The sequence below is a fragment of the Paracoccus alkanivorans genome, from assembly GCF_003697785.1.
Lineage (GTDB): Bacteria > Pseudomonadota > Alphaproteobacteria > Rhodobacterales > Rhodobacteraceae > Paracoccus > Paracoccus alkanivorans.
The window spans coordinates 111,938-167,003 of sequence record NZ_QOKZ01000006.1; the positions used below are offsets into that span (position 1 = coordinate 111,938).

The 55,066-nt window shown below is 59.3% G+C and carries 61 protein-coding genes, 2 tRNA genes, 1 pseudogene and 1 other annotated feature (2 of these 65 cut by a window edge); of the genes and pseudogenes, 32 read left to right on the plus strand and 32 right to left on the minus strand.

What is annotated here, in order from left to right; genetic code table 11:
* The 3 genes from C9E81_RS15540 to C9E81_RS15550 form a co-directional block, all read right to left on the minus strand.
* Nucleotides 1-1,301, minus strand: partial view of a HipA domain-containing protein gene (locus C9E81_RS15540; protein ID WP_166461939.1) — the 5' portion only. It extends 4 nt beyond the left edge of the window; 1,301 of the gene's 1,305 nt are visible here — the first part of the coding sequence; its start codon is at nucleotides 1,299-1,301; its stop codon lies off the left edge, out of view.
* Between the two features lie 2 nt (nucleotides 1,302-1,303).
* Complete coding sequence (locus C9E81_RS15545; RefSeq protein WP_122113277.1) at nucleotides 1,304-1,528, minus strand: helix-turn-helix domain-containing protein; 225 nt, start codon at nucleotides 1,526-1,528, stop codon at nucleotides 1,304-1,306.
* Between the two features lie 239 nt (nucleotides 1,529-1,767).
* Nucleotides 1,768-2,001, minus strand: coding sequence for a hypothetical protein (locus C9E81_RS15550; protein ID WP_147457608.1), 234 nt, complete (start codon nucleotides 1,999-2,001; stop codon nucleotides 1,768-1,770).
* A 292-nt stretch (nucleotides 2,002-2,293) separates the two neighbouring features.
* On the opposite strand from C9E81_RS15550, the gene C9E81_RS15555 reads away from it, so the two are divergent.
* Nucleotides 2,294-2,569, plus strand: a complete 276-nt coding sequence (locus C9E81_RS15555; protein ID WP_122113279.1) for a hypothetical protein — start codon at nucleotides 2,294-2,296, stop codon at nucleotides 2,567-2,569.
* Nucleotides 2,524-2,621, plus strand: a sequence feature (AL1L pseudoknot). It overlaps the preceding gene by 46 nt.
* Nucleotides 2,622-2,940: 319 nt before the next feature.
* Here the strand turns inward: C9E81_RS15555 and C9E81_RS15560 are convergent.
* From C9E81_RS15560 to C9E81_RS15575, 3 genes are all read right to left on the minus strand, one after another.
* Entirely contained in the window at nucleotides 2,941-4,158 is a 1,218-nt protein-coding gene (locus C9E81_RS15560) for a Hint domain-containing protein (RefSeq protein ID WP_243698685.1), read from the minus strand.
* A gap of 980 nt (nucleotides 4,159-5,138) precedes the next feature.
* A tRNA-Asn gene (locus C9E81_RS15570) sits at nucleotides 5,139-5,213 on the minus strand.
* Nucleotides 5,214-5,282: 69 nt separating this feature from the next.
* A complete protein-coding gene (locus C9E81_RS15575; RefSeq protein ID WP_122113281.1) occupies nucleotides 5,283-6,146 on the minus strand; it encodes an MBL fold metallo-hydrolase in 864 nt (287 codons plus the stop codon).
* Nucleotides 6,147-6,180: 34 nt separating this feature from the next.
* On the opposite strand from C9E81_RS15575, the gene C9E81_RS15580 reads away from it, so the two are divergent.
* The 3 genes from C9E81_RS15580 (at nucleotide 6,181) to C9E81_RS15590 (ending at nucleotide 10,305) form a co-directional block, all read left to right on the plus strand.
* Nucleotides 6,181-7,533, plus strand: a complete 1,353-nt coding sequence (locus tag C9E81_RS15580) for an ATP-binding protein (RefSeq protein WP_122113282.1) — start codon at nucleotides 6,181-6,183, stop codon at nucleotides 7,531-7,533.
* A gap of 159 nt (nucleotides 7,534-7,692) precedes the next feature.
* A complete protein-coding gene (gene lon / locus C9E81_RS15585; RefSeq protein WP_122113283.1) occupies nucleotides 7,693-10,110 on the plus strand; it encodes an endopeptidase La in 2,418 nt (805 codons plus the stop codon).
* Nucleotides 10,111-10,230: 120 nt separating this feature from the next.
* A tRNA-Val gene (locus C9E81_RS15590) sits at nucleotides 10,231-10,305 on the plus strand.
* Nucleotides 10,306-10,379: 74 nt separating this feature from the next.
* On the opposite strand, the gene C9E81_RS15595 is transcribed toward C9E81_RS15590, so the two are convergent.
* The 12 genes from C9E81_RS15595 to C9E81_RS15645 are packed head-to-tail and all read right to left on the minus strand — an operon-like array spanning nucleotide 10,380 to nucleotide 15,476.
* Nucleotides 10,380-11,375, minus strand: a complete 996-nt coding sequence (locus tag C9E81_RS15595) for a tyrosine-type recombinase/integrase (RefSeq protein WP_425010656.1) — start codon at nucleotides 11,373-11,375, stop codon at nucleotides 10,380-10,382.
* Nucleotides 11,261-11,545, minus strand: coding sequence for a helix-turn-helix domain-containing protein (locus C9E81_RS23695; protein WP_122113285.1), 285 nt, complete (start codon nucleotides 11,543-11,545; stop codon nucleotides 11,261-11,263). The genes C9E81_RS15595 and C9E81_RS23695 overlap by 115 nt, the downstream gene beginning before the upstream one ends.
* Nucleotides 11,546-11,552: 7 nt before the next feature.
* Complete coding sequence (locus C9E81_RS15605) at nucleotides 11,553-11,903, minus strand: HNH endonuclease (protein WP_122113286.1); 351 nt, start codon at nucleotides 11,901-11,903, stop codon at nucleotides 11,553-11,555.
* A gap of 3 nt (nucleotides 11,904-11,906) precedes the next feature.
* Nucleotides 11,907-13,034 (minus strand): DNA polymerase III subunit beta family protein, encoded by a 1,128-nt coding sequence (locus C9E81_RS15610; protein ID WP_122113287.1) that lies wholly within the window; start codon nucleotides 13,032-13,034, stop codon nucleotides 11,907-11,909.
* Nucleotides 13,035-13,036: 2 nt separating this feature from the next.
* Nucleotides 13,037-13,321, minus strand: a complete 285-nt coding sequence (locus C9E81_RS15615; protein WP_122113288.1) for a DUF2312 domain-containing protein — start codon at nucleotides 13,319-13,321, stop codon at nucleotides 13,037-13,039.
* Nucleotides 13,318-13,617: a helix-turn-helix domain-containing protein gene (locus C9E81_RS15620; RefSeq protein ID WP_122113289.1), complete on the minus strand. Its 300-nt coding sequence runs from the start codon at nucleotides 13,615-13,617 to the stop codon at nucleotides 13,318-13,320. The genes C9E81_RS15615 and C9E81_RS15620 overlap by 4 nt, the downstream gene beginning before the upstream one ends.
* Before the next feature lie 11 nt (nucleotides 13,618-13,628).
* On the minus strand, nucleotides 13,629-13,844 hold the full coding sequence (locus C9E81_RS15625; RefSeq protein WP_122113290.1) for a hypothetical protein: 216 nt from the start codon (nucleotides 13,842-13,844) through the stop codon (nucleotides 13,629-13,631).
* Nucleotides 13,844-14,311: a hypothetical protein gene (locus C9E81_RS15630; protein WP_166461940.1), complete on the minus strand. Its 468-nt coding sequence runs from the start codon at nucleotides 14,309-14,311 to the stop codon at nucleotides 13,844-13,846. Before C9E81_RS15630 ends, C9E81_RS15625 begins: the two co-directional genes overlap by 1 nt.
* A gap of 7 nt (nucleotides 14,312-14,318) precedes the next feature.
* Complete coding sequence (locus C9E81_RS22945) at nucleotides 14,319-14,669, minus strand: hypothetical protein (RefSeq protein WP_166461941.1); 351 nt, start codon at nucleotides 14,667-14,669, stop codon at nucleotides 14,319-14,321.
* Nucleotides 14,669-14,869, minus strand: coding sequence for a hypothetical protein (locus C9E81_RS15635; protein WP_122113292.1), 201 nt, complete (start codon nucleotides 14,867-14,869; stop codon nucleotides 14,669-14,671). Before C9E81_RS15635 ends, C9E81_RS22945 begins: the two co-directional genes overlap by 1 nt.
* Nucleotides 14,869-15,204, minus strand: coding sequence for a hypothetical protein (locus tag C9E81_RS15640; protein WP_122113293.1), 336 nt, complete (start codon nucleotides 15,202-15,204; stop codon nucleotides 14,869-14,871). The genes C9E81_RS15635 and C9E81_RS15640 overlap by 1 nt, the downstream gene beginning before the upstream one ends.
* Complete coding sequence (locus C9E81_RS15645) at nucleotides 15,201-15,476, minus strand: hypothetical protein (protein WP_147457609.1); 276 nt, start codon at nucleotides 15,474-15,476, stop codon at nucleotides 15,201-15,203. The genes C9E81_RS15640 and C9E81_RS15645 overlap by 4 nt, the downstream gene beginning before the upstream one ends.
* Nucleotides 15,477-15,597: 121 nt before the next feature.
* Here C9E81_RS15645 and C9E81_RS15650 point away from each other — a divergent pair, with 121 nt between their 5' ends.
* Nucleotides 15,598-17,043 carry a DNA cytosine methyltransferase gene (locus C9E81_RS15650; protein ID WP_122113295.1) on the plus strand — a complete coding sequence of 482 codons (1,446 nt, stop codon included), beginning with the start codon at nucleotides 15,598-15,600 and terminating at the stop codon, nucleotides 17,041-17,043.
* Nucleotides 17,044-17,054: 11 nt separating this feature from the next.
* Here the strand turns inward: C9E81_RS15650 and C9E81_RS22950 are convergent, their stop codons facing one another.
* Complete coding sequence (locus tag C9E81_RS22950) at nucleotides 17,055-17,696, minus strand: DUF4145 domain-containing protein (RefSeq protein ID WP_166461942.1); 642 nt, start codon at nucleotides 17,694-17,696, stop codon at nucleotides 17,055-17,057.
* A gap of 174 nt (nucleotides 17,697-17,870) precedes the next feature.
* Here C9E81_RS22950 and C9E81_RS22955 point away from each other — a divergent pair, with 174 nt between their 5' ends.
* The 8 genes from C9E81_RS22955 (at nucleotide 17,871) to C9E81_RS15695 (ending at nucleotide 22,143) form a co-directional block, all read left to right on the plus strand.
* Nucleotides 17,871-18,125: a hypothetical protein gene (locus C9E81_RS22955; RefSeq protein WP_166461943.1), complete on the plus strand. Its 255-nt coding sequence runs from the start codon at nucleotides 17,871-17,873 to the stop codon at nucleotides 18,123-18,125.
* A complete protein-coding gene (locus C9E81_RS15660) occupies nucleotides 18,122-18,679 on the plus strand; it encodes an MT-A70 family methyltransferase (RefSeq protein WP_122113296.1) in 558 nt (185 codons plus the stop codon). Before C9E81_RS22955 ends, C9E81_RS15660 begins: the two co-directional genes overlap by 4 nt.
* Nucleotides 18,680-18,881: 202 nt before the next feature.
* Complete coding sequence (locus tag C9E81_RS15665; protein ID WP_122113297.1) at nucleotides 18,882-19,064, plus strand: hypothetical protein; 183 nt, start codon at nucleotides 18,882-18,884, stop codon at nucleotides 19,062-19,064.
* A complete protein-coding gene (locus tag C9E81_RS15670) occupies nucleotides 19,061-19,423 on the plus strand; it encodes a hypothetical protein (protein WP_122113298.1) in 363 nt (120 codons plus the stop codon). The genes C9E81_RS15665 and C9E81_RS15670 overlap by 4 nt, the downstream gene beginning before the upstream one ends.
* The gene (locus tag C9E81_RS15675) at nucleotides 19,420-20,373 is read left to right on the plus strand and encodes a YdaU family protein (RefSeq protein WP_122113299.1); all 954 of its coding nucleotides are present in this window, start codon (nucleotides 19,420-19,422) and stop codon (nucleotides 20,371-20,373) included. Before C9E81_RS15670 ends, C9E81_RS15675 begins: the two co-directional genes overlap by 4 nt.
* A 64-nt stretch (nucleotides 20,374-20,437) precedes the next feature.
* A complete protein-coding gene (locus C9E81_RS22960; protein ID WP_166461944.1) occupies nucleotides 20,438-20,722 on the plus strand; it encodes a hypothetical protein in 285 nt (94 codons plus the stop codon).
* Nucleotides 20,719-21,168 (plus strand): NinB/YbcN family protein, encoded by a 450-nt coding sequence (locus tag C9E81_RS15685; protein WP_122113301.1) that lies wholly within the window; start codon nucleotides 20,719-20,721, stop codon nucleotides 21,166-21,168. Before C9E81_RS22960 ends, C9E81_RS15685 begins: the two co-directional genes overlap by 4 nt.
* A 453-nt stretch (nucleotides 21,169-21,621) precedes the next feature.
* A complete protein-coding gene (locus C9E81_RS15695; protein ID WP_147457611.1) occupies nucleotides 21,622-22,143 on the plus strand; it encodes a hypothetical protein in 522 nt (173 codons plus the stop codon).
* A 129-nt stretch (nucleotides 22,144-22,272) separates the two neighbouring features.
* Here the strand turns inward: C9E81_RS15695 and C9E81_RS15700 are convergent, their stop codons facing one another.
* Nucleotides 22,273-23,136 (minus strand): NAD(P)H-binding protein, encoded by an 864-nt coding sequence (locus C9E81_RS15700; RefSeq protein ID WP_122113304.1) that lies wholly within the window; start codon nucleotides 23,134-23,136, stop codon nucleotides 22,273-22,275.
* Between the two features lie 126 nt (nucleotides 23,137-23,262).
* Here C9E81_RS15700 and C9E81_RS15705 point away from each other — a divergent pair, with 126 nt between their 5' ends.
* The 11 genes from C9E81_RS15705 (at nucleotide 23,263) to C9E81_RS15755 (ending at nucleotide 36,369) form a co-directional block, all read left to right on the plus strand.
* On the plus strand, nucleotides 23,263-24,153 hold the full coding sequence (locus C9E81_RS15705; protein WP_243698686.1) for a LysR family transcriptional regulator: 891 nt from the start codon (nucleotides 23,263-23,265) through the stop codon (nucleotides 24,151-24,153).
* Nucleotides 24,154-24,727: 574 nt separating this feature from the next.
* A complete protein-coding gene (locus C9E81_RS15710; RefSeq protein ID WP_122113305.1) occupies nucleotides 24,728-25,339 on the plus strand; it encodes a terminase small subunit in 612 nt (203 codons plus the stop codon).
* Complete coding sequence (locus tag C9E81_RS15715) at nucleotides 25,336-26,937, plus strand: terminase large subunit (protein ID WP_208021197.1); 1,602 nt, start codon at nucleotides 25,336-25,338, stop codon at nucleotides 26,935-26,937. Before C9E81_RS15710 ends, C9E81_RS15715 begins: the two co-directional genes overlap by 4 nt.
* Nucleotides 26,934-27,434 carry a hypothetical protein gene (locus C9E81_RS15720; RefSeq protein WP_122113306.1) on the plus strand — a complete coding sequence of 167 codons (501 nt, stop codon included), beginning with the start codon at nucleotides 26,934-26,936 and terminating at the stop codon, nucleotides 27,432-27,434. The genes C9E81_RS15715 and C9E81_RS15720 overlap by 4 nt, the downstream gene beginning before the upstream one ends.
* Nucleotides 27,421-29,751, plus strand: coding sequence for a portal protein (locus C9E81_RS15725; RefSeq protein WP_122113307.1), 2,331 nt, complete (start codon nucleotides 27,421-27,423; stop codon nucleotides 29,749-29,751). Before C9E81_RS15720 ends, C9E81_RS15725 begins: the two co-directional genes overlap by 14 nt.
* Before the next feature lie 74 nt (nucleotides 29,752-29,825).
* Entirely contained in the window at nucleotides 29,826-31,763 is a 1,938-nt protein-coding gene (locus C9E81_RS15730; protein WP_122113308.1) for a hypothetical protein, read from the plus strand.
* Between the two features lie 12 nt (nucleotides 31,764-31,775).
* Nucleotides 31,776-32,537, plus strand: a complete 762-nt coding sequence (locus C9E81_RS15735) for a hypothetical protein (RefSeq protein WP_122113309.1) — start codon at nucleotides 31,776-31,778, stop codon at nucleotides 32,535-32,537.
* Nucleotides 32,538-32,540: 3 nt separating this feature from the next.
* Entirely contained in the window at nucleotides 32,541-34,727 is a 2,187-nt protein-coding gene (locus C9E81_RS15740) for a sulfatase-like hydrolase/transferase (RefSeq protein ID WP_122113310.1), read from the plus strand.
* Between the two features lie 279 nt (nucleotides 34,728-35,006).
* Nucleotides 35,007-35,306, plus strand: coding sequence for a hypothetical protein (locus tag C9E81_RS15745; RefSeq protein WP_122113311.1), 300 nt, complete (start codon nucleotides 35,007-35,009; stop codon nucleotides 35,304-35,306).
* A 1-nt stretch (nucleotide 35,307) separates the two neighbouring features.
* Nucleotides 35,308-35,991: a lysozyme family protein gene (locus C9E81_RS15750; RefSeq protein ID WP_122113312.1), complete on the plus strand. Its 684-nt coding sequence runs from the start codon at nucleotides 35,308-35,310 to the stop codon at nucleotides 35,989-35,991.
* A gap of 3 nt (nucleotides 35,992-35,994) precedes the next feature.
* Entirely contained in the window at nucleotides 35,995-36,369 is a 375-nt protein-coding gene (locus C9E81_RS15755; protein WP_122113313.1) for a hypothetical protein, read from the plus strand.
* 220 nt (nucleotides 36,370-36,589) lie between these two features.
* Here C9E81_RS15755 and C9E81_RS15760 read toward each other — a convergent pair whose 3' ends face one another.
* A complete protein-coding gene (locus C9E81_RS15760) occupies nucleotides 36,590-36,799 on the minus strand; it encodes an H-NS family nucleoid-associated regulatory protein (RefSeq protein WP_166461945.1) in 210 nt (69 codons plus the stop codon).
* Nucleotides 36,800-37,156: 357 nt separating this feature from the next.
* Between C9E81_RS15760 and C9E81_RS22710 the strand changes: the two genes are divergently transcribed.
* Nucleotides 37,157-37,357 (plus strand): hypothetical protein, encoded by a 201-nt coding sequence (locus C9E81_RS22710; RefSeq protein ID WP_147457612.1) that lies wholly within the window; start codon nucleotides 37,157-37,159, stop codon nucleotides 37,355-37,357.
* 267 nt (nucleotides 37,358-37,624) lie between these two features.
* Here C9E81_RS22710 and C9E81_RS15765 read toward each other — a convergent pair.
* Nucleotides 37,625-37,864, minus strand: a pseudogene (locus tag C9E81_RS15765) (IS5/IS1182 family transposase); the annotation flags it as partial.
* A gap of 158 nt (nucleotides 37,865-38,022) precedes the next feature.
* On the opposite strand from C9E81_RS15765, the gene C9E81_RS15770 reads away from it, so the two are divergent.
* A complete protein-coding gene (locus tag C9E81_RS15770) occupies nucleotides 38,023-39,261 on the plus strand; it encodes a calcium-binding protein (RefSeq protein WP_122113315.1) in 1,239 nt (412 codons plus the stop codon).
* A gap of 138 nt (nucleotides 39,262-39,399) precedes the next feature.
* Here C9E81_RS15770 and C9E81_RS15775 read toward each other — a convergent pair whose 3' ends face one another.
* The 9 genes from C9E81_RS15775 to C9E81_RS15815 all read right to left on the minus strand — a co-directional run bounded on the left by C9E81_RS15775 (nucleotide 39,400) and on the right by C9E81_RS15815 (nucleotide 47,946).
* Complete coding sequence (locus C9E81_RS15775; RefSeq protein ID WP_147457613.1) at nucleotides 39,400-39,741, minus strand: hypothetical protein; 342 nt, start codon at nucleotides 39,739-39,741, stop codon at nucleotides 39,400-39,402.
* A complete protein-coding gene (locus C9E81_RS22715) occupies nucleotides 39,716-40,450 on the minus strand; it encodes a hypothetical protein (protein WP_147457614.1) in 735 nt (244 codons plus the stop codon). The genes C9E81_RS15775 and C9E81_RS22715 overlap by 26 nt, the downstream gene beginning before the upstream one ends.
* Nucleotides 40,450-41,994 (minus strand): sulfotransferase family 2 domain-containing protein, encoded by a 1,545-nt coding sequence (locus C9E81_RS22720; RefSeq protein ID WP_147457615.1) that lies wholly within the window; start codon nucleotides 41,992-41,994, stop codon nucleotides 40,450-40,452. The genes C9E81_RS22715 and C9E81_RS22720 overlap by 1 nt, the downstream gene beginning before the upstream one ends.
* A 60-nt stretch (nucleotides 41,995-42,054) precedes the next feature.
* Nucleotides 42,055-42,726 (minus strand): class I SAM-dependent methyltransferase, encoded by a 672-nt coding sequence (locus tag C9E81_RS15785; RefSeq protein WP_166461946.1) that lies wholly within the window; start codon nucleotides 42,724-42,726, stop codon nucleotides 42,055-42,057.
* Between the two features lie 406 nt (nucleotides 42,727-43,132).
* Nucleotides 43,133-43,414, minus strand: a complete 282-nt coding sequence (locus C9E81_RS15790; RefSeq protein ID WP_122113319.1) for a hypothetical protein — start codon at nucleotides 43,412-43,414, stop codon at nucleotides 43,133-43,135.
* Nucleotides 43,383-44,411: a DUF5131 family protein gene (locus C9E81_RS15795; RefSeq protein WP_122113320.1), complete on the minus strand. Its 1,029-nt coding sequence runs from the start codon at nucleotides 44,409-44,411 to the stop codon at nucleotides 43,383-43,385. The genes C9E81_RS15790 and C9E81_RS15795 overlap by 32 nt, the downstream gene beginning before the upstream one ends.
* Nucleotides 44,412-44,731: 320 nt before the next feature.
* Nucleotides 44,732-45,328: an Isoquinoline 1-oxidoreductase subunit gene (locus C9E81_RS15805; protein ID WP_122113321.1), complete on the minus strand. Its 597-nt coding sequence runs from the start codon at nucleotides 45,326-45,328 to the stop codon at nucleotides 44,732-44,734.
* Between the two features lie 14 nt (nucleotides 45,329-45,342).
* Nucleotides 45,343-47,481 carry a xanthine dehydrogenase family protein molybdopterin-binding subunit gene (locus C9E81_RS15810; RefSeq protein WP_122113322.1) on the minus strand — a complete coding sequence of 713 codons (2,139 nt, stop codon included), beginning with the start codon at nucleotides 47,479-47,481 and terminating at the stop codon, nucleotides 45,343-45,345.
* A gap of 3 nt (nucleotides 47,482-47,484) precedes the next feature.
* Complete coding sequence (locus tag C9E81_RS15815) at nucleotides 47,485-47,946, minus strand: (2Fe-2S)-binding protein (RefSeq protein WP_122113323.1); 462 nt, start codon at nucleotides 47,944-47,946, stop codon at nucleotides 47,485-47,487.
* Nucleotides 47,947-48,225: 279 nt separating this feature from the next.
* Between C9E81_RS15815 and C9E81_RS15820 the strand changes: the two genes are divergently transcribed.
* The 4 genes from C9E81_RS15820 to C9E81_RS15835 all read left to right on the plus strand — a co-directional run bounded on the left by C9E81_RS15820 (nucleotide 48,226) and on the right by C9E81_RS15835 (nucleotide 52,754).
* Nucleotides 48,226-49,764, plus strand: a complete 1,539-nt coding sequence (locus tag C9E81_RS15820) for an asparaginase (protein WP_166461947.1) — start codon at nucleotides 48,226-48,228, stop codon at nucleotides 49,762-49,764.
* A 76-nt stretch (nucleotides 49,765-49,840) separates the two neighbouring features.
* Entirely contained in the window at nucleotides 49,841-51,025 is a 1,185-nt protein-coding gene (locus C9E81_RS15825) for a nucleotide sugar dehydrogenase (RefSeq protein WP_122113325.1), read from the plus strand.
* A gap of 32 nt (nucleotides 51,026-51,057) precedes the next feature.
* Entirely contained in the window at nucleotides 51,058-51,489 is a 432-nt protein-coding gene (gene aroQ, locus C9E81_RS15830) for a type II 3-dehydroquinate dehydratase (protein ID WP_122113326.1), read from the plus strand.
* Nucleotides 51,490-51,539: 50 nt separating this feature from the next.
* Entirely contained in the window at nucleotides 51,540-52,754 is a 1,215-nt protein-coding gene (locus tag C9E81_RS15835; RefSeq protein WP_122113481.1) for a winged helix-turn-helix domain-containing protein, read from the plus strand.
* A gap of 58 nt (nucleotides 52,755-52,812) precedes the next feature.
* Here the strand turns inward: C9E81_RS15835 and C9E81_RS15840 are convergent, their stop codons facing one another.
* Nucleotides 52,813-53,832, minus strand: coding sequence for a ribose-phosphate pyrophosphokinase (locus tag C9E81_RS15840; protein ID WP_122113327.1), 1,020 nt, complete (start codon nucleotides 53,830-53,832; stop codon nucleotides 52,813-52,815).
* A gap of 87 nt (nucleotides 53,833-53,919) precedes the next feature.
* Between C9E81_RS15840 and C9E81_RS15845 the strand changes: the two genes are divergently transcribed.
* Together C9E81_RS15845 and C9E81_RS15850 are read left to right on the plus strand one after the other, a co-directional pair.
* Nucleotides 53,920-54,519, plus strand: a complete 600-nt coding sequence (locus tag C9E81_RS15845) for a 2-hydroxychromene-2-carboxylate isomerase (protein WP_122113328.1) — start codon at nucleotides 53,920-53,922, stop codon at nucleotides 54,517-54,519.
* A 47-nt stretch (nucleotides 54,520-54,566) separates the two neighbouring features.
* A protein-coding gene (locus C9E81_RS15850) for an alpha/beta fold hydrolase (protein ID WP_243698687.1) crosses the window boundary here: on the plus strand, nucleotides 54,567-55,066 show its 5' portion. It continues 226 nt past the right edge of the window; only the first 500 of its 726 coding nucleotides appear in the window; it begins with the start codon at nucleotides 54,567-54,569; its stop codon lies beyond the right edge, outside the window.

The window sequence follows — 55,066 nt, forward strand, 5'->3', positions numbered from 1 at the left end:
GGGCGGTTGATAACAATAAGGTCTCCTTCAGGGACCGGAATATCCATGCCGAGCGCCACTGCTAGCCATTTTGCCTGTTCCGAGATGACATCGCCGATGCGTTTCCTTGCCGGCCCGAACATGTCGGAGATCTTGCCCACGGTCGCCCGAACGATCTCTTGCATCCGCTTACGCAGTGCAGGGGTGACACGCGGAAAACCGAGAGCGCCGATGAAACCGGTGAGGTTTTCCGCCGTGATCTCATCTGTCATCTGCGCCTTGCCGATATCGAAGGACAGCTGATGGAGCACCTGATCGTCGATGAGCACCGGCGCAATGTCATAGACCGGCGCAAGTAGCGGGCGCATCGAGTGATACAGCAAGGCATGGTTCTTGGCGTGATTGTCGGTGTTGCCAAGCAGAAGGTTGAGCAGCGTCACTTCCAGGAATGCTTGCCGTGCCCGGCCAGGGTTTTCTGTTTGCCCGAGCAAGCCGCCGATGGCTTCGGCGCTGAACCGATGTGCGCCTGCGCCATTGCGCTCATATTTCAGATGAGGGCCAAGGCCCAGAGCCTGCGCAAAATCTTCCTGGTGCACCCGACGGACGCTTGCACCTTCGATAATCCGGTCAAAGCGGGTTACCAGCAATCCGCGTAACGGCCCCTCGCCGAGAATGCTTGTGGGCGCGACAGGATGGCGCTGCAACTCGCCCATGAGCTCCATCAGCAGATGCTCCTGCTCGACCATGGTCATCTCGGTGATCCGCGGGATTTTCAGGATATGCGTGGTCGGCACGTTCAGGCCACGTTTCGGCAACGCGAAACGACCATCGGGCAATCGGGCGAGCGCGATCTTGCCCTGCACTCCGGCGAGAGGCGATGGATCGCGGGTATCATCCGGCACGCGCCGATGATCGCGCAGCGATATCATGATGCGCTTCAGCTCAGCCTCATCCAGAGGATCATAATCCTTCAGCAGGTCGCCTGGTGTTTTCGCCGGCCCGACCCCCATGGGCACGCGCGAGATTGCGCCGGGACAGTCTTCGCCCAGATGTTCCAGTAGCCCTACCACATCGGAGAAATCCAGGCCGTGGCGCTGCATGATCTGTTCACGCTGCATGTTCTCGAAGAGCAGGTTCGAGAAGAAGCTACGCGTGACCGGATCACCGAAGGGTTCTTCCTGTAACGGCAGGGACAGTGAGAGTGGATGTGGCAGTGCATCGGTGAGATATCGGAAAGATGTAGACCCATCGCCTTGCCTTGTCAGCCTCCCGACAGGATCAGGCAGCGCCTCCAGGAATACGTCGAGTTCCAGAACCGCCATGATCAGCGCTCCACTGTCAGGAGAATACCGAGATCCCGGCATATCTGCAGAACCAGGCCGATCCGTGCCGTTTCCTTGCCATTCTCGATCGCGCTCACGGTTGGGGTGGAAACACCGCTCTGCATGGCGACATCGGCCTGCAGGAGACCGAGCTCCTGCCGCCTTTCGCGAATCGCCCTGCCTAGATCGGCGGGCGTCTGAATTGTCGATGGGATGGCGTCGGGCATGGTTGTATCAATGATCGTGTATATTTAGGGAAAATATGGAGGCAAGCGCCATCAAAGTCAATGATCGTTGAAATCCATGGATATTTTAGCCTCTAACCCCTCCAGATAGCCGATCGTTGATATTCACCTATCCACGGGTATCGGAACACCATCTGGATAAGCGCAGGCGGCGCGCTACTGCGTCGCCGACCCTTGAGCTGTATCGATCAATCATGATCCAACAGCCCACTCGCTGCCCGTCACTCCTTCTTCACCTCTTTGAACAGAAAGCCCGATAGGTAAAAGCTGATCACAAGGCAGAACAGCCCGACCACGGAAAAGCTGATAACCTGCCATTTGGCTTCCCAGCCACGGAGATACCCTCCAAGGAATGCCCCGACCCACAGCATCAAACCGAGATTCCGGATAAAGCTCGACGAGCACTTGATGCGCTCGTTATATCCCGTGACCATATCAATTTCAGATCTTGGCATATCTACCTCATGTATTGCTGATATGATCAGCTTAGCGAAAGCATTTATCATGGTCGGATGGGATTAGCGCGACAGAGTCGGGAGTTGCGAAGCCCTAGGAAAAGCTCACCTACGTGATGGCGATGCAAGCGGTGCTCGGCAGGTTCCCGGCACCCGATCCTCCTTCTCGGCGGTTGATGAAGCTTGCGAGTTCCACGAGCAACGGCATTTCCACATATTACTTAGATGTAACTATGCGTATCATATTGAACCGCGCCGGGTTTGCCGGAGGTTCCGGCTCTTATTAAGTAGGATGGAGCATCATGAGCAAGACGACGAACAAGTATTCCCTGGAAATACGCGGGCGTGCGGTTCACAGGTTCTGGGCAATGCCGAGCGGCATGAGAGCCGGCGGGCGGCGATTCTGTTGGTCTCGGCAAAGATCGACTGTGCCCCGCAGACACTGATTGAGTGGGTCAAGAAGGCCGAGATGGCTCTCGGTGAGCAGGCCGGTGTCACGAACGAGATATTCCGCAAGGCCTCTGCATATTTTTCCCAGGCGGAGCTCGACCGCCGACCGAAGTCATGATCGCATTCATCGACGATCACCATGGAGAGCTCGGGGTGGACCCGCTCCCTCGCGCGCGCACCAGCATATGAGCACACTGCATCGATGCTGTGCCCACCTAGTATCGATGGCGCATGCTTGCACATACAGCCTCCTGCCGTCCCCGGTCACGATCGGCTCGCGACGGCTACGGCATATTCCGCCTCAGCATCCTTAATCGACCGATGAGATTCCCGACGAGACATTCCGACGATCAGCTGTGCATTCCTGCAGGCCTATCTCAAAATGGCCAGCTTTCGAAATGGGTCATCGCCAGCGTGTGTGCCAATATGCCGGGGTTCAGCAATACTGCCGAGCCCCGGGCATTATGGATGGTAAAAAAGGGAGCAGGATTATCCTGCCGAATAGGCGAATGCAAATTTACCGTGACGCTTTCGAAGCTTATATGCCAAACGACGGCCTTGGGGCCCCGGTATCAGCAAGCGTGCCGGGATAAACCGGGTATCGTTCCCGTGGGAACAGTCTCCCGGCAAATCGCGCAAATCGGGAAAAATCGCGAATATCTCGGCAAGCTGCTCTGGCGCGAGTGAATCGAGGGCCACTTTACCCGTATACATCGACTCGGTTGCCGCACCGTTTGACCAGACGATCTGATGGCGGTCGAACATCATGTGGAAATATTCGACCTCGGCCAGATCCTCTGCCACCTCGATGCCGGGAAGCTCAAGCAGATGCTTGGCGGCGACCAGCGCCTCGGTTGTGCAAAACATCCGCTGAAGAAGATTATTGCGCACCAGAACCCGGTGCTGTGGAGAGACCACCAGGTCCCGAGAGGGGTATCCCTCACCCAGGGCACCTGCCCGGATGCGAACAGGGCGCAGTTTCGGCTTCAGCCGCAGATCGATGGAATCAAACTTTCTGCGGCCAATCCAGCGGATAGGCTGAAGCCCCCCATCAATTGTCAGAACCAGTTGCCCAACCGACAGATCTTCGATCGGGCAAACGCCATCGGCGGTCTTGATCTCCGTTCCGGCGGCAAAGCAGACGAATGCAGAACCTTCATCAACGGTCCGCCCGGGGCGAGCACCATAGGAATCACCTGAATTATAGGAATCCAGAGTGAACGAGGTGAAGTCATATTCACCGTTGAAGACACCCGTATTCGTGAAAATATCGCCATTCTTGAGCTGGACAAACCCCATATTGTGGGTTGTGGGCACCTTGCCGATCCAGTTGACGGTCACATTCCAGGAAAAGGCCGAGTCTATCCCCTGCGTCGTTTCCTCGCCGGTGAGGGGGTCGATATAGGTAAATGTGTCCGGCGGAATTTCCTGACTGACACCACCGGTGTTACCACTGGCGGTGTAGGTTTGAAGGTCATCTTCCTCAAGCCTGTTAGAGCCGTGCGAGGTATCATCGTTTTGCGTGATCTCGAGGATCCCAGCATTGCTGGTATCGATAATCCTTCCCGCTTGCCAGCCTATTCCACTCGGCCCTCCGGTCGCGGTGATGTTCTCATTATCCTGGTCCAGCCTGTTGTGCCTCGATTCAGTGGGGTCGAGATCGCTGTATCGTCCCAGATATAGCTGTCTGACATTAAAAGTCGGCATAAACCCTCCACTCGTTACCATTGACGCCGCTATCATTACCACATGGAATATACCCTATGAGCACTAATCCAAATCGCAGTTAAACGGACTTGTAAGTAATTGTTTTTCAGCAACATGGCGGAAATGGGCGATCACCTCGCCAGTCGTCGCAGCCGCGCCGCTTGAAAATGCATCCGGTCCTTGCCCATTCATAGCCGGCGGGCGTGAAGCCATGCGCCATCACGATGGTCCAGAAGGGTTCATATTCCGGCCGGGCGAATTGCGCCCGGTCTGCGCCCCGGCTTAACCGGTTCTTTTCCGGGTTCAAATTCCACCGCCGGACCGCAAGCACGGGTCGGAAGAGTGCTGCCGCCGCGCTTTGAGCGGTATGTAGCCGCGACCGAAGAGGTTCCGCTGCACGCCTGACCGTAATGTTTCAGCGCATGCGGAAGATTTCCGTCAGCGGCTGCGCCAGCGTCTCATGACAGGAGAGCCGCCGGATTGTCTGGCTCTTGTTCCGGGCGCTGATCATGGGAAAGGCAAGCCCGGCCTATATTGCGGCCCGCCCGCCTCTTCATAGAATGCCGTCTCACGCTGGCGGGGGGACCTGTATTGGTTCGGATGGCCGCGCGATACGCCAATCCGGCGAGCGGTCCACTGCTTGGGAAGCACCCGCCCTGGCACTGCGCCGCGCGGTCAGGGCTTCAAGGGTATCATGGCCGGCATAGCCGTCACTGACCCCTCGACACCGGCCAGCGTCCCGCACCGGAACTGGCTGTAGACACTGGCCCATCTTCCTGACTCTTCCGGCGGGTCGCGCCACGGGCACCTGTCCGGACGGTCCAGAAGATGCCATCTGAAACAAGGCGGTATCTGGGGGGGCGTCCGTTCGCGCGTGGGGGAGGTGAAAACCGATCGTGATTCACGACCGGCCTGACGAATATGCTATATGTCCCGGAAAGAAAAAGGGCTCGGCCATTTCCAGCCAAGCCCTTGTTTATTGGCTCCGGCGGTAGGGATCGAACCTACGACCAATTGATTAACAGTCAACTGCTCTACCGCTGAGCTACGCCGGAACACGGGGCGGGATATAGCAACCTGTTCCGGGGCCGTCCAGAGGCTTTGTGACAATTTTTCCGCGGGTTTCAGACTGCCCGGAAAACCGAATCCGCTGTCGGCTCGCCCTCGCAAATCACCGCGCCAAGACTGGCCAACGCGACCAGATGCGCAAGCACGTTGCGCGTCGCGGCCGGAAGGAGTTCGGGCGCCACGTCATAGATCCGCCCTGCCAGCGTGGCGGCATCCGCCGGTGCCTGCCGCAGGGATTCGATAATCTGGGCGGTGCGCTGGCGGCGATGCGCGGCAAGCTCGGCCAGTCTCGCCGATGGTGCCTCGACAGGATCGCCATGTGCCGGCAGCAGACGGCGCGGCGCGGCGATTCCGATCCTGTCGAGCGAACGAAAGTAATCCGACAGGTCGCCATCGGGCGGCGAAATCAGGGTCGAGGACCAGCCAAGCACGATATCGCCACAGAACATGATGTCATCCCATTGGAAACAAAGGTGGTTTCCACAATGGCCGGGCGTATGGAGGGCGCGCAGCGTCCAGTCGGGCGTCACGATCTCCTGTCCGTCCGTCAGCAGGATATCGGGCTGGAAACCGGTATCGAGCCCCTCGCCTCCGCCGACCAGGCCGCTGGCGGCAAGACGCTGCATGACCGGGGACCGGCCCGCTTCCGCGTCTCCGAATGCCATGACCGGCGCGCCGGTCATGGCCGCCAGTGCGCTCGCGCCCGCGCTGTGGTCGCGATGGGCATGGGTCACGAAGATATGACTGATCCGCCCTGCCCCGGCCTGCACGATCGCCTCCAGGTGGCCGGGATCGTCCGGGCCGGGATCGATCACCGCCACATGGTCCTGACCGATCAGAAAGCTGTTGGTCCCCGGCCCTGTCAGGGGCGAGGGATTGGGTGCAAGAATGCAGCGTAGCTCTTTCGTCGCGCGACTCATGCGGGTAGCCTAGATCGAGGCAGGCAGGTTTACCATGGCGAACGAACCCGAATTCGGCTGGTTGAAGCAGATGTTTCCGCGCGGTCTTTACGGCCGCGCCGCGCTGATCCTGTTCCTGCCGGTGGTGGTTGTCACGCTGGTCGTCAGCGTCATGTTCCTGCAGCGCCATTTCGAGGACGTGACGCAGCAGATGACCGACAGCATGGCGCGGGAACTGGGCTTCGTCTCGCGGCGCATCGAAAGGGCCGAAAACTCCGCCGTAGCACTTCTGGCGGGCCAGACCATCGCCGCGCCCCTGGGATTGACCTTGCGCCTGCCCGCGCAAGCGGACCGGCAGGACCAACGGCTGTTCTACGATTTCTCGGGCCGCATCGTGATCGAAGTGCTGCGCGACCGCCTGCCCGAGGTCACGGCAATTGACCTAGCCACGGACGACAAGCGCGTCGATGTCACGATGAACGGCAAGTTCGGCCCCTATTCGCTGTCTTTCGACCGTAAGCGGGTCAGCGCGTCGAATCCGCATCAGTTGCTGGTGCTGATGGTGTTCACCTCGCTTTTGATGTCGGGCATCGCGACGATCTTCCTGCGCAACCAGCTGCGGCCGATCCGCCGGCTTGCCCGGGCCGCCGAGGCCTATGGCAAGGGCCGGGTCGAACCCTACCGTCCAGGCGGCGCAATCGAGATTCGCAGCGCGGGCACGGCATTCCTGGACATGCGCAACCGGCTGGAGCGGCAGAACGAGCAGCGCAAGATGATGCTGTCGGGGATCAGCCATGACCTGCGCACGCCGCTGACACGGCTGCGTCTCGGCCTGTCGGTACTGTCGCCGGATCTTCCGCCTGACGATGCGGACATCTCGGCCATGGAGGCGGATATCGAAGAGATGACCCGCATGGTCGATGCCTTTCTGGACTATTCCCGCGACAGCGCGCGGGAAAGCCCGGCAGAGGAAATCGAACCGTTCGAATTCCTGCGCGGCATCGTCTCGGACGCGCAGCGCGCCGGACAGGATGTGTCGCTGTCCGGCACGCAAGGCGATGCCAGCCTCGTGACATGCCGTCCCGACATGCTGCGCCGCGCGCTGGACAACCTGATCGGCAACGCGGTCCGCTATGGAACCCGCGCCGAGATCGATGTGACATTGGGGCCGCGCAGCCTGCGAATCGGCGTCGAGGATGACGGACCCGGCATTCCCGATGACGCGATCGAGACGGCAATGCGCCCGTTCACCCAGCTTGACAGCTCGCGCAACCGCAACAGCGGGCAAGGCGCCGGGCTTGGATTGGCCATCGCCGCCGATGTCGCCCGCGGGCATGGCGGGCAGTTGCGCTTGGGGCGTGGATCAAGACTGGGCGGGCTGCGCGCAGAGATCGTCATACCGCGCTGAACCCGTCGTTCCTCGGCGTGCTTGCGCTTCCGTCCGAATTTCATCCTGTTTCGATGTTCTATTGAACGGCAATGCCCGGACACATAAGTTGTCGCGGTGCAGGGGCCGCGCGTTGCTAATGACGGGGCCGCGGCTTCGGGCAGGAAAGGAACGTATAACATGAATGATTTCGCATCTCAGACCTACCCGGTGTTGCCTTTACGGGACATCGTCGTCTTTCCACATATGATCGTGCCTCTTTTCGTGGGGCGCGAAAAATCCGTTCGTGCTCTGGAAGCGGTCATGGAATCCGACAGCCCGATTCTGTTGTCGGCGCAAATGGACGCGTCCGTTGACGAACCGGCCGAAGACGGGATTTACCGCACCGGCGTTCTGGCCAATGTCCTGCAACTGCTGAAGCTTCCCGACGGCACGGTGAAAGTGCTGGTCGAAGGGCGCGAACGTGTGCAGATCACCGATTTCGTGCCGAATGACGATTATTTCGAGGCGGCCGCCATCATCCTGCCCGAAACCCTGGGCGACGAAGCGACGGTCACCGCCCTGATGCGCACCGTGACCGAGGAATTCGAGCGTTACGTGAAGGTCCGCAAGAACATTCCCGAAGAGGTGGTCACCGCTGTTGCCGACGCCCGCGAGCCCGGCAAGCTTGCCGATCTGGTCGCGGGTCACATGGGCGTCGATCTGGACAGGAAACAGGACCTTCTGGACACGCTGGAAGTCGCTGCCCGGCTGGAGAAGATCTACTCCTCCATGCAGGGGGAGATGTCGGTCCTGCAGGTCGAGAAAAAGATCAAGTCGCGCGTCAAGACCCAGATGGAGAAGACGCAGCGCGAATACTATCTGAATGAGCAGATGAAGGCCATTCAGAAGGAACTCGGCGATGGCGAGGACGGCCAGAACGAGATCGCCGAGCTGGAAGAAAAGATCGCCGCGACCAAGTTCAGCAAGGAAGCCCGCGAAAAGGCCGAGGCCGAGCTGAAAAAGCTGAAATCCATGTCCCCGATGTCAGCCGAGGCGACGGTCAGCCGCAATTACCTGGACTGGCTGCTGGCCCTGCCCTGGGGCGTAAAGTCGCGCACCCGCAAGGATCTGGGCCGGGCCGAAAAGGTTCTGGACGCCGATCATTACGGGCTGGAAAAGGTCAAGGAGCGGATCGTCGAATACCTCGCCGTCCAGGCCCGCAGCCAGAAGCTGAAAGGCCCGATCCTGTGCCTTGTCGGCCCTCCGGGCGTGGGCAAGACCTCGCTCGGGCGCTCGGTCGCGCGTGCCACGGGACGCGAATTCATCCGCATCAGCCTGGGCGGCGTGCGCGACGAATCCGAGATTCGCGGCCACCGGCGGACCTATATCGGCTCCATGCCCGGCAAGATCATCCAGGCGCTGAAAAAGGCCAAGACCACCAATCCGCTGATCCTGCTCGATGAGATCGACAAGATGGGGCAGGATTTCCGCGGCGATCCGGCTTCGGCCATGCTCGAGGTCCTGGATCCGGAACAGAATTCGACCTTCGTGGACCACTATCTCGAGGTGGAATACGACCTGTCGAACGTGATGTTCCTGACCACGGCCAACAGCTACAACATGCCGGGGCCCCTGCTCGACCGGATGGAGATCATCCCGCTGGCCGGCTATACCGAGGATGAAAAACGCGAGATCGCCCGCCAGCACCTGCTGCCCAAGCAGATCAAGGCCAACGGGCTGCGCAAGGGCGAGTTCTCGGTCTCGGACGAGGCGCTGACCCATATCACCCGCTATTACACCCGCGAGGCCGGGGTCCGTTCGCTTGAACGCGAGATCGCCAAGCTGGCCCGCAAGGCCGTGACCGAGATCCTCAAGGGAAACGCCAAAACGGTGGATGTGACACCCGAGAAAGCCGAGGAGTTCCTGGGCGTTCGGCGCCACCGTTATGGGCTGGCCGAGAAAGAGGACCAGGTCGGCGTGGTCACCGGGCTGGCATGGACATCGGTGGGCGGCGACCTGCTGCAGATCGAGGCATTGCGCCTGCCCGGCAAGGGCCGGATGAAGACCACCGGCAAGCTGGGCGACGTGATGAAGGAATCGATCGACGCGGCCTCCAGCTTCGTGCGCTCGATCTCGCCCGAGATCGGGGTGAAGCCGCCCGAGTTCGACAAGCGCGACATCCATGTCCACGTCCCCGAAGGCGCCACTCCAAAGGATGGGCCGTCTGCGGGCATTGCCATGGTGACCTCGGTCGTGTCGGTGATGACCGGTATCCCCGTGCGCAAGGACGTCGCCATGACCGGCGAGGTCACGCTGCGCGGCAACGTGCTGGCCATTGGCGGACTCAAGGAAAAGCTGTTGGCGGCGCTGCGCGGCGGCATCAAGACGGTGCTGATCCCCGCCGATAACGAGAAGGATCTGGCCGAGATCCCGGACAATGTGAAAACCGGCCTGAAGATCATCCCGGTCGGCAATGTCCGCGAGGTGCTGCGCCATGCGCTGGTCCGCATGCCCGATGCCATCGAATGGGACGAGGCCGCCGAAGAAGCCGCCGAGGCCGCGCGCCTGGCCACCAAGAACGACAAGATGTCTGGCGGCGGCGCTGTCGCGCACTGACCCTGCATGAACATCCCGGCCCGGGTTATCCCAACCCGGGCCGGACTTCGTTTTCGGGTTCGATGATCCTCATCTCGGGACTTGCAGCCCACCGTAGTTGCTGCTAAATCCCGCCCGCACGGGTGATTAGCTCAGTGGTAGAGCGCTTCGTTCACATCGAAGATGTCAGCGGTTCAAATCCGTTATCACCCACCAAAATATCCAAACAAATTCAAGCCAATAGAACAATTAAGGTTAAGAATTACTAAGTGTGCGCAGGTTCATTGAACCTAAGTTGCACGGCGAAGGCGGATGAAATCCAGCACATTGGCTGCTTCCATCAGATGATCCGGTGCGAATCGAGCGTATGTCCTTTCTGTTATTGACGTGTTCGAGTGCCCTAGAAATTGGCTGATCTTAGACATGGGAACGCCTGCTTCGGCCATATGAACCGCCGCGGTGTGGCGCAGAACATGCGGTGACACTCCCGCAAGCCCCGCTCGTTCTACGGTCGCCATGAAGCCGCGCCGGATGCTCTTTACCGGGGAGCCTGACCACTCAACGACATGATCGGACAGTGCCGATTTCCGGGCTTCCTGCAGGGCAGCGCGCAAACCAGCGTTGATGGGCACCACGGCACGTCCTTTCCTCGGCCCGTCACTGTCGATCCGAAGGTCGATCTGTCCACGATCAAGATCAACGCGGCCCCATTCGAGCTGCAGGATGGCAGACACGCGCCCGGCTGTGGACAGCATCAGCAGGATAGCCAGCTTGATATGCGGCTCGGTTGCTGCACCGATCAACCGGTCTATCTCATCATGCGTCAGGTAACGATCTTTTGGCGCCGGCTTCTGAGGCCGCTCGATGTAGGGAGCATAGTCGATCAGATGGGCAATCTCTGCGGCCCAATTCAAGCACGACCGAAGGTGCCCCAATTCCGTCCAAATCGAACCTGTCTTGATTCCTGCCTTTCGCCGAATCCGCTGGTAATCCCGGCAATGCTCGCTCGTGATCTGATCCGGGCGCAACGAACCGAAATGCGGCATGATCGCCCTGCCGGTGTATTTCATGGTTTGAGCGATTGGTCTTCCCTCCCGCTCATCAAGATAGCATTGCCACAGATCAGCAACCGTGCGGCCCGTCGTCGGCATGGTATACTGACGGTAAACATCTAGGGCCTCTGCCTCGGCTTCTTTTCGGGTGCGTGCCTCAAGCTGATAACGCCGTCGTTTTCCGTCCTCTCGCCACGAGACGCAGTAGCCACCGCGCAATTTTCCGATGGTGATTTCAGGCATTGTTCATATTCCTCTACAGATTGTCGGGGAATCCGTATCATGCGCCCGCACCGGAAGCCGGGCAACTGTTTTGACTTCACCAGGTTTCGGATAGTCTCGGCGCTACATTGCCAGCGCTCGGCAAGCTGATCCGGGGTATATGGGCGGGCCGGTTCTGCCATCGATACCTCACTCACTCTCGCGCAGAACGGTCTGGCCGTTAAGCTTGCGCTTCCACTTGGACTTCTTGCTGCCGGGGATCACAGCGCGGCGATCGGGCTTCGCGCCGAAATGCCGGGCGCGGACCCGGTTCGCCTTGGCGATCTGCGCCGCGTCCTTGCTGGTCTTGATACGGTGGCACTTGGAATGGGCGGGCGCGACATTGGATTCGTCGTCTTCCCCTCCCATAGCCAACGGGATCACGTGTTCCAGATCCCATGACTGCCCGACGAGTATCTTGCCGCCACAGATATGGCAGATGCCACCGTGGGCCTCGAATACGGCCAGCTTGCGCTTTGCTGTCCAAGTGCGGCGCGCCATTGGTCAAATCCTCATCGGCATGACGAGGCGCAACACGTTCTCATCCGCGCCCATGACAAGGATGGGGTTGTGTTCGGCCTTGTTGCCGATAAGCCGGATCGCCTCGCCGCGCGGGCAGAACGATTTCAGATACCTGATGTTGATACCGCGCGCTGGGCCTTCCGCGCCGTAGATCGGCATGGAGATTTTCCCAAGTTCAGGACTCTGCACGAACATGCAGCCTTCTTCGGGGATGATGTGTAGCGGCGTGCTCCGATCACCGAATGCCGGGAACGCCGCCAAGGCATCGCCAGTCAGCGCGACCGAGAAACTTCCATCGACGTTCTGCGGGATCACGCGCCGGTAATCGGGGAACTGGCCGTCAATCAGCTTCGTCACCATCGACCATTTCGGATTGGAGATCCTGATGGCCAGCTTGTCGGTGCTAAGCGCAAACCTGATCATGTCCAGCCCTTTCAGGTCTTTCCGAAGCTGCGACACCGCGCAGGCCGGCAGGATCATGCCTTTACGTTCCCACGGAATATCAGACAGGTCTGCCTGCGTCATCCGGTGGCCGTCGGTGCTGACCATGCGTAAATGGCCATCCACGGCTTCGAGATAGATGCCGTTGAGGTAATACCGGGTTTCCTCGGTCGAGATGGTGGCATTGCAGGCGTCGAGGCCGTAGCGGAAAACGGATGCCTCGATTTCCTGCGGCTGTTCAAAATTACGCTGGTCGAACATGCTGTGCGGGAAATCTTCAACCGGGATGATTTCGTTGAACTTCGCCGTCAATTCGCCAGACTTGAAAGCGATGGATGGCATCGGGTGGCCGATATATTTCCACTCGCCCCGGCTGATTTCGGCGGTCGAGCCGCCATGCTTCAAGACGTGTTCCAAGAAGCGCGGCTGGATCAGGAAATCAATATTCTCGCCTTCCGCCGCGAAGTTGATGGCGATTTCCCGGTCCAGATCGGTCGCGGTGATGATGCCCATGCCGCCCTTGATTGCAATGCGAACTGTGCCAAGCACGGGGATCGCGCGATTGGCTCCCTTCGACATGCAGGTTTTGGCCAGAGCCAGGGCACTGCGCAGATTGGCAGTCACAATGGTCGCGGTAGTGGATTTCTGAATTTCGGTCTGGGTGTTCATGGTCACATCCCCAATGCTTCGCGATAGAGGTCGAGGATGGCCTGTTCCTCGGCCAGATCGTTCTTGTCGCGCTTGCGCTCAGCGATCAGCTTTCGGATGGCCTTGGCGTCGTAGCCGCGGGCCTTCGCCTCCGCGTAGATTTCCTTGATCCGATCCGCCGCCTCCTTCTTCTCGGCTTCACCGGATTCGATCTGTTCGATGAACTGGCGCAGTTCGGCGGCCGCCACGGAATAGGCTTTGCTGTTGTGCCCCTGCCAATCGGGATCGTCTTTGTGCTTGTCGGTCATCGCTGCGCCTCCGCAATCTTCCAGCGCACAGCGCTGCGACCCGAGGCGTTACGCCCGCGTTCGCCCGCGTCGATCAGCTTTCCGGCCTTCGCCAATTCCGAGATCCGGGGCCGGATCGACAGGACGGACAACCGCATGGCCTTGGCTACCTCATCGGCGGTCATGGGCCGGGCAACGGCTTTCATCACCCTGATAATGGCATCACGTAGGAAAGGCGCTTTGGTGGCCGCGTGGATCGCGGCTTCTTCGCTTGTGGATTGGCCTTTCCAACCGGTGTTGGAGTCAGTGTAGGGCATGGTTACTCCTTTCAGTCGGGCAGCGGACCGGATGCGCGCAGGGCTTCCGCCAGGGCGTCATCCCCCGCCTTCTCGGCCTTCTTGATCGCGGCAGCCCGGTGATAGGGGTTCATCTCGGACATTTTGACGGTGGACCCGTCGGACCTGCGCCATGTGCCGCTTTCCGGCTTCTGGTCGGATTTCTGCGGGCTGCCGTCATAGGGCCAGTCGAGGCGGGGGGATTTCATCACTCGCCCTCCCCGTCCCTCTGGGCGACGAAAGCCTTGAACTCGTCCATCATCGCTTCGTATTCGTCCGGCTCGGCCTTCTGGATCTCGGCAAGCTGGACCTCGAACATTTCCAGCGTCTCATCAAGCGGCGCACCGTCCTGCAGGTCGTTCAGGATCAGGCCGGAAATCTTCTGGATCATTTCGGAGGCCGAAAAGCCGCCAAACATGGACTTCTGTCCCTCGCCCTCGGTCTTGTTCACCTTGGTCTGGCGCTGCGGCCGTTCTTCCTGCGGCGTTTTGTCCGTGTGATCCGGGGCTTGCTCGGCCTTCTTCACAGGTTTCGGCTCGGGCTTGTTCTCGGTCTCGGGTGGATTCCCCTCGTCCTGCGACTGATCATCGTCGCCCTGGCCTTCATCTTCGCCGGGAGAATACTCGCCGTCGATGTAATCGGCCTGCTCCACATCCAGACCTTCGGTCGGATTCATGGCGAAGTCAGCGAAGTTTGCCCGGCCGCCATCGACTTCGACCGCATCGCGGAACTCTGTGGACAGAGGCAGAAACTTCGCCAGCGCACGAATGGCGGTTTTCTTTGCCATTTCGTTTTCGTGCGTTGCCGTTACAGATCGCGCGCAGGCGCTCATCGGCGGTCAGTTCGCCGGTTTCAGGATCAATCTCCTGTTCCAGCCAGATTTCGACCGGCACGAATGGGCCGTTGCGGACCATGCGAGTTTTGTAAAAGCCGGGCTGCGGATCGTCCTCGGTGCGCGGAACACGCTCACCGGCCACACTGCGCTGCCAGAAGTCATACTGCTGATCGCGTGGCGTGGGGCAGCGGATCGGCATCACACAAGCCCCGCCTGTATCGCCTTCCATTCCGGCAGATGCAGTGTGCACGTGTTCCGGATCTGATCGCGGTTCTCGACCTCACAGAGCGACAAAGGCACCCATTCAGCGTCACGCTCCTTGTCCGACGTCACCAGCAGGGCGCGATCGGTTTCGTTGATAATGCGGACTTCGACCGCAACGATTGTATCGTCGCTCATCATGCCGTCTCCGCGATCGCGCCTTCGATGCAGCCCGCATAGAACTGATTGGCGGTTTCTTCGGGGGACTGATACTGCAGCAGACCGTCAGCATAGCCGAACAGGTAAGACGCGGCAGCCATGCGCTCGGCCTGCTCGTTCCCTCCTGCGTTCACGGCCGTAATGGCTTCATCCACGCCATCAAGCAGGGACGCTCCGATCAGGCCATCCTCGGCCCCGTGCAGTGCCAGGGCGGCACCTTCCATGCAAATCTCGTGCTGGAAGTCGGCTATACCGGCCATAGCGGGCTGGCATGACGCGGTGATTGCGATGAGTGCAATGGCTGCGGGCTTCATGCGTGCCCTCCACATGCGACCTTCTCGAAGCCAGCGATTAGCTTGCTCATGCAGGCATGCGCTTCGATACGGTCTGGCTCCGTGTTCTCGGCAATTCCCATAAGTATGGTGCGCGCCGCGTCTGCATCCATGTGGCGCAGGTCATTCGCACAGATCGCAGCAACAGCGATCACCGCTGCCGTCGGGTGCATGCCAAGGTCATGCGAGACTTCTTCCAATGCTTGATGGATTCTTCTCGCTAAGATTTGGGTGGTCAGGGCCTTCTTGGTCATCATGTCTCCTTGGGTTCATTGCCCCCGGCGCAGGGAGGTGGAAGCGCCAGGGGCAGACTGCAGCAGCCGACAGGGAGGAGGATTCGGTTGACCGCAGTATCCGGGCTTCAGAACGGCTCGGATGAACCTGACCCATGGTGGCCGATGCGAGGACGCGACCGAACCATTCCGCACGATCACGGGGGCGCATCGCGGGGAGAAAGCCGTTGTCGCGCCCAGCCTGATGAGCATGAAGGGTTCGGCGAGACGTGACAGCCCTGTTACCGAACCGCACCCGACCGTGCTGGCCGGTGGCAATCATAGCGCCGTCATCGCCCCGAGTATCACCCGCTTCAATAGCGGCGCGACCGGCCAGGATATCCGCGACCCGCTGGCAACGATCACGGCGAATAGCTGGATCAAGAAACCCGGCGGCGCAGCGCCCTTGGGCGTTCTCACGCCATACCTCGCCAGCATAGCGCATGGCGACAGCGGCGGGCGCCGGGAATATCCGCTGACCGATCCCCTCGGCACAGTGACTGTCGGCGGCATCCAACATGCCGCTGTCTCGCCCTTTCTTGCGACCATGCGCAATAGCCAGAAGCCGTGGCAGGGTATCAACGAGCCGACGCATACGATCACTGCTGGTGGCGCTGGCCTGACTTTCGTCGCGCCCGTGCTGACCTATGCCCAACAGGGCGGCGGCAATCGATCGGTCGAGGATCCGCATCACACGATCTGCGCCAGCAAGAAAGACCAGAACAGCATGATTGCTGCGACCATGGTCCAGACTGGCTATGGCGAACGTAAGGGCCAAGCGCCGCGCGCGCTCGATATAGGGAAGCCCCTCGGGACGGTTGTATCCGGTGGCGTGAAACACGCGCCATGCGCGGCATTTCTCGCGCAGCACAATGGCGGTCCGCGAATGAACGCGCATGCCGGTCATGATCCGCGTGAACCGATCAGCACGGTGGCGGCCACCGGCAGCCATCAAATGCCGGTCTCTGCATTCATCGCCCGGCAGTTCGGCGCCAGCACCGGGCATGCGATCGATACGCCCCTGGGCACAATCACTGCCGGCGGACAAGGCAAGTCGCAGGTCGTCGCGCCTTGGTTCGCCAAATACTACGGCACCGGCGACGGCGCGCGGACGGATGCCCCCTGTCATACCGTCACGGTCAAGGACCGGTTCTCGCATTGCGAGGCTGAACTGGCAGCCCCGCCATTCGGTCCCGAGCATTACGCCCGGGCGCGCGAGGTCGCCGAGTTCCTGCGCGCACATGATGCTTGGGATGGCGGCGAGTTCGTCACCCTGACAATCGCCGGCGTCGAATACGTCATTGTCGATATCGGCATGCGGATGCTGACCCCGCGCGAGTTATTCCGCGCACAGGGCTTCCCCGAGGACTACGTGATCGAGGGTGTCTGGGAAAGGCTGGATACCGAGGAACCTGCGTGGCGGGCATTTCCAAAGGACGTGCAGGTCAGTTGCTGTGGCAATTCCGTGTGCCCGCCGCTAGCCGAGGCCATTGTAGAGGCGAATTGCCAGCACCTGGTTGCGGATGCGCAGCGGGAGGACGCGATATGAACCAGTTAGGGTCATCCGCTTCGGCGTTCTATCCTTTTTTCGGTGGCGGCTCTTACCCGTTCAGGGAGGTCAAAGAGGTAGGTCAACAGCAGCGTGATGAAGTCACGTCCGGCGGTGACCTCGTCCTCTGGCGGATCATCTTCATCGTGTGCCCCGTCATTTCCAAGAAAGCGAACGCCGTTCATGAGCTTGATCAATGCCTGCGGCACAGCATGCTCTTTTTCCAGTTTTTCTATTTTCGCGTGCAATTTCCCTGTGATTTCAGGATGGGCATATTTAAGGCCGCGCTCCAAGGCTCTCCGATATCCCATCGCCGCGCTGGCAAAGCGCCCATCGGAAAAGTTCGCTTCGGCTTCTGTGAAGGCTGTCGCCACCGACGAGGGAAGCGCCTCAATGAGGCGGGGGGCCGGTTTTTTCGGCGCGCTGTCAAAGATACTGATGTAACCCGCCAGATCCGGCCACGACGTAGAGCGAATGACGTCGAACGATGTGGATACCGTGGATTCGGCAAACACGATCGATGCTTTATGGCAGAGGCCGCACCTGATCATAAGCGAAAATCGCGTCGGGCTTTCCGAGGAGAAACCAGAAATGTCCATCGCCACGTTTTGCTGACGGCAGTGCGGGCAGTCAAAGGGGATTTGGTTCGCCATGCTTAATTCCAAGGTCCTGAATAGATCACTGTGTTTATACCGCGATCCGGTCAAGCTGTCGCGCGTTCTGACAGAAGAATATCTCCGCGCAGATAGAAACGGCCGCACAGAAATCGCGCTGTCACTCATCATGGAACTGACTTCCCGGTTAGCGCTCGAACGGAGGCAATCCGAATGACCCCACGCCTCATATGGGAACAACCGCACCCGCCCAACGGTAGAATCCTCGCCAAGATCGGCTGTGTCGAAGTCGGCGTGATCTACACCGTTCATCAGGGCGGTTATGATTGGCGACGTTATCCGATCGGCCCGGGCCAGATCGCGCGCGGCACGGCAAAAACAGAACTTGCCGCAAAAAACGCCCTGACCGGCGCTGTCCGTGAGTTTCTGGCGAGCGCCGGGCTGAAAAGCGCGGAGGCGCCGGCATGAATCTCCCCATCGGACCATTCGACGTGATCCTCGCCGATCCACCTTGGCGGTTCGCCAGCAATTCCGATGCAAAGCCGGGCCGCAATGCCCGGCGGCATTACGATTGTATGTCGCTGGATGAAATCTGCGCCCTGCCGGTTAAGGATTCCGCCGCCAAGAACGCCCTGCTCCTGATGTGGGTGACGGTTCCTTTCGCACATATGGCCGATCAGGTCGTGCGCGCTTGGGGATTCCGCGCAAAGTCGCAGCTTATCTGGTGCAAGCAGAGGATCGGGACCGGATATTGGGTCCGCAACAAGCATGAGATTTGTGTCCTTGCCACGCGGGGCCGCTTCCCGTGCCCCTCTCCCGCATTGTTTCCAACCTCGATCATCCCCGGAGAGCAGCGCGGGCACAGCCGCAAACCCGAATGGGTTCAGGACGTGATCGATGAACGCCTTCCAGACTCCCGGAAACTGGAAATGTTCGCCAGGCGGCCGCGCGGTGGCTGGACCGTCTGGGGCAACGAAGTCGAAAAATTTCAGGAGGTAGGAAATGCCTGTCCGTCAATCTGAAGTGATCAAACGCCTGAAATCTGGAGAAACCCTCATTCACGTCCTGCCGCGCGGTGACCTGGATACGGAAGAGCCGTTTCAATACTTGTCTGGGGGGGGGGGCGTGTCACCCGTGCCACCTATCGGAAGCTGAAACCGCAACTTATCCCAGTCAGCCACGGACTGTTCGCGGGTGCCGAACCGCAGGAATGGCGGTGGGCTGATGGATAAGACCGCCAGTGTGAAGCGCGAGGACGGCTTTGCCGTCATTCGCATCCCCATGTCCGAAGTCCACGGCCTCCGCGTGGCACTGGCGGAATGCCCGTGCCGGGCCACGAAGTCCACCGAGACAGCCAATATCCGCCGCAGGTTCGACAAGGCCTTGGCGCGATTGGAGACGAGATGATCACGCTCCCTCAAATCAAGCTCGACTGGCCATCCCAGCCATGCTGGCCGAACCGGAAGGCGAACTGGCGGGACAATCGTGCGTCCCGCTCGATCCAGAAGGACGCGGCATTCTATACCGCCATCGGGAAGGGCTGGCAGAAGCCCGGACCACATGTCCGTGGCGTTCACCTGTCCCTGACGTTCTGCGCCCCATCACAGCGGCGCTTCGACCTCGACAACGCCCTTGCCGCAATGAAGGGCGCGATCGACGGCCTGTCGGCCTGCCTGGGCGTGGATGACAGCCGTTTCACTTATACCCTGCGCCGCGGCGATCCGTCACGGGATGGCGGGGTGATTGTGGTTGCGGAGGTGATGTGAGCGAGAAGGCCGTTCATATCGCCCTCTATCCGTCGGATTGGCTCGCAGGAACTCGTGGCCTGACGCCGGCGGAAACCGGCATCTACATCACGCTCGTTTGCATGATGTATGAGCGTCAGGGCCCCCTGCCCTTCGATCATTCTCGCTTGGCGCGGATGTGTAATTGCCCGGCCGGGACGTTCAGGAAAATTCTCGCGGTCCTGCTCGAAGAAAGGAAGCTGATCGAGACACCAGAAGGACTATGGCAGCGTCGCGTCGAGCGCGAAATCGCGTCTGCGAAAGGTGCGATCGAGACGGCCTCGGAACGGGGCCGCAAGGCTGTCAGCGCACGATGGCAGAAAGCCAAACAGCAAAGTGACGAGTGCGAAAACGCGAAGGTCAAACCGCAAAGTGTCGAACAGCAACGACCGTCTAACACGTCCAAAAAAGATAATGAAATCAAAGGCGGGAATTTACATGAGTATTACGCGAGTAATACTAACCAGAACCAGAACCAGAATATAGATAGTGATGATGATGACGCGCGTGCGCGCGATCCTGATCCACCACCTCCCGATCCGACATTCCGGGAACGGATTCTCATCGCCATCGGAGTCGATTCTCGAACGGGCCTGACCGGGCACGGCGGGGCTATCCTCGGCACCCGGCATGACATGGAACTAGCTGAGCGCTGGAAAGCCGAACTCGGGCTGGACGAAGACACGATCGTCACCGTCATCGCCGAGGTCATGGCGAGGAAGCCCGACAGCCAGCCTCCCAACAGCTTCAAATATTTCAACCGAGCCATGCGACGCGAAGCCGCGCGCCGCGAAGAACCGCGCCTCACACCGGAGGAACACCATGGGCAATCTTCCAAGCAAAATCGAAAGCTTTCCAACGCCGACGCCACAACACTCGCGATCGCTGTCGCCGGAAGAACTCGAAAGGCACCGGAGCCAGATTGGCTTTGAGGTCGAGGTTGTTTTGCAAGGCTATTGGCAGACCGACCTTGATCCTTGCATCAAGGCTGGCGTCATGGCCGATTGGGCGGATGAGCTTGAGGACTGGCCTGCCCCGCAGGTCAAATGGGCTTTGCGCGAGTGGCGGAGAGAGAACCCGCGCCGCAAGCCGAATCCGGGCGACATTCTTGGTGTTCTGAAAAAGCGCCGCGGCGACGAATACGCCAAGCGCCGGATGGCAGTGCAGGAACCCGAACCTCGGCGCGAAGCCATGACGTCCGAGCAACATGCCGCCCTCATGGCCGAACTGGAACAGAAGTTTCCGGGCATCATCAAGCGCGCCTCGGAGGTTGATGGATGAAATTCCCGACCATCCGTATCGTGGACGACAGGCAACGCGAATACCTGCGGGAAATCGCGCTGACCTTGCCGCCTGAAACCATGGTCAGGTTCAGCAAGGGCCTGTCACGAACGCAGCGCCAGAACCGGACCATCCATATGTGGTTCGGGCAAGTCGCGGGCTGGATGGAAGATCAAACAGCCGCCGAGGCGAAAGCTGAAAACAAACTCGAAATCGGCCTTCCGATCATGGAGTCGCACCGGCCCGAATGGATCGAGGAATGGGAACCGCTCTATGGGCCTCTGCCATATGGCCAGCGCCTCAAGCTGTTCGAGTTCATCCCCATGACCAGAAAGATGAAGGTCGCGGAAATGCGGCAGTTCATGGACGGAATGCAGAAGAAATACGCGCAGATGGGCCTGACCCTCATTGACCCCGACGCGCAGAAATACGGAGGGACGACATGATGCACCACCGGCCTATCGATCATATCCCCGAGCCTGCGGTTGGTGAGCGCCGCATGTGGTGCGCTGTCCTCGGCGCCGTGATCGAGGATTACCGCAAGGAATATGCGGCAGCTGTCAGGCGACAGAAGAAAGGCGAATTGAAGGGGCCGACGCCTGAAATGATCATCGCCGACGTGCGAAGGTATTTTGCAAGCAGGGACGCCCGTGAGGTCTGCCTGAATGCGGGATTCGATGAACTCCAGGTCGAGATGGTTCTGAAACGAGTGCTTGGAGTTGATGCCGAGACAATGCCCGTCGCCGGTCGATGGAACGGAGGCCGGAGGTCATGAAATTCTTAGTGAAGCCCGTTCAAGCCCCGATTGACCATTGGCCTTGCCGTGCTGATATGCTTTCAATTCGGGGATGAGGCACGTGATGTGAAGCAGTATGCCTACAATTTATAGAACCAGAAAATTGACCCCGATCCAGCAACTTATCTTCTGGTTCTTGACTGCAATCCCGCTCGCCAATTACGGACTGAGATTATTCCATCTGCGCCTTTTTTTACTCCCAGTCGAGCAACAAGTTCTTGCCACCCTCCCTGTCACTGTCTCTGAGGAACTTGCCAATTGGGCAATGTCCTGGCTTGAGTTTGCATTGATCTGTGTCTTGAACTACGCGGCGCTTATTCTAGTGTTTTTATTTATCTTAGTGCGAGAAATTATATGGCGATTGCGAACAAAGCCTGCCGTCACACTTGTTACAGTAAAATTGTTTCTTTTAATGGGCGGGCTGATTGCCGTGATGCTATTTGTGCTCTTTCTGTTTCTACATCCGGAGGCGGCAAAAGGTACCCGAGCCGACGTTCCTCGTCCATTTGCCGGAGCGATGATTACATTTGCGACACTCGGCGCTAACTGGCTAATATTCTTTGCCCTGATCCGACCGCAGCACTTGGACCATCTATTACGGCTGCAAATACGGCAGCGGCGTTAAACGGTCGCATTGTCCGCTTCGATGCCTTCCTGATTGCGCGCCGATCGCATGGCGAGCACAATGACTGGTTGGAGTCCTTACTTGCCGCGCGAAATTGCGGTGGTTGGCCGGCTAAGGCTGGCGCAGCAGTTATCTCTGCACCCTCGCCAGAAACTCTCGCATCCGCGTCGGGGCACGTCCCAGCAGGTGGGCAAGCGTCGGATCGATCCGATCAAACTCACCCGCCCGGGCCGCGCGGAAGTAGCCCAGCATGACGGCGATGGCACCCTCGGGCATACCATTCTCCCGTGCACCGCGTTCCAAGGCATCTTCCTCGACAATCTCCCGTGCAGTCGCCCGGCCCGTGACTTCCGTAGCCAGCCGCGCGAGGTCGGCGAGATCGAGGGCTTCGCTGCCTGTCAGTGGGGGGGTCGGGCCGTCGAATGCCTCGCCTCGCGCCAGCAAGATGGCATCGGCGGCGGCAAGATCGTCGTGGGTCGCCCAGGCCACCTTTCCGTCCTCGGGGCCGGTGAGTGTCCCTACCTCGAATCCCTTCGCGTTCATCGCAATGGCACTCGCCGCGTAGAAGCCGTGGCGCATGGATGTCCAGGGCAGGCCCGACTCCGCCAACATCGTCTCGGTTGCCGCGTGATGCCGCCCTGGCGGGAAGTGCGAGTCGGGCGCGCAGGAGACCTGGCTGGTATAGAGCACGCGGCCCACATTTAGCTCGCATGCTACGTCGATCGCCGTCTTATGCTGCTTCAGCGGATCTCCTCCTCTTGCCGCCGCATTCGAGGAGACCAGCAACACCCGCTCGGCGCCCTCCCAGGCATGACGCAGGCTGTCGGGATCATCGTAATCGCCTTGGCGCACCCGCACGCCAGCCTGCGCGAGGTCGCCCGCGATATCCGGGTTGCGAACGCTGACGCCGATGCGTTCGGCAGGCACATGTTGCAGAAGGTGTTCGACGATCCTGCGGCCAAGTTGGCCGGTCGCGCCAGTCACGATGAGCATGTCTCGTCTCCTTGGTGGGTCAGCCACGTGGTCAGCAATTGCGGGCTGGTGGGGAAAGATTGATTGTTCTTTTTATCTGCGACAATGCCTCTATTTTCGAATACCCTGTTCTCTATGCAGAACACTATGTCCAATGACGATCTGGCGGTCTTTCTCGTGGTGGTTCGGGAGGGCGGATTCAGGGCCGCGTCAAGACGGCTCGGGATCGCTCCTTCGAAGGTCAGCACGACGATCTCGCGGGTCGAGGCTGGCCTCGGCGTGCCGCTCCTGCGTCGCACCACCCGCAGTGTGGCCACGACCGACGCAGGTCAGGCACTGGCGGACCGGATCGCCCCCCTGTTCGCCGGACTTGAGGAAGCCTGCGCCGAGACCGCCAACACGGCGGGCCGCGTGCAGGGCCGGCTCAAGCTCAACGTGCCCGGAGCGGTGATGCCGGACATTCTTCCAGCGCTTTTGTCGAAGTTCCACGCTCGTCATCCCGACGTGGAGGTCGAGATCATGGTCGAGAACGGGCTCGTCGATATCATCAAGGCGGGCTGCGACGCCGGCATCCGCTATGACGACGTCCTTGAAAAGGACATGGTTTGCATCCCAATCGGCCCCCGAACCCAGCAGATTGCCCTTGCAGCGTCGCCGGCTTACCTGGACGCACGAGGTACGCCCCGGAGCGTCGAAGAGCTCACCCGGCACGATGCGATCCGCTATCGACTGCCGGATGGTCCTCTGCTGCCGTGGAGCCTCATCGATGATTCTCGGACGATCACCGTCCAACCTGCGACCCGCCTGATCCTGAGTGTGAACGCTCTCGACACGGGACTTCGCTACGCCAGGACCGGGATCGGCATCATTGGAACTTTCCGTAACTGGCTGGAGCAGGACTTCGCCGACGGGACGCTCGTTCCTGTTCTGCCGAATATGTGGCCCTCTCGGAGCGGCCCGCGTCTTTACTATCCAAGCCGTTTTACACCCGCGCCGCTCCGCGCCTTCATTGAAATTTGTCGCAGCGACAGCGTCTGAATATCTCAGTTCTACTCGCAACCGGGCAAGAATGTCAGATTTGCCCGCAACGCGAACCTATCTCTTCGAGATACTACGGCTTTTCCGGCCCCTAAGTAGATTGCCATGTATCACATAAATTAGATGACCCGTTATTACGAGTTGAGCAATCTTTCCATGAGGAGCGATATCCTCCCAACCCGTTAGGATGACATAAGTCGCGCCGGCGGAAAGCAGCAGAATTTGACTCCAGGCGATCGCCCGAGATGCTGGGTGCTCTGCCCGCCGGAGCCAATCAACTCCAGAACCGATGGCTCCAAGCATTCTTACAACAATATTCTCATCAGCCATCAAGTCCGCCAGAGCCAGTTCGCTGCTGCAGTGATGGTATCGAGAAGGGGAACGTCTGCAAAGTCCGCATGTCCGCCTTTCCAGATCGAGGCAAAAGCGCGGCGAAGTTCGCCGCAGGCGCAGCAAAAATCGAACTTTCAATATTCAAGCGCATTGCCGTTGAACATAACGCACGATTTGTGAGATTTTTTCGAGAATCATGCAGGCTTTGCGCACGCGACGTTGATAGGAACTCGATTAAGCGATGTCCGGAAAGGCCCTCAAGCCGCTGACCAAGATGCAGGAAGCGTTCGTCGCCGCCTACATGGAACTTGGCGAACAGACCAAGGCAGCCAACGTCGCTGGCTTCAAGCATCCGCAACAGGCCGGCGCCCTGCTTATGTCCAAACCCCATATCGTCGCCGAGATCGATCGCAGGCGGAAACGGCTGGAACAGCGCGTCGTCAAACCCGGCGAGGTCGTCAAGCAGACAGTCAATATCATGCGCGGCAACATCGCCGACGTGATGGACTGGGGCTTCACGGAAATCGAAGTCCAGAAGCCTGATGGCAGCACAGCCAAGATTCCTCAGCCATGGGTCCGAGCTATCCCGCGCGACGAATTGCCTCGTGAAGTCACGGACGCGATCGCCGAGGTCCAGCTTACCGACAAGGGCGCATTCAAGATCAAGATGCACGACAAGGGTGCTGCCATCGACAAGCTGATGAAGCACCTTGGTCTGTATGAGGCCGACAACCGGCAGCACACTGATGCTTTGGCAAAGCTGATTGCCGAGGTCCAAGGCGCGAGAATGCCGGTCAAACGGGCCTCCGACGACGCCCATGCCTCGAAGGAACCCAGCGAGGTCGATGAATGATCGCGCTGACCGTCAGAGACGAGCCGCTACCGGCACCGGATACCGAAGCAGGATGGCGAGCCGCGCTATCAGACCCGCACTGGCGTCTGTCCTCCGGTGTTCTCTACAAGATCCTCATCAAAGGCGACGACGACACGGAGGGACAGGTCGCGCCATTCCTCCCAAACCAAAACCAGATCGACTTCTTGCACGAAATGCGCCTGCGCAACCTGATATTGAAGGCGCGCCAATTGGGTTTCACCACCTTAGCTTGCATTTACGCTCTGGACCTCGCGCTATTCGTGCCCAACCAGCGCTGCGGCATCATTGCGCACCACCAAGACGACGCAGCTGTGATCCTGCGCGACAAGGTCAAGTTCGCCTACGACAATCTGCCCGAAGCCCTGCGCGAGAGGATGCCCCTCGATCGAGAAAGCGCGAAGGAATTGCTGTTCGCGCACAACAACTCCGGCATCCGCGTGGCGACTTCGGTGCGCTCGGGAACCATCAACTTCCTCCATATCAGCGAAATGGGGAAGATCGCGGCGAAATTCCCGGCCAAAGCGACCGAAATCGTCACCGGCTCACTCCCTGCCGTGCCCAAGACCGGCATCGCAACCATCGAATCCACCGCAGAAGGGACGGAGGGCGAGTTTTACAAGATCGCCACGCGGGCCGAAAACCTCGCCATGTCGAAGCAGCCAATCCCAGATGGCGAGTTCTGCTTCCATTTCTACCCGTGGTTCAAAGACCCTGGCTATGTCGCAGATCCCCGCCTGATCCGCATCAGCCCCACGCAGCATGAGTATTTCGACCGCATAGAGGTCGAGATGGATACCTCGCTGTCGATGCCTCAGCGCGCTTGGTATGTCCAAAAGCTGGAAGCCGATTTTTCCGGCGACGTGTTCAAGATGTATCGCGAGATGCCATCCACGCCGAAAGAGTGCTGGATGCGCAATACTGAGGGCAAGTGGCTTACCCGACAGCTTGACCAAGCCCGGCGCGATGGGCGGATCACCATGGTCCCGCACCTGCCCGGTCTGCCCGTTCACACGTTCTGGGACATTGGCGCCGGCGACGGCACTGGCATCTGGTGCATGCAGCAGATCGGCCTGGCATCGCGATTCATCCGATACATCGAGGGATGGGGCGAGGGATACAGCTACTACGTCAACGCCCTGCGCCAGACCGGTTGGGTTTTCGGTACGATGCACCTGCCGCATGACGCTGCCCAGACACGTCAGCTTGCCACCACCATTGGTCAGCCGATCCAGATGCTGCAGGAATTGGCTCCGGATTGGCGATGGACCATCGTTCCCCGCGCTCACGACTTCCAAGCAGCCGTGGAAACTCTGCGCGATCGCTTCCCCGAGGCATGGTTTGACGAAGAAAACTGCAAGGAAGGTCTGACCCACCTCGCGCTCTACAGCAAGAAGTTCAACACCCGGCTAGGCACCTTCATCGATCAGCCCGAGAAGGACGACGGACATTCCGAAGCTCCCGACGCGCTACGACAGTGGGCGCAAGGCTTCGATCCGCAGGCCGAAATTCACCGCACACAGCCCAATTCGAAACCACGTCGGCGCAAGGTTCGCCGCGCAACAGGGATGACAGCATGACCTCCGGCCTTATCACCCTCGACCGAACGCCAGCACTGGATCTGTCGGAGACACATTTCGAGCATGTATCGAACGGCATCCGCGTCATTGGCACATGGCTGATGGACGAGGAAACCAAGCAGGCGCAGCCCTGTCTGGTCCTCCTGCACGCTCTGCGCCCCGTGCGGCCGGGCAGGACAATCCCCTGCATCGTCGCGCTGGATCAGGCGTGGCGATGGACGCGCGAGAAAGGAGAGCCGGAGCATGTCGCCCGCCAGATCGCAAAGTGGCTGACGTCCGGCGCACTGCCGGGACACCCCGCCAACAAGCGCGACGTGTTCGCCGTCATGGACGCAGTTCAGTCGCGCCTCCACGACCTGTTCAAGATGCCTCCTCTGCCCGTGAAGGCCGCAATCCGCCACCGTGTCGCCCCTGCCGTGGGTGAAGTCGAGATCATCGAGAGGGACTCCGGGAAAACCATCCATCACGCCGAGGTCCGAGGGCATGTTCGAGATTGATTTCAGCAGCGGACACATCCTGTCCGACAAAGATACCAGCTACCAGCGGCCCGGCGAGGTCTTGTTCAAGGCTGACGGAGCAAAAGCCCGGTTGGCGAACAGCACCACGGCATCGCAGGCCGCACAACTCCACCCCCTCGACAGCGACCAGGCGATGGAATTGCACCGTCGCTTGCTTGCCACCTACCAGTATGAACTGGAGCGTCAGGCCGAGAACCGCATGGATATGGCCTTTGACGAGGACATATTCGACCATATCCAGTGGAAGCCCGAGGAACTCGAAGCCCTCCGCGCCCGCGGTCAGGAACCCATCGTGTTCAACATCGTGCAGACCACGGTGAATTGGGTTCTCGGTTCACAGCGCCGCGCCCCAACCGACTACAAGATCCTGCCACGCCGGAAGGATGGGAACGACTCCGCGCAGCGCAAGACGGAGTTGGTCAAACATGTCCGCGACGAAAACCATTCGGAAGAACAGGTTTCGCTCGCATTCGCCGATCAGGTCAAGGCGGGAATTGGATGGCTGGAAACAGGCGAAGGCGATCCCGCTGACGGTCCGATTGTTTTCGACCGTGCCGAGTCTTGGCGCAATATGCTGTGGGACAGCCGCGCGCAGCGCCGCGATCTGCAAGACGGCCGGTATATCTGCCGGACCAAATGGCTAGACCTCGACATTGCCACCGCGCTTTGGCCGCACCGGGCCGGCGTTCTCAAGATCAGCACTGAAACCCGCCTCTTGGCATCAGGACTGTCCGACTACGGCGACGAGGCCATGGACATGATCGAGGATGACAGCAATTTCGTCGCGCCCATGACTTCCGGCGGGCAGTATTGGCGCGACCGCATTCGCTGCATTGAGATGTGGTTCAAGAAGCCTCTGAATGTTCCAGTCATGTCAGGTGGCGATTTCAGCAGGGAATTGTTCGATCCGTGGAGCAAGGGTCATTGGGCTGACCTGCAGGCCGGTCGAGCCACCCTGGTCGAGAGGCCCCGAGAAGTTGTTCACGTCGCACTCATGACCGAAAAGGGCTTGCTGGACGTGCGCCAGTCACCCTACCGCCACAATCGTTTCCCTTTCACCCCCTTGTGGGGATACCGCCGGGGCCGGGACGGAATGCCATATGGCATCATCCGTGGCCTGCGTGACATTCAGCGCGACCTGAACAAGCGTGCAGCCAAGGCACTGCATCACCTGTCCAGCACCCAGGTCATGGTCCAGTCTGGTGCCGTTGATGACATTGAGGAACTGCGTGAGGAAGCGGGCCGCCCGGATGCCGTGATCGTCTACAAGAAGGGCTACGACATGCCCCAGATTGGTCAGGATCACAATCTGGCCAATGCCCATGTCGATCTCATGCAGCTTGACGCGCAGATGATCCAGCAGGTTGGCGGCGTCACGGATGAAAACCTTGGCCGCAGGACCAACGCCACCAGCGGCAAGGCAATTCTCGCCCGTCAGGATCAGGGCGCCCTGGCCACATCCCATTTCTTCGACAACCTGCGCTACGCCATGCGCTGTCATGGCGAAAAGATGCTAATCAACATCGAGCAGTTCTATACCGACGAGATGGAGTTCCGGATCACCAACGCACGCGGGAACCCGGAATATGTCACCGCGAACGACGGCAATCCGCGCAATGCCATCGACATGATGAAGGCGGATTTCGTCATCGAAGAAGAGGATTGGCGCGCCACCAGCAGGCAGGCGCAGGCCGAGCAGCTTCTTGATCTCATGGAAAAGCTGGCCTCGACCGCGCCGGAAATCGTCATCCAGAACTTGGATCTGGTGATCGAGGCCCTCGACGTGCCTAAGCGCGACGAAATCGTGAAGCGCATCCGCCAGATTACCGGCGTTGCCGATCCCGACGAGGATCCCAACAACCCGTCGCCCGAATCCATCGCACAGCAGGAAGCCAAGGCGGCCCAGTCTGCCATGGAGCAGCGCGCGATGGAGGCCGAGATCGGCGAGAAGGAAGCCAAGGCAGCCAAGACGCAGGCCGAGGCCGCCCGGAACTGGCTCGGGTTGCGCAGCGACAACGTGGACCAGATCCACCAAGCCGTCGAAGCCGCGCTCAAATTGGGCGGCGCGCCGGCTGTTGCCGCCATGGTCGATGGATTCCTGCGCATCGCTACCAGCGAGGCTCAAGGCATGGGCATGCCCGGCGCATCTGCACCGGCACCGATGCCGCCAGTTCCCCCGCAGGAGCCGCCCACGGCCGCGCCTGTCCAGCCCGACGGAACACAACCCGTCGCCCTCCCCCACCCCGCTCCCGCTGGTGGGAGCGTTGCTGGTCAAGCAAGGACGTTCTCGATCTAATCGCCGACAGCGAGGCCGCATGGCAAGCAGCACTCAATGCCGAAACGCAGGCGCGCACGGAAGCCATCGGGGCTTTGCAGGAACAGATTTCAGACCTGACCACCTTCAATGACCCAGGCAACGTTGTCATTCCGGTTTCGTCGGACCCGGAAGGGAAGCCGACAACGGGGGTTCGGGCGAATACCGGCCGCTTATGGTCCCCGCTCGGGTTGGATATGAGCGCCGGACCGTTCTTTGCTGACCCTGGCAATAGCATCCAGGTTGTCGTGGAGAGCGAGAACCATGTCCCCATTTTCGGCGTGGATCTAGAGAACAACCGGGCTTGGATGCTCGACATAAATTTTGATGAATTGCAGGGACAAATTGATGAACTGCAGGAAGTTCTGTCTGGCATTGCATCGCTCAATCTCGACCCCGGAAACCAAATAGTGGCTATCTCCGAGGACTCGGCGGGGGTGCCGACGTCGGGCGTCACGAATGACAAGGGTCGCCTCTGGTCGCTGTTCGGGCTGGACATGAGGGGCCAGCAATACATCCAGGACCCCGGCAACAACCTGAGCACTTTCGTGGAAAGTGAAAACGGAGTGCCAATTCTTGCCGTGGAAACAGGCAACAACCGGGTTTGGGCGCTTGGATACCAGCTCGACTCGCCCATTGACCCAGGGAATAACCTGATCGTCCTGGTAGATGATCTGAATGGAAGCCCCATTATCGGATGGGACGCCGGGACAAACGCGCTCTGGATTGCCGGGGCTTCCGAAGATGGCGCCGGTAACGGCGGTTCGACCGTCAAGTTTGTAGATCCCGTGACCGGCGTTCAGCCCTATATGGCGATCCAGTCGGACGCCGTGATCCGCTACATGGATGGCGCGAAATGGCCAGGGCGTCTGATCGGCTTCGAGGAGCGGATGATCGGCCAGTTGCCACTCGCGATCGCGCAGACGCCGGATCCCGCGCTTGGCATCGTCGCCTTCGGCGGGGGAACGACCTATGTGCAGACGCCCGCGAATGGCTATCCGTGGCATGTGCTTGATACCGATCTATCCGCAGCTGGTGACAACCTTGAGGCGCAACGGGCAGCGAACGAGTTCCTGACCGGTGAAGATGGGGAAAACGACACGCTCTACACCATCTTCGCGCTTTCCGAACCTGTGTCATCCACGGTTGAAGCGGATGCCTTGTCCGGTTCCCCGGCGCGGCAGAGCATTCTGGGCAAGGTGACGGCGGCACAGGCTTCCGCAGAAGCCTTCGGGAAACGCCTCTACATCGACCGCATCCACCTGTCGCTGCTGGAAGGCCAGCCGAATATCTCGCAGGCGGCTGCCGATCTGCACTATGCGGGCGTGTCGCAGGACATGGCACTGGAACTGGCAACAGCAGCGAAACAGGCCGCGCTGCCCATCACGGTCGTTACGCAGTCATTCGGCACCCGCGACAATGGAGTGAGTAACGTTGCCCTGGCCGAAGGGCGGCTTCACTGGAACCACTGGTCTCTCGGGATTGTCTGCGCAACACCGCGCTACCCCTTCCCGTTGGTAGCCGGTTCTCCTGCTTTGCATACCGAGACGGCGGCGCTGCAAATCGCTGAATTGCAGAATATGGCGGCTCTGGCGAAGCTGGGTGGACACGGGACCGGATGGTTCTGCCCGTCGCTGGAAAACGCGACGATCACCGGCAATGTCATCACTGCGCAATTTGCGTCGATGGATGACACTATCGTTATCCGCGATGCCCTGAACCACGGCTTCACCATCGACGGAGACTCGGCAGGTGCCGTGATCACCGATGTTTCGGTGTCCGGTGTCTACGCCACCATCACCCTCGATATAGCGCCTGTCGATGGCGGCAGCGGGCTGTTCCTGAACTACGCCTACGGGCAGACCGGCGATCCGGGCGACGGCTTTGCCGCGAACCGGGGCAGCATCACCGACAGTTGGAGCATGGAGTCGCGGCACGGCGGCACCCTCTATCGCTACGCTCTTTCCAACCGTGTCGCCATCCTCGCAGCTTAAGGATCATTGATCATGGCACTCATCACCCTTCCTGTTACCGTTCCGGCTCCTGCCAACATCCCCCATGCAGATTACAATATCGGGCGGTTCGATAGCGTCAAAAACTGGCTGACTCTCCACAAGGGGCGTCATCAGGGCCTCAACATCGTCCCGCGCAAAGGTGCGGCTGCCGGAATTGGCCAAGGCGCTTTGACCTTCGAGGCAATCAACGGCTTCGAATATCCGATCTGGCCCGATGTATCCGGTCAACCGATGATCGACTTCAGCACCACGGAAACGTCCAATACATTCTCGGTTGTGTCGGCGCAGCGCCTCGATACAACGTCCGTCGAGCCTTGGGGCATCTTCTTCAATGGCAGCACAGGTGGCACCCCTCGCATCCGCCCTGTCATGGCGGGTGCCGGAGCGAATGCTGGTATCAGCGTTTCCACTTCAACGGTGACGAATGTTGGTTACAGTAGCAGCACTCCGAAGATGGCCGCAGGCGTCGGCTTCGCCGCCTATTACGTGTTCAAGTTCGCCAACATGAACGCTGCCGAGGTGCTGATTTCCTTTGATGGGCAGAACTTCACCAGCACAGGCGTCATCGGAGATATGGTGGGTCAAACCATCGACAACAATCTGGCCTTTCTAATTGGCGGCGCGAATACTGCCGAACGCATGAACGGGCCGGTTCTCGACTTCATGGTCATCGAGGGAGACATTTCGCAGCAGAGCGATCTGGCAGCCGCGATCCAGTCCTATGTCGAGAACGATCTGTTCGGAGGCGCGTAAGCCATGAATATCCTGTTCATCGCCTGCGACGACGCCTGCCACATCAACGGGCAGTTGAAGCAACTGATCTCCGGTTTCACGCTGCCGAACCTGGAAGCCCTCATGGCTTCCGGGACAAATTTCGAGCGGGCTTATTGCGCGGTGCCGATCTGTGAACCGGCCCGCGCCGCCGTGATGACTGGACTTTCCCCTGCCGCCACCAAGTCATTCGACTTCCAGGGGGGCTGGAAAACCTACATCCGTCCCGAGCAAATCTGGCCGTATCGCCTGAAAGAAGCTGGCTATTACATGGTCACGCAGGGAAAAATCTTCCACGGCGGAGGCCCACGCCCCGGCCCGCAACCGCAATGGGTCTATGACATTCTCTATGACGATGTTCCCTATGACTTCCATCAGGCCCAATATGCGCCGGATGAATCGCTTTCCACGGTGATGCCCGGTTACAGCAATGCCGTCGGAACGCCCCGGTCTTGGCCAGATGAAGTTCAGAACATGCTGTATGATTACCGGTTGGCAGATCGGGTGATCAATTTCCTGAACACCTATAGCGGCAGCAAACCGTTCTATTGCGAAGTCGGCTTCTACCGCCCCCACGATCCCCATGAAGCGCCGCAATGGTGTTTCGACGCCATCCCACTCGAAAACGTCCATATCGATGATGTCTGGATGCAGACTTGGGAAGGCTCAGCCTATGCTGATCAGTTCGTTCGTCAGTTCGGCGGTGGCCCCGGCAATGGTCTCGATCCGACGCAGTGGACGGAAGCGCAAAAGCTGGAACTGCGCCAGGCGATCCGCAACTATGCAGCCGGATACATGTTCATGGACTACAACCTTGGCCGGGTGCGAGATGCTCTTGCCGCCAGTCCCTTCGCCAATGACACGATGATTACGTTCTATTCCGACCACGGCTATCACACCGGCAGCCGGTCCCGCTGGCACAAGTTCACGCTTTACGAACAGGCAGCCCGTGCGCCACTGGTCATCAGTGTCCCCGGTCAGACGCCGCAGGTCGTGAACACGCCTGTCAGCCATATCGATCTCGGGGCAACCATTCTGGATTATGCCGGGATTCAGGTCGATTCCGGCTTCCGGGGCGTGAGCCTGCGTCCCTTCATCGAAGGGCAGCCGGGTGCAACGCATGATCCGGTTCCGACCTTCTGGTATGGTTCGTTCTCCATGATCGACAGCGACATGAAGCGAACCACGATCTACAACGATGGATCGTATGAGATGTATGATATTGCCAATGATCCTTGGGGATTTGACAATATCGCGGACAGCGATCCCGACTTCAACGCCAAGCGCGATCTCGCCATCGAAACCGCCTATGACTGGGGCTATCTGCTGGTCGAGAACGCGATTGACACCTCCCGGCCTTCGCTGTTCCAGAGCCTGCTCGGGACCGAGCCGACAGAGGTCCCAGTCTCTACATCCTTCGCGGCATTGGGCGATCTGCATGAATTGGGCAGGAACCCTCATTACAACCTGATGTATCGACATGCGATGACCCCCGGTGAAGTGATGAGGATGCCTGCTCATACGCGCAGCTTTCGTCGCTACGGCGCGACTACGCCCATCTCCAATTTCTCTATCGTCGCGAACGACGAAGATAACGAAATACAGATGGGGGGATCGTGGACGGGTGAGGCGTATTTCGGGGCCGGTGACGACACCCTAACCTCTGGCGCTGACGGTCAGATGACCGTCTACGGCATGGATGGGAATGACCTGCTCCAAGTGACCGGTGGCAGCAAGAAGATTGTCTATGGCGGGGCCGGTAACGACACCATCATCGGCGGTGGCACTGGTGACGAACTATATGGCGGAACCGGCGACGATGACATTCAGGGCCGTGACGGGGCTGACACGATCTATGGTGGAGCCGGGAACGATACCCTTCATGGCGGTGCCGGGAACGATATCATCCATCTGGACGGCGGCGCCGACACGGTGATCGGCGGCGGCGGTAGCAATACCTTCGTGGTGCATCGCAAGGGGCAGGTGTCCACCATCAACGACCTGACTGCCTCCGATACCATCGATCTGTCCGACTGGTCTGCCATTCAACCTGTCGCGGTTGCACAGCAAGGGAACGACGTGGTGGTGTCGGCGGCGCTGGAACGATTGATCTGCCTGAACACCACGGCGGCCACTGTTTCCAGCAGGATCACGGGCGCAACGGTGTCGTGATGGAACGGTGTTGGTGGTGGCGCGCTTCGTGTCTCATCAACTTCCTTTGTTTTGGCGATCCTGACGAACCTATGTGCAGCCGAGCTTGGCGGCGCGGCTGGTGGTATTTCGGGGATCTGATGCAGGTCGTATTCCGTGAGCCGCCCCACTGCGAACGGGTTCACCGGCACTGGCTGTCCCTGAAAAACGGGGTGGAGGAATAGCCACCATATCTGGTATGTTGCAATCACCGGGCACATAGGACGTGCGCCCATGCCGTAACGCATGAGGAACGTCCCTGTGTCTGATGAATTGAAATTCTGGATCGTGATTGTCGGCGCGGCCGTCGTCAAACTTCTCATCACCAAGACCCAATCCGTAATCCAAGCCGTGACCTCGATGGCCGCGGCCATTTTCATGGCCTGGGTTTTCACCGACCCAATCCTGTCTTGGCTGGAATGGCCCGCGGAAAGCTATCGGAATGCCGTGGCAGCCGTCCTGGCATTACTCGGTGACACTCTCATTCGCCGCCTTCTCGAAATCTCGAAAAGCCCGACGGCGGTTGCCGACATTCTCAAATTGTTCGGCGGGAGGAAGTGACATGACGTTCACCCTCTATCACGCGCGCCCGGTTCTCGACCTGATCGGGAAATATGAGGGCATCGGCAGCTATGACACGATCTATGGCGGGATCAGCAAAGATCTTCGCCCGGCAAAGCTGACCTCGATGACCGTCGCGCAGGTTGTCAGGATGCAGGAAACATGGCGAGCCAAGGGCATGAAGTCCACCGCCGCCGGCCTCTACCAGATCCTTTACAAGACGCTGCTGGCGACCATCCAGCAGATGAATTTCGACACGTCACGGAAGTTCGACGCCGCCACGCAGGACTCCATGGCCTATCATCTCCTGACCGGTCGCGGGTTCCAGCGGTTCCTCGACGGCAAGATCGACGCCGACGACATGGCGGTTGCCTTATCCAAGGAATGGGCTTCGCTGCCTGTTCCTCACGACATGCAGGGCGCGAACCGGTGGCTCAGGGCGGGGCAGTCCTATTATGCAGGCGACGGACTGAACAAGGCACATGCCTCCATCCGTGAAGTTGAGGTCGCGCTTGCCGTCGCGAAGGAACGGTATCGCTCTGGCGCACAGCCTTCCGATCCGGTCAGCCCACCGGTTTCCGATCAAGACCCGATCAAGAAACCCGCCGAATCCCCCTCCCCCGGAATGCTGGGCGCCCTGCTCGTCGCAGCCGCGTTCTGCGCAATCGTTCTCGTGAAAGGATAAGCCATGTTCAATCTCATCCGAGAGATTTCCGAAACCGTCCAGCTTGCCAACAGGATCGCAAACGATTCTGGCGGCAACGGGCCTCGCTGGTCGGTCTTTGTCACCAACCGCAGTTTCGTCGCCCAGGTGTTCACTGTGGTGTTCATGGTTCTGGCGCTCTGCGGCGTTCCCTTGCCCATCCCGGCCGATGTGGCGGCCGACACTGCCTATGGCATCGCCAGCGCCGTCATGGCGCTCTGGGCGGGCGCGGAGCGGCTTCTGGGACATACCCGCGTCATCTGGTCCCGCAGCCAGGCCAAGCGGGCGCATGACGAAGCCACGGCACTGTCGGAGCATGACAGGCTGTCGAAAGCCCTAAAGGACACAGGCGCGCTGTGAAGGCGCGCCGGTTGCTTCCGTATTGGTGGAAACGGGTGCGGCGGCGGTGAGCGTGATGCAGACGGCGGGGGCCTGAGACACGTTATTCCCCCGCCATCGAGGCATCATGCTTCCGGGCACGACGCCTTAGGCTATATGGCTGTTGGTTGAGAGACTGTCCATGTCCAACGCCGCGCCCGCATATCGGCTCGATATTCGCACGAATCGTTAGGCAGCCATTTTATCGATGTCTCGAAGGTTTGGCGTTACCCTCGGCCTTATCTCCGACAAGTTCACTGAGTTTGAAACCGTGCTCCTGCGCGACCTCTTTCAGTGCTTTTATCGCATTGGATTTCTGCAGTTTTTCCCGGTTTTCTATTTCAGAAACCAGCCGTTTTCTCAACGCCAACAGCTCATCGCGGTTCATCTCATAAAAAGATGCAGGTTCCATGATTTCTCCCTCCCCTATGTAATAGAATTTTAACAGCCACCTTAATAGTTGACCACTTGGAAAAACCATCCGAAGGATTGAAGGTCTCTGTTCTTGCTGCGAAAAATAGAACGTGCATTCCGCCGCCGCACTTTATCAATGGAGAATATGGCGCGGGCGAAGCTGCGGGAGAGGCTGGATGCGATCACCGGGCGGGATTGTTTGTCGGGGGCTGGCGCGCAGTGAGGACGTGTCGGGTTTTGCCCTATTGGTGGAGGTGAGTGCGAAGATTGCCAGCAACGGTCTGATTTGAAATTTACCCCGTCATACTAGCAGCTTTGATTTGCGCGAGATCGCATTTGGCCTTATAGTGAAAGCATGGATTACTTTGTTGTCGAACTCCGCCATGGAGAAAATAAACAGGTCTGGATCGCATGTAGCGAAACAGAGGAAGACGCGTTGGAACTGGCGCGCGAAGCACCAGAGGCTTTGCCGAACGCCAGAGCGGAAGCGAAAATCCTGACAGGTGAGCCGCCCTACTACTTGAGTCCTGGCACTGTGGTGTTGTGGGTGCCATGACCTCGCAATAAATCCAGATTCGGGAACTAGTATACTAAGTTGGTTGGCGCTTGGCCGCTGGTGATTTGATAAGCTAGGATTCGGCTATCCCTCCACTCTCTTCCCGTCTGGGATATTTTGGGTCGGACGAGTTTCCACCCACACCGTCATGTGATCTGCGCCGAGCCGTCCACATATCGTGCAGCGCGCTCGAGGCAGGATGTAGTCCCGGTGCATCCACGTGGTCAGCGTGACGACTGCGTGATGCCCGCAGGCGCAGTATAGGTTGCGCATGCGTTTGAATTGGCGCGCGTGGCCATAGCGCCCGACCTGCCGAGCCAGCCGTGGCGCGAGGCGGTTATAATTCTGACGAAGGCTCAATCCCGCCTCGGTCGCCAGGGCAACCGATTGCCTGCGGGCACGCTCATAAAGCCGGGCATCTATGGGATGCGCGATATTCTTTTCCATCACCGTCGTGTCCACGCTCACCCGTTTCAGGCTCTTGTCTGTGACTGCACCTGAACTGCGTGCCATGGTCAGGCCGGACTAAGCAGTCTTTTGAACGCCGCGCATGTAATCGGCATCATAGCATGTGATGGAAGACGGTTGACTTACCTGCGATTCTCGAGTTCGAATACACACATCAATCTACAATTTGATAGAGACTCCAAATATTAGGTGGGAAAATGGCAAACGTTACACTAAATTTAGTCGCGATTAATGGGCAAGGGCAGCTCCATACATATCCAAATAAGGAGTATGAGGAAAAGAACCCAGTAGATCACTGGGCTAATCTGGTTTTCGATGAGATAACCACTATTTCAAATGGGCATCATGTTCGTTTAGGCGCTGGTTACGATACGTTCAATTTCACCAATATCGACAATGTGAATAATGTGATAGTCGGTAGAATAGAGGACTTTGATGCGTCGCGGGATGAGATAAGAATTGAGGGTGAATTGTTAGATTTCAACAATCTTCCGAGTTACGTGAGAATCGTTGAATATAATGGCGACCATAATGATCCAGGAGCGGATCCACAGCAATGGATATTGATAGATACCGGTGACGGAAAGATTTTTTACTCCCTAGAGGGAGCCAGAGTGGATATGAATGGAGACGGCGCATCCCAGGAAGGAGATCAGGAGGCACATTTCATTCATGAGGGCAATATTCCAAACTTTTCGACGTTAAAAGATGTAAAGTATACAGATCCTATCAATTTTGTTCCTGACGGTTATACTCCAGATGGTGGAATTGTCTATAATGATGAATATAATTTTGATTTAATAACGCATGATGCAAAAGCGGCCGATGTTCTCGAAGTAATAGCCGGGAGTACCAGCGGTGACCTGATTGCGGCTGGACTTAACGATGACACTGTTGAGGCCAAAGGTGGACATGATCATGTTTGGGGTGGAAGCGGGCACGACACTGTGTTCGGGCAAGGGGGCGCTGATACGCTGGAAGGAAACTTAGGTGATGATCGTCTAGTTGGAAACGTAGGTAATGATCTTCTTCTTGGCGGAAACGGTCATGACACGTTGATTGGCGGAGATGGCAACGACGTGTTGGTTGCTGGCAATGGGCACGACATAATTGAAGGGTCTGCGGGTAACGATAAACTATATTTCGGCAACAGATCCCATGACGCTGGTGGTTGGGGTGAGAATATTGCCCGTGGCGGCACTGGCGCTGATCAGTTTATATTTGAGGGTGTATCTGGCTGGACTCGTGTCGAAGATTTTGAGAATGGTATCGATAAGTTCCGCTTTACCGACCCGAATATAGATAGCATGTCAGATCTTACAATTACTCGATATGCCGATGAAAATAAGGTTATTATAAATTTCAATGATGGCGTCATTCGTGTAGATATCGAAAATGTTAACGCAATTGACGCGAGTGACTTCCTGTTTAATTAAGGATATCACTATAGCCCCGCCAGTTCGTTGCTCGAGTTGGCGGGTTTTCAGTTTGATGATAATTCTCAGGAGCCAAACTGTTCCGGATAGATCCTACTATTCGAGGGACTGCATCAAATTTGAGATACCTCTTGGGTCCTAAGTTGCATCACGATAAAATGGATCATCAATCTCCGGAAAACCGAGATCCGAAGCACTAATCTCACCTCTCGCAGCCGCCAACCCGAGTAAGAGCTGCTGCCTAGCCTCGTCTATCAAAGCGCGAGACTTTAGGAGTTGTGCGGATACAGACGATATTTTTTGTGTGTTCTTCTCTGCTGCACATTCAACCCGGCGCTCCAAGCACTGTAGATAATCATCAGTAAGCAAACGGATACTCTGTAGTATATCTGTTACTGCCTCCTTGTGAGACTGCGGCACTCCTTCGACACGCATAACCACATTATCCTCAGATTCAGTCCATTCCAGCTTGGTTTTCATCGACTCCATCTCCATCATGTATGTATTGCAAATCTTGCTCGAACAGATCATCCAACAGTTCAGGATCCCACCCTGCATTGCTTAATAATCGTTCCTTCTTTCGACCTGCAACACGGCTTTCAGTTGCCGCACTTGCCATTATGTCCGTTACGATGCGCCCGCCGCTTACACTTTTGCATAGCTCTGATATAATCCAATCCGGACGCTCGGCATTCCATACAATTAGTTGGCTATTATCAAGCAGGCATGACTTCAGCCCGCTAATCATAGGAATCCAAGAGGGAATAACCTCAACTGGGCTTGTGTTTCTTGCCGTCTTTAGGTGGTTGGACAAGTATGACACATGATCCACTATGAACAAGTGAAATACAACGTCAAAGCCAGAGAATATCGATTGTAAAAAATTAAATTTATAGATGGCTTTCTTGTATACATCGCCAAAATTTAAAGGTGCTCCCGTGTAGAGGAACTTGGGCCTAGAAAACACGAGAACATCAGCGGAGTCACTAAATTTTTTTACCGCCTCTTCTGCGGTTGTTCCATCCGCCGCTGAAATAGCGTTCTTGAAATTTAGTTCAAACTCATCATCGTTGATAAAATGATACCCACTCTCAGAAACATCTTCGCTAACCGCCTGCATGACGTCACCGATTATATTCTCTGAAACTGCGTCGACACCAATATGAATATGTACAATTTTGTTGCTCATTATACGTCTCCAAATCCGGAGTTCTGAGCGATCTTTCTGCACGTGTCGTAAATCCGAAATTCTTTTTCCCAGAACATTGCCAAACTGGCTTTCGCCAACTCAGAAAGTTCAACCGCAGTCCCTTGAGGCGCCTTGTTGGAGCTAGGTATTATTGCTTTGCCCGCATCAAAACCCATGGTTTTAACTATCTTTCCCCAGTGACGCTCAATATTGCGAGTTTCACAACATAGCAATATATTCTGCTTCTTGTCCTCGTTGAGCAACGCTTCAACAGAGCCAAGATAATGTTCATGTGAGAGCGCAAGATGGAAAATATTCTTAAAGGCGAAATTTGCTGCCGACTTTAGCCTGTCGTCTTCACTATAAAGTGCTTCAGCCAATGAGTTTGGATTGTGAAAATACTGAAAAGCCACTGCCTCAGCAGCTGTCCAGTTTACATCGTAAACTGGCCTTCCCTGACGCAAACGAGAGTAGAACGCCGAAACAAAGCGTTCCTCCGGATGACGAAAGAAAAAAGCGAGTTTTCGCGTTGGGCCATAGGCTTCGATAGACTTATTTAAGGTCATATTATGGCCGGAGAGAATTACGTTCTTTTCCCTTGCTTCGTTCTGAGAAATTTGGGACTTTAAGAACGTCCCCCCAGTTTTCCCGATATGTAGGAAGCAGATGATGTGATTCGCGTCCTGATCGCTTCCAGACTCATGCTCGTTGTAAAGACTGGTTTGGGCTTTTTCTATTTTATCAATCAAGGATGTGCGGATATTTCCGATGTCGTCAGAAAGGAATTGAACATTGTTCATGTTTGATAAGGCATTAATGTCGGATATGTACAATTCCATCATTTCTCGCCTTTGCCGTTCGGTGAACAGCTCGAAGCTGTCTATAGATGAGAGCCGGTCGGCAGAGCTATAAGCTCCTCGTTCCGATAGGGTTCTAATTAGGGTATTTTGATCAAATCCGGAATTATGCTTTTTTCGCTGGAAAGACGTTTCTTTAAGGGCTTGCCATTTGCAAACAGCGATGAGCTGTTGCTTTGGGTTTTCTGTCTTCCATTGAAACTCTCGAACGTATATTTTAACGTCCTGTGGGAGTACTGCGCGGACGTCTTCTACAACTTGAGCCCAGCCTCGTTTTGAAGCAGCGATTTTGTTGATTTGTTCTGCGGAGGGTAGATCGATACCGCTTTTTTGTATGCAGAATGATATGGCCGACTTCCAGTAATCTTCATGGTTGCGGATTGAGATATATACCCTCTCTACTCTGTCGAATAGATGCCCGATCCTTTGCAATTTTTCTCCAGCGTCGGGGTATAATTTCGATGAAGAAATATTATTCTCCATATATCCAATTATATTTTCGTCACTATAAATTGCACCTTTGCCCTTAGGTTTAAAGTAATCAAATCTTACTTCTCTGGACCTAGGGGGATATAGCAAGTCATATCCAGACTTGCGGAGCTTTTCGTCGTTCTGATGGAGATACACCTGTAGACCAGTCGTGCCAGTTCGATGTGCGCCGAGGTGCAATATCACATTTTTAGTCATCTCAATACTTCCGAATAGTTTTTGCGCTCGAACTTGTTTGTCTGGATGGTGTCATTGAACTCATCGTCTCGAAACAATATCCCGTTTTCTCTTTATTGCCCATTGCCCGTACTCATCGAGATGGAGAAGCGCATATTCTTCGTGTTCGCAGAACGCATATAATGCGTTGTATATTTCTCCAACCTGGCCGTTGTTTGATATCCAGCAGTCATCACCAAGAATGATGCCATCATCAGAGAGGATCGTGTCAATGTGCTTTAAATCCGCTACAACATCCTCAAATTTATGGCTAGCATCTAGATAGACCCAGTCCAGCGCATTTGGGGAAAGACTCTTCAGCCATTCGGTCGAAAATTCTTTAACGACCTCGCAATCGCAATCCATTTCTTTTGCGCGAATTGCCGCCGCCTGTTGTGCGCCTGCTGTTGGGACTCTTACATGGTTTGTGTACGCGCCCCAATTAGGAAAGTGTGATCCATGTAATTTATCCCAAGGGTCGACCAAGAATAGCTTTTTCGGCTTGCAAACTTCGGCGAGGATAGGAGCAAACAATCCCGTAAAAACACCTATCTCTGCGCCGGTACGGCCTTTTGGAACAAGGCGTAGAACACTCCGGCGCTTGTTCAATCTGTGGCGCCCGGAACTTTCGGCGATGCCGACTTCCTGATACGTGTTAAACAGCTGATCCCATCCACTAGGATCAGCTGAGGAGAGATGTGAGTTGTGAGACACGATGATGATCTCTCTGGTTGATATCTTGCATGTTTCGAACCGCCAACCTAGGGCTTACGTGGGGGGATTGCAAAGCACATCGAGTTGTTGCGTAAGCTTCTCTCGCGCAATGCAACTCAATGTACCTCCGACTGTTTCGACTAGCTGTCGTGGTGCTTTTCCAACTTGTCCGGTCTCGTTGATGAGGAGGTAGGGGGCCGCTTCGAGCCCTATATCGGCAGCCCGTCTATCTTGGCAAGCCGCCCGTATCGTACCGTTCCATTGTATGCACAGCGCTCCCTGAACCAGCTTGGGCGCAAGCTCCTGATTCTATGGGCGTTGATGTTGCGACCGCCCGCCGATGGCATCTCTGTGCCAAGGTGGGTCTGTGATGATCCACAAAGGAGGGCGGTTATGTCGGAGATTGTCACGCCTCTTCAAGTGGTTTGAACTCGGCGCCGGCATTCGCGATCCGCGCACACAGATTTTCCACATGAGCACGAGCGTCCTCGATGTTGCCGAACCATTCAGACCAGCACGCCATGTCGGTCTCATCGGCAATATCGCGCTCCCAGAAATCCAGAATGTCTGCCAATGTAGCCGCGTGTTCAGGGCAGAAGGCGCATTCGCCAGCCGGCTGAAATTTGTCGCCGGGATAGATTCGCTGGCCGCATTCTTCACAGATATACAGATGCTCGCGGTCGGTCATGGCGAACCTCCGGCATTTCGTCCCATGTGCGGCCGTCCAGCAGGCGACCTGCGCGCTTCTTGCCGACCTTATAAACAAGGTTTGTTGAGTGACCTGTGAAGCTGTGGGCAGTGAGCCTGTCGGCGCGGTCATCGCCACAGACCACATAGCGCCGCATCCAGTCGCTCACGTTCCCCCACCGGTCAGTTATTGGCCGGTCCTGCGTCATTCCGAACGCATCGCCCGGTGCCCACTCGCCCCATTGCTTAAAATGGAACGCCACGCTCGCCGCCTGGCACTGATCGCGCAGGGACCGCGCCCACGCCGGGTGTATCGGCCGCGCGCCGGGACCGCTCTCGCCACCGACGATAACGAGGTCCAAACCGTCTATGATGCCACCGCCTATGTCCTGACGCTCGTACCCGTCCGTACTTAAATGAGTGGATACTCCTGGCAGAATAGGTTGAACACCGATCCAATGTCGCAGATCCACCTGACCCAGCAGCGGCTCCATCGACAGGAATCGCACCGCCGCCGGGACCGCCAGCAGCTTCGGAATATCCCGGTCGGCCTCGGCCTGATCGGTGACGGTGCAGCCAAGCCAGACATTCGGATACAGCCGTTCGAAGTCGAACGGCACCGGCAGCATGTTCGCGATGTTGCCCGGCCGTTTCGTCAGCAACATCCAATCCAGATTCGGCGTCTGGACAATCAACTCCCACAGATCGCGCCGCCATTCGGTCGGCACTGCGTTGTCAAACACATCCGCGAGGCTGGCACAGAACACACGCTTCCGTTCGCCGGCTGCTGCCGCGGCGCGATCCCATGCCAAAGGCTTACGCCAGTTCGCCTGGCTGGTGCACTTCCGCTCGCCGTGTGGCCCCCATTCGACCCGGCCATAGCGCGTGTCCATCATCGCCTCGGCATAGCAATGGTCACAGCCCGGCCCGACCTTCTGGCAACCGATCCACGGGTTAAACGTGTGATGGGTCCACTCGATCTTGCTGTTCTCAGCCATGGCGGATTCTCCGCCATGACACCCCCGATTTACGAAGTGTGCTTAGGTTCACTGAACCTGCGTGAACCTGATTTCTTTGGACAGACATAGAACATCCCCTGTATAAGAAGCGTTCTATTGGCTGAATTTCAGTATCTTGGCGGGCGGCGGCTTCGTTCACATCGAAGATGTCAGCGGTTCAAATCCGTTATCACCCACCATTATCCCAATAGCCTGGCTGCCATTGACAAAGCGCCCTCAGGTTCAATGAACCTGCAGCGGGCCGCTTTCGGGCAATAGCCCGCTCCAGGCCGATTGCGTTGAACATCGCACAGATATGATTAACCCGGGCAGGCCGCTCCGGTGTCGATCCAGGCCTGCGTCAACTGGCCGAACAGTTCCTGCGAGCCCGGAGCGGGGGTGCGGCCCTCGCCCGGCTCCCAGCCCCAACCGACAAGACCGTCCTCGGCCATATGCTCCTGCAGTTCCTCCAGCGAGCGGCCGCCATTGCGTTCCGGATCCTTGAGTTGCTCGCAGATCTCGCCAAGGCCAAGCCCCGCCCATGCCATATCAACCGGGGCGAGCGACCATGGCTCGTGGCCGGGAATGCTCTCGACACCGCCGACGCCGGTGGTCTCGAAATTCTCGGAACCGTGACAGGTATTGCAGGTCATGCCGGGCGCACCGAAATCGGCGTCGCCGCGCACTACCGGGGGCTCGTGCGGCTGCATGTCGTCGCCCTGTGTCGGGCCGCCCTTGGGGTGACAGTTCAGGCAGCGTGGATGGGTAAGGACCTTGCCCATCTCTTCGAAGATCGCGGCAGAGCGTTCGGTCTGATCCTCGATGCTCTCGAAATCGTCGGGCGCGCGCAGATCCTGCGCCATCGCAGGGAAGGCCACCGCCGTGGCCAGCGCAAGCGAAAGGGGGAAGCGTTTCATGCGGGTCTCCTTTCTCATGCGACCGGGATGATGGGCAGGCGGCGATAGGCATTGCCGGTCATCCGGCGCCACGCATTGGCGATGGCCGGGGCGATCGGCGGCGTGCCGGGCTCACCCACGCCGGTGGGCGCCTCGGCAGAGGCGATGATCGCCACCTCGATGGCGGGCATCTCGGGGAGGCGCAGGATGCGGTAGCTGTCCCAGTTCCGCTGCCGGATCAGGCCGCCCTCGTCCAGCGTGACTTCGCTGTAGAGCGCGGCGGACAGGCCGTAACCGATGCCGCCCTCCATCTGCGCGCGCACGACATTGGGATTGACGGCCAGCCCGCAATCGACCGCGCACCAGACGCGGCGGACATGGGGAATGCCGCCGCGGTCCTCGATCTCGGCGATCTGGGCGACATAGCTGCCGAAGGATTTCACCACCGCCACGCCATAGCCGTAATCGCCCGATTGGTCGGCCATCTCGGCCACGCGCTGCAGCACGGCCCTTTCGCGGGGATGGTCCTCGCCCATCAGCGCGAGGCGGCCCTCGATCGGATCCTTGCCGGCTTTCTCCAGCAATTCGTCGATGAAACATTCGACCGCAAAGCCGGTATGGGTATGTCCGACCGAACGCCACCACAGCGTCGGGACCGGAGATTCCATCTGCGCCCAACGCAGCCGGTGATTGGCCATGGCGTAATGCAACTCGTTCGCACCCTCGAAGGCGGTGGAATCCGGGCCGCCCTGCAGCATCGCCTCGAATGGCGTGCCCATGATCACGGATTGCGTGGCGATGCCGTGATCCCATGCCTTGATGCCGCCCTGATCGTCCAGCGCGGCGCGCATGTGATGGACCGTCAGCGGCCGGTAATAGCCGCCCTGCACGTCATCCTCGCGCGTCCACATCAGCTTGACCGCGCCCTTGCCATTGGCCTTGGCGACCTCGGCCGCCTCTGCGGCGAAATGCGAGTCGGGCGTGGCGCGGCGGCCAAAACTGCCGCCTGCCAGCATGGTGTGCAGGCGGACATTCTCGACGCCGAGGATCTTGGCGATGGTGCCCTGGTCCCCGGTCTGCATCTGGCTGCCCATCCAGACCTCGGCCTCGCCGTCGCGCAACTCGACAACGGCATCCAGCGGCTCCATCGGCGTATGGGCGAGATAGGGGAAGACATAGGTAGCCTCGACGACTTCGGCGCCCTCAAGCGCGGCCTCGACATCGCCGGACTTGGTGATCTCCCATTTCCCACCCGCCTTGGCGGCGGCGGTCCATTCCTCGATCATCGCATCGCTCGAACGGGTCTCGGCCTCTGCCTCGTCCCACTCGATTTCCAGCGCGTCGCGCCCCTTCAGAGCGGCATAGGTATTGTCGGCATAGACCGCGACGCCGGTCGGCACCTGCGCGACCTTTTGCACCCCGGCAACCTGCAAGGCGGCGCTGTCGTCGAAACTCGCGGCCTTTGCCCCGAACTTGGGCGGATGGGCGACCACGGCGGTCAGCATGCCGTCGCGATAGACATCCAAGGTGAACTGCGCCGAGCCATCCGTCTTGGCGCTGCTGTCCACCTTGGGAAGATCGGTGCCGATCAGCCTGAACTGGGCGGGATCCTTCACCGGCGGATCTTCTGGTGCGGTCTGCTGTGCCGCAGCCTCGGCCAGTTCGCCGAATGTCGCGGATTGACCACCCGCGCTGACGATACCCTTGTCGATGGTGATCTGATCGGCGGGCACGCCAAAGCGCTCGGCGGCGGCGGCGATCAGCATCGCCCGCGCCCCCGCCCCGGCCTTGCGCATCTGCATGAAGCTGTTGGCCATCGCCGTCGAGCCGCCGGTGCCCTGCATCCCGAAGGCGAGATTGGCGTATTTCTCGACATCGGCGGGCGCGGCGGCGGCGCGCATCTGCGACCAGTCGGCATCCATCTCTTCGGCGACAAGCGTGGTCAGGCCCGTATAGGGTCCCTGCCCGAACTCGATATGCTTGATCAGGACGGTCACGGTATTGTCGGGGGCAATGCGGATGAAGGCATTGGCCGACAGCTCGCCCGAGCCCTCGGGAAGTTCGTTGAAAAAGGCGGCCGCGCCGGATTTCTGCTGCGCGCGGGCAAGTCCCGGAAGGGCGACCGCGACGATCAGCCCGGACAGGAAGGCGCGGCGGTTGGTATGGATATTCATGGCTCAGCCCTCCAATGTCCTGGCGGCGTCGTGGATCGCCTGCCGGATGCGGACATAGGTGGCGCAGCGGCAGATATTCCCGGCCATCGCGTTGTCGATATCCTCGTCGCTCGGCGAGGAGACCTGCTGCAAAAGCGCTGTCGCACTCATCACCTGACCGGACTGGCAATAGCCGCATTGCGGCACGTCGATAGCGCGCCATGCCGCCTGCACCGCCTCGGCCTCGGGGCCGCTCAACCCTTCGATCGTGGTGATATCCGAACCCTCGACCATGGAAACCGGCGTCACGCAGGACCGGCGCGGCGAGCCGTCCAGATGCACCGTGCAGGCACCGCATTGCGCGATTCCGCAACCGAACTTGGTTCCCGTCAGGCGCAATTCGTCCCGCAGAACCCAGAGCAGCGGCGTATCGGGATCGACATCGACGCTGCGCTCTTCTCCATTGACTGTGAAGCTGATTGTCATGCTGGCATTCCTCTGCTGGCGAGCAAAAGGTTAACGCGAAACCGGACGGTTTACGAGTTCTTGAAATCCGCGTGTTTGATCCCATGTCGGTTAATCATGCCATCGGCGAACACGTCCTTCCCTTCTTCTTTGTGCAAATTCTTTGTGCAAATACCTGCCAGGGGTAGGCATCCGCCACGAAACGCGTGAAACAGCCGGAACAAGACCCGCAACCCTCCCGCTTTGACGCCCGCTCTTCCCCGGCCTATGAGGCAAGAGGCGGTAGCGAGGGAAACGGCCATGAAGATCTGCATTCTCAACACCGGCGGCACGATCAGCAGTGTCGGCTCCCCTCTGGCGCCCATGTCCGCCGCCCGCTTCAGCGAAGCCGCCAAGGCCATCCTGACACCGATGATCGCGGCTTCCCTGCCGGACATGGAGCTGCATTTCGACAGCTCCCTGCGCTTTTCCGATCATGGCACGGGTGCGCTGGACAGCACCAATCTGCAGCCCCGCGACTGGTGCCGGATCGCGGATGCGGTGCTGAATGCCTATGCCGATCACGACGGTTTCGTGATCCTGCATGGCACCGATACGATGGATTTCACCGGCGCCGCCCTGCCGCTTTTGCTGAACGTCACGGACGATCTCGGCTTCGGCCGTGCCGTCCTGTCCAAGCCGGTGATCCTGACCGGGGCGCAGCTGCCGATGTTCCGGGACACGCCCGAGGGGCTGGTCCTGAACGCGGGCAGCGACGCCTTCACCAATTTCTGCGGGGCGCTGGCCTGTGCCCGGCTGCGTATCCCCGAACTGGCGCTGTTCTTCGATGGCAAGCTGCTGCGGGGGAACCGGGCGATCAAGGTCTCGGCCACGCGTTTTGCCGCTTTCGAGTCGCCGCATCTGCCGCCGCTGGCCGAGGCCGGGATCGGGACATGGCCGGGTCATGCGAGCGCCCTGCCCGGCCCCGCCGCGCCGCATCTGTCGCTGGACGATCCGGAGGCGCGGCAGATGGTGCGCGACCGGCTAAGCGCCATCGACACCGCGATCGACGCGCATCCGGTGATCGAGATAAACGCCTTTCCGGCCCGGTTCGGAGGAGGCAGCCTCCCCCTTGCCCGCATGATCGAGGATGCCGTCGCGGCCGGGGTCAGAGGGATCGTGCTGCAATCCTATGGCGAGGGGAATTTTCCCTCGGGCGATACCGGCGATGCCAGCCAAGGGGCAATCTGCAAGGCATTGAAGGCGGCCACGCAGGCCGGGGTGATCGTGGTTGACGGCACTCGCGTCATCGGCGGGCAGGTCGGGGAATTTCATTACGCGGCAGGCGCATGGATATCCGAGGCCGGAGCGGTCAGCGCGGGCGACATGACCCCGATGGCCGCATTCGCCAAGACCATGATCCTGTCCGCCGCCGCCGAATATCACGGCTGGAGCGCCGCCACCCTGCGCGCGGTGATCCGGCGCAACCTGGCAGGCGAATGCAGCTTTGCCGACCGGCTGGACAGCCGCCTGAACCCGGTGCTGAACCCCGGACAATCCCTGTCCGCCGCGGATGGCGCAGCACGGCTGGTCAATGATCCCGATCACGGGGCCGCATTGATCGGCGTGGAGGGGAAAGCACTCTGGTCCCCGGCCTCGGGCCATCCCGGACGGCTGATGCTGTATCCCGATGGCAGGCTTTCATATCTTGCGCCGGATGGGGCAGTCCTGTGGCAGCGGGCCGCACCGGAAAAGCCGTTGACCGGGGCCTGCCTGCTGCTGCGCTATGACCGGCAGGGACAGCCGGTGCTGGAGCTTCGCGATGCCTGCGCCACCCTGACGGCAAGCATCGCGCGCTGAGCCGTTACTGGACAGCGCCCGGCGCAATGCCTAAACCGGCTGGAACGCCTTGCCGTCCGATCATCCGGGGAACGCCATGCCGCCGCGCCAGAAAACTTCGATCGCCATTGCCGGGCTTGGCTATGTCGGGCTGTCGAATGCGGTCCTGCTCGCCCAGAACCATGAGGTGCGCGCCTTCGATATCGACCCGGCGCGGGTCGAGATGGTCAATAACCGCCGCTCGCCCATCGAGGACCGCGAAATCTCCGAATTCATGGCCGAAAAGCCCCTGCATCTGACGGCCACCACCGATACTGAGGCCGCGATGAAGGGGGCGGAATTCGTGATCGTGGCAACCCCGACCAATTACGATCCACGGACGAACCGCTTCGACACCTCGACGGTCGAGGCGGTCATCAGCGATGCACGCCGGATCGCCCCCGAAGCGACGATCATCGTCAAATCCACCGTGCCGGTGGGTTTCGTGACCCGTATGCGGGCCGAGACCGGATTCGAAGGCATCATCTTTGCCCCCGAATTCCTGCGCGAGGGCCGGGCCTTATACGACAACCTGCATCCCTCGCGCATCGTGGTCGGCGATCACAGCGAGGCCGCCCATCGCTTTGCCGACCTGATGGTCGAGGGGGCGGTCCGCAAGGACATGCCGGTGCTGTTCACCGGCCCGGTCGAGGCCGAGGCGATCAAGCTGTTCTCGAACACCTATCTCGCCCTGCGCGTCGCCTATTTCAACGAGTTGGACAGCTATGCCCTGCAGCACGGGTTGAGCACGCGCGAGATCATCACCGGCGTCAGCCTCGATCCGCGCATCGGCGATCACTACAACAATCCCAGCTTCGGTTACGGCGGCTATTGCCTGCCCAAGGACACCAAGCAATTGCTCGCCAATTACGAGGACGTGCCGCAGAACCTGATCTCGGCCATCGTGCAGTCGAACACGACGCGCAAGGACTTCATCGCCGAGCGGATCATCGCCCGCCAGCCGCGCGTGGTCGGGGTCTACCGGCTGGTGATGAAGGCGGGCTCGGACAATTTCCGCGACAGTTCGATCCAGGGGATCATGAAACGGATCAAGGCCAAGGGGATCGAGGTGATCGTCTACGAGCCGGTGCTGAAGGACGACCTGTTCTTCAACAGCCGAGTCATCCGCGACCTGGACGCCTTCAAGGCCGAGGCGGATCTGATCCTTGCCAATCGCCGGACCGAGGCGCTGGCCGATGTGGCCGGCAAGGTCTTTACACGCGATCTTTTCGGGTCAGACTGACGGGCAAGGCGAAACCGGGGCGGAGGACGACAATGGCGATCATCTATGTGCTGAACGGGCCGAACCTGAACCTGCTGGGCAAGCGCCAGCCCGAGATCTACGGGCGCGAGACGCTGGAGGATGTCGAGTTGCTGTGCCGCGATGCGGCGGGCGGGCACGAGATCCGTTGCCTGCAATCGAACTGGGAAGGCCAGATCGTCGACTGGATCCACGAGGCCCGCGAACAGGCCGCCGCCATCGTCATCAACCCCGCCGCGCTGACCCATACCTCGGTCGCGGTGCTGGACGCGCTAAATACCTTCGACGGCCCCGTTTTCGAGGTCCATATCAGCCAGGTCCACAAGCGCGAACCCTTCCGCCACCATTCCTATGTCTCGCTGCGCGCCGACGGGGTGATCGCGGGCCTCGGTGTCGAGGGCTATGCCGCAGCGGTCCGGCGCGCGGTTCTGCTGATCGGGGAATAGGCCGCGAGGATGCGATTGCGGCGCCGGTCGTGGCGCGCTATCGCTATGCCATGACCGGCTTTCATCTCGACAATGCGACGGCGCGGCGGGTGTTTCTGGACCGTCACGCGCTTGCGGAACCGCCGACCGGCCCCGCCGGTCCGAACGAGATCCAGGCCCTGATCGAACGCTTGGGCTTCGTGCAGGTCGACAGCGTGCAGACCGTCGCCCGCGCTCATCACATGATCCTGTGGTCACGCAGGCAGCGTTACCGCCCCGCCACCCTGTCGCGGCTGCTGGAGAGTGAACGCAGCCTGTTCGAGAACTGGACCCATGACGCGGCCATCATCCCGACCCGGTTCTTTCCCCATTGGCACGAGAAATTCCGCCGCAGCCGCAAGCGGATGGAGGAGCGCTGGCCGAAATGGCAGGGTGATGCCTTCCTGGGCGAATGCGACGAGGTTTTGTCGCGGATCTCCCAATCTGGGCCCCTGACCGCGGGAGAGGCCGGTGACGGCAAGGCCGGGAATGGCGGCGGCTGGTGGGAATGGCAGCCCGCCAAGGCGGCGTTGGAATACCTGTGGCGCAGCGGCGACCTTGCCATCGCCCGGCGCGAAGGGTTCCGCAAGATCTACGATCTCACCGAGAACGTGATCCCCGAAACGCATCGCGAGCCGGTGCCCTCGGACCACACGCTGGACTGGGCCTGCAATGCGGCGCTGGACCGGCTCGGCTTTGCCACTCATGGCGAGATCGCGGCCTTCTGGGACCTGATCGGCCCGGCGGAGGCGCGGGACTGGTGCCTTGCCGAAATGGCGGCCGGGCGGCTGGTCGAAGGGCGGATCGAAGCGGCGGATGGCCGCGCCTACCGCGCCTATGCCCGTCCCGGCATGGCCGAAGCAGCCGGGTTCATCGCCGAACCGCCTTCCGGCCGTATCCGCATCCTGTCGCCCTTCGACCCCGCCCTGCGCGACCGCAAGCGGACCGAGCGGTTATTCGGGTTCCGCTACCGGATCGAGATCTTCGTTCCCGAGGCCAGGCGCAAATACGGCTATTACGTCTTTCCGGTGATGGAAGGCGCGCGCCTGATCGGCCGCCTCGACGCCAGGGCCCTGCGCGATTCCGATTGTCTGGCCGTCCGCGCCTTCTGGCCCGAGCCCGGCCTGCGGATGACCAAGGCCCGTCTTGCCCGGCTTGAGGCAGAACTCGACCGGCTGGCCCGGTTCTCCGGCTGCGCGCGGGTCGATTATGCCGATGGCTGGATGCGCGAGGCCATGCCGGGTTAGGGCATGACCCGAATCAGCGATCATCGTAATCTGACCGCCGGAAACACGCGCAACTGTCTCAATCGGTCGAATACAGACCTTCATAGATCGGCAGCAGCGTGTCCGTCTCGAACAGCGAACTGACCGAGGTGCCGTTCCAGATATTCAGGATCGCCTGCGTGAACATCGGCGCGGTCGGCACGATGCGGATATTCGGGGCCGCCTTGACCGCTTCGGTCGGCTGGATCGAATCGGTGATCACCAGTGATTTCATCACCGATTTCGACACCCGCTCGACCGCCGGGCCGGACAGCACGCCATGGGTGATATAGGCATGCACCTCGGTCGCGCCCTGATCGCTCAGGACCTGCGCCGCCTTGACCAGCGTTCCCGCCGTGTCGCAGATGTCATCGACGATGATGCAGGCCTTGCCCTCGACATCGCCGATCACCGTCATCTCTGCCACTTCGCCGGGTTTTTCGCGCCGCTTATCCACGATCGACAGGGGCGCACCGATACGCTGCGCCAGTTCCCGCGCCCGGGCCACGCCACCGACATCGGGCGAGACGACCATCAGATCGTCCATCCTGCCCTTGAAATAATGCTGCACATCCAGCGCAAAGATCGGCGCGGCATAGAGGTTATCCACCGGAATGTCGAAAAAGCCCTGGATCTGCGTGGCATGCAGATCCATCGTCAGCACCCGGTCCACCCCGGCCTCGGTCAGCAGGTTGGCGACCAGCTTGGCCGAGATCGGCGTGCGGGCCTTGGCGCGGCGGTCCTGCCGCGCGTAACCGAAATAAGGAATGACGGCCGTGATCCGCGCCGCCGAGGACCGCCGCAGCGCGTCGGTCATGATCAGCAGTTCCATCAGGTTGTCATTGGCCGGGTTCGAGGTGGACTGGATGATATACATGTCCTCGCCGCGGACATTCTCGAAGACCTCGACAAAGATTTCCTGGTCGTTGAATCGTTCGATCCGGGCGTCGCAAAGTCCGACATTCATACCGCGATGCATCGACATGCGGCGCGCGATGGCGGCGGCAAGGGGAGTATTGGCATTTCCGGAAATAAGCTTGGGTTCGGTCATGACGGGCATGGGAAACAGGGCCTCTGGCGGGATTCGTGAGATTGCACAGCCCTTAGCACCCGGATAACCTGCGGGCAAATCAAGAAGGACATGCGCATGGCCAGCATCGACTATTACCTGGGAACAGTCAGCCCCTATTGCTATCTCGCCGGAAGGCGGCTGGAGGAGATCGCGGACAAGCACGGCGCAAGCATCACCTACAAGCCGGTGGACCTGCTGCAGCTTTTTGACCGGACCGGGGGGGTTCGCCCCGCCGACCGCCATGCCAGCCGGCTGGAATACCGCAGGCAGGAGCTTTTGCGTTGGGCGGAGTTCCTGCGAATCCCGTTCAATATCAAGCCCGCCTACTGGCCGGTCAACACGGCGCCTTCCTCCTATGCCGTCATCGCGGCGCAACAGGCGGGGGGCGGTGATCTGGGCGGGCTGGCGCATGGCTTTACCCGCGCGGTCTGGGCCGAAGAGCGCGATATCAGCGACGATTCCGTGATCCGGGAGCTGTTGGAGGCGCATGGTTTCGATCCGGCACTGGCCGACAAGGGATTGCTCGTCGGAGCAGAGACCTATGGCCGCAACCTGGACGAGGCGGTCGAGGCCGGGGCCTTCGGCGCGCCATTCTATATCGTGCGCGAAACCGGGCAGCGGTTCTGGGGCCAGGACCGGCTGGACTTTCTTGACCGGCATCTCGCTTCGCTGTGAGTGGAGTCCATCGCAGGCATTGGCCGGGTGATGCGGATCGCCCGGCATTGGCGTTGCATTGCATGCTCGCCTCGGGCAGCTATTGGGGACCGGTATCGGAGCGCCTGGCCGGGCGCGTTGACCTGCAAGGCTTCGACATGCCCGGCCATGGCCGCAGCGCCTCGTGGAACCCCAAGCCGGACGATCCCGATTACCACACCGCGGTTACCCGCATCGCCGCCAGTTTCATCAGCCGCCCGCTGGACCTGATCGGTCACAGCATGGGCGCTACGGTGGCGCTGCGTATCGCCGTCGCCGCCCCGGAGGCGGTGCGAAGCCTGACCCTGATCGAGCCGGTGCTTTTTGCGGCCGCGCCCGAATCCGCGCAGGCCCAACCCGAGATGCAGATCGACCGCCTCTTGGCCGAAGGCCGGGCCGAGGATGCCACGCGGGGTTTCCTGTCGGTCTGGGGCACGCAGAGCTATGACGAGCTGTCCGAACGGATGCAGGTGCAGATGCGCGAACGGATCGGGCTGGTTGCCGAATGCGCGCCGACTCTTGCCGGGGA

Coding starts and splice junctions, on each gene's coding strand:
- C9E81_RS15545 (WP_122113277.1), bottom strand. CDS start 1,528: ATGCCCGACGCCATCCCATCGACAATTCAGACGCCCGCCGATCTAGGC.
- C9E81_RS15550 (WP_147457608.1), bottom strand. CDS start 2,001: ATGCCAAGATCTGAAATTGATATGGTCACGGGATATAACGAGCGCATC.
- C9E81_RS15555 (WP_122113279.1), top strand. CDS start 2,294: ATGGAGCATCATGAGCAAGACGACGAACAAGTATTCCCTGGAAATACG.
- C9E81_RS15560 (WP_243698685.1), bottom strand. CDS start 4,158: ATGCCGACTTTTAATGTCAGACAGCTATATCTGGGACGATACAGCGAT.
- C9E81_RS15575 (WP_122113281.1), bottom strand. CDS start 6,146: ATGAGTCGCGCGACGAAAGAGCTACGCTGCATTCTTGCACCCAATCCC.
- C9E81_RS15580 (WP_122113282.1), top strand. CDS start 6,181: ATGGCGAACGAACCCGAATTCGGCTGGTTGAAGCAGATGTTTCCGCGC.
- lon (WP_122113283.1), top strand. CDS start 7,693: ATGAATGATTTCGCATCTCAGACCTACCCGGTGTTGCCTTTACGGGAC.
- C9E81_RS23695 (WP_122113285.1), bottom strand. CDS start 11,545: ATGGCAGAACCGGCCCGCCCATATACCCCGGATCAGCTTGCCGAGCGC.
- C9E81_RS15605 (WP_122113286.1), bottom strand. CDS start 11,903: ATGGCGCGCCGCACTTGGACAGCAAAGCGCAAGCTGGCCGTATTCGAG.
- C9E81_RS15610 (WP_122113287.1), bottom strand. CDS start 13,034: ATGAACACCCAGACCGAAATTCAGAAATCCACTACCGCGACCATTGTG.
- C9E81_RS15615 (WP_122113288.1), bottom strand. CDS start 13,321: ATGACCGACAAGCACAAAGACGATCCCGATTGGCAGGGGCACAACAGC.
- C9E81_RS15620 (WP_122113289.1), bottom strand. CDS start 13,617: ATGCCCTACACTGACTCCAACACCGGTTGGAAAGGCCAATCCACAAGC.
- C9E81_RS15625 (WP_122113290.1), bottom strand. CDS start 13,844: ATGAAATCCCCCCGCCTCGACTGGCCCTATGACGGCAGCCCGCAGAAA.
- C9E81_RS15630 (WP_166461940.1), bottom strand. CDS start 14,311: ATGAATCCGACCGAAGGTCTGGATGTGGAGCAGGCCGATTACATCGAC.
- C9E81_RS22945 (WP_166461941.1), bottom strand. CDS start 14,669: ATGCCGATCCGCTGCCCCACGCCACGCGATCAGCAGTATGACTTCTGG.
- C9E81_RS15635 (WP_122113292.1), bottom strand. CDS start 14,869: ATGAGCGACGATACAATCGTTGCGGTCGAAGTCCGCATTATCAACGAA.
- C9E81_RS15640 (WP_122113293.1), bottom strand. CDS start 15,204: ATGAAGCCCGCAGCCATTGCACTCATCGCAATCACCGCGTCATGCCAG.
- C9E81_RS15645 (WP_147457609.1), bottom strand. CDS start 15,476: ATGACCAAGAAGGCCCTGACCACCCAAATCTTAGCGAGAAGAATCCAT.
- C9E81_RS15650 (WP_122113295.1), top strand. CDS start 15,598: ATGAACCTGACCCATGGTGGCCGATGCGAGGACGCGACCGAACCATTC.
- C9E81_RS22950 (WP_166461942.1), bottom strand. CDS start 17,696: ATGGCGAACCAAATCCCCTTTGACTGCCCGCACTGCCGTCAGCAAAAC.
- C9E81_RS22955 (WP_166461943.1), top strand. CDS start 17,871: ATGACCCCACGCCTCATATGGGAACAACCGCACCCGCCCAACGGTAGA.
- C9E81_RS15660 (WP_122113296.1), top strand. CDS start 18,122: ATGAATCTCCCCATCGGACCATTCGACGTGATCCTCGCCGATCCACCT.
- C9E81_RS15665 (WP_122113297.1), top strand. CDS start 18,882: ATGGATAAGACCGCCAGTGTGAAGCGCGAGGACGGCTTTGCCGTCATT.
- C9E81_RS15670 (WP_122113298.1), top strand. CDS start 19,061: ATGATCACGCTCCCTCAAATCAAGCTCGACTGGCCATCCCAGCCATGC.
- C9E81_RS22960 (WP_166461944.1), top strand. CDS start 20,438: ATGGCCGATTGGGCGGATGAGCTTGAGGACTGGCCTGCCCCGCAGGTC.
- C9E81_RS15685 (WP_122113301.1), top strand. CDS start 20,719: ATGAAATTCCCGACCATCCGTATCGTGGACGACAGGCAACGCGAATAC.
- C9E81_RS15700 (WP_122113304.1), bottom strand. CDS start 23,136: ATGCTCATCGTGACTGGCGCGACCGGCCAACTTGGCCGCAGGATCGTC.
- C9E81_RS15705 (WP_243698686.1), top strand. CDS start 23,263: ATGTCCAATGACGATCTGGCGGTCTTTCTCGTGGTGGTTCGGGAGGGC.
- C9E81_RS15710 (WP_122113305.1), top strand. CDS start 24,728: ATGTCCGGAAAGGCCCTCAAGCCGCTGACCAAGATGCAGGAAGCGTTC.
- C9E81_RS15715 (WP_208021197.1), top strand. CDS start 25,336: ATGATCGCGCTGACCGTCAGAGACGAGCCGCTACCGGCACCGGATACC.
- C9E81_RS15720 (WP_122113306.1), top strand. CDS start 26,934: ATGACCTCCGGCCTTATCACCCTCGACCGAACGCCAGCACTGGATCTG.
- C9E81_RS15725 (WP_122113307.1), top strand. CDS start 27,421: ATGTTCGAGATTGATTTCAGCAGCGGACACATCCTGTCCGACAAAGAT.
- C9E81_RS15735 (WP_122113309.1), top strand. CDS start 31,776: ATGGCACTCATCACCCTTCCTGTTACCGTTCCGGCTCCTGCCAACATC.
- C9E81_RS15740 (WP_122113310.1), top strand. CDS start 32,541: ATGAATATCCTGTTCATCGCCTGCGACGACGCCTGCCACATCAACGGG.
- C9E81_RS15750 (WP_122113312.1), top strand. CDS start 35,308: ATGACGTTCACCCTCTATCACGCGCGCCCGGTTCTCGACCTGATCGGG.
- C9E81_RS15755 (WP_122113313.1), top strand. CDS start 35,995: ATGTTCAATCTCATCCGAGAGATTTCCGAAACCGTCCAGCTTGCCAAC.
- C9E81_RS15760 (WP_166461945.1), bottom strand. CDS start 36,799: ATGGAACCTGCATCTTTTTATGAGATGAACCGCGATGAGCTGTTGGCG.
- C9E81_RS22710 (WP_147457612.1), top strand. CDS start 37,157: ATGGATTACTTTGTTGTCGAACTCCGCCATGGAGAAAATAAACAGGTC.
- C9E81_RS15770 (WP_122113315.1), top strand. CDS start 38,023: ATGGCAAACGTTACACTAAATTTAGTCGCGATTAATGGGCAAGGGCAG.
- C9E81_RS15775 (WP_147457613.1), bottom strand. CDS start 39,741: ATGAAAACCAAGCTGGAATGGACTGAATCTGAGGATAATGTGGTTATG.
- C9E81_RS22715 (WP_147457614.1), bottom strand. CDS start 40,450: ATGAGCAACAAAATTGTACATATTCATATTGGTGTCGACGCAGTTTCA.
- C9E81_RS22720 (WP_147457615.1), bottom strand. CDS start 41,994: ATGACTAAAAATGTGATATTGCACCTCGGCGCACATCGAACTGGCACG.
- C9E81_RS15790 (WP_122113319.1), bottom strand. CDS start 43,414: ATGACCGACCGCGAGCATCTGTATATCTGTGAAGAATGCGGCCAGCGA.
- C9E81_RS15795 (WP_122113320.1), bottom strand. CDS start 44,411: ATGGCTGAGAACAGCAAGATCGAGTGGACCCATCACACGTTTAACCCG.
- C9E81_RS15805 (WP_122113321.1), bottom strand. CDS start 45,328: ATGAAACGCTTCCCCCTTTCGCTTGCGCTGGCCACGGCGGTGGCCTTC.
- C9E81_RS15810 (WP_122113322.1), bottom strand. CDS start 47,481: ATGAATATCCATACCAACCGCCGCGCCTTCCTGTCCGGGCTGATCGTC.
- C9E81_RS15815 (WP_122113323.1), bottom strand. CDS start 47,946: ATGACAATCAGCTTCACAGTCAATGGAGAAGAGCGCAGCGTCGATGTC.
- C9E81_RS15820 (WP_166461947.1), top strand. CDS start 48,226: ATGAAGATCTGCATTCTCAACACCGGCGGCACGATCAGCAGTGTCGGC.
- C9E81_RS15825 (WP_122113325.1), top strand. CDS start 49,841: ATGCCGCCGCGCCAGAAAACTTCGATCGCCATTGCCGGGCTTGGCTAT.
- aroQ (WP_122113326.1), top strand. CDS start 51,058: ATGGCGATCATCTATGTGCTGAACGGGCCGAACCTGAACCTGCTGGGC.
- C9E81_RS15835 (WP_122113481.1), top strand. CDS start 51,540: ATGACCGGCTTTCATCTCGACAATGCGACGGCGCGGCGGGTGTTTCTG.
- C9E81_RS15840 (WP_122113327.1), bottom strand. CDS start 53,832: ATGCCCGTCATGACCGAACCCAAGCTTATTTCCGGAAATGCCAATACT.
- C9E81_RS15845 (WP_122113328.1), top strand. CDS start 53,920: ATGGCCAGCATCGACTATTACCTGGGAACAGTCAGCCCCTATTGCTAT.